Origin of the sequence: Acanthopleuribacter pedis, assembly GCF_017377855.1 — a bacterium.
GTDB lineage: Bacteria > Acidobacteriota > Holophagae > Acanthopleuribacterales > Acanthopleuribacteraceae > Acanthopleuribacter > Acanthopleuribacter pedis.
In genome coordinates this window covers 57,672-115,342 of sequence record NZ_JAFREP010000006.1, presented here as the reverse complement: position 1 = coordinate 115,342, position 57,671 = coordinate 57,672, and the positions used below count along the sequence as shown (strand labels likewise).

At 58.2% G+C, this 57,671-nt stretch carries 43 protein-coding genes and 1 CRISPR repeat array (1 of these 44 only partly in view); of the genes, 27 read left to right on the top strand and 16 right to left on the bottom strand.

Going from position 1 to position 57,671, the window contains the following annotated elements; translation table 11 throughout:
• The first annotated feature begins 1,221 nt into the window (after window positions 1–1,221).
• The 8 genes from J3U88_RS08605 to cas4 are packed head-to-tail and all read left to right on the top strand — an operon-like array spanning window position 1,222 to window position 9,767.
• Window positions 1,222–3,066 carry a TM1802 family CRISPR-associated protein gene (locus J3U88_RS08605; RefSeq protein ID WP_207858314.1) on the top strand — a complete coding sequence of 615 codons (1,845 nt, stop codon included), beginning with the start codon at window positions 1,222–1,224 and terminating at the stop codon, window positions 3,064–3,066.
• Window positions 3,063–3,938 carry a type I-B CRISPR-associated protein Cas7/Csh2 gene (gene cas7b / locus J3U88_RS08600; RefSeq protein WP_207858312.1) on the top strand — a complete coding sequence of 292 codons (876 nt, stop codon included), beginning with the start codon at window positions 3,063–3,065 and terminating at the stop codon, window positions 3,936–3,938. Before J3U88_RS08605 ends, cas7b begins: the two co-directional genes overlap by 4 nt.
• The gene (cas5b, locus tag J3U88_RS08595; RefSeq protein ID WP_207858311.1) at window positions 3,926–4,636 is read left to right on the top strand and encodes a type I-B CRISPR-associated protein Cas5b; all 711 of its coding nucleotides are present in this window, start codon (window positions 3,926–3,928) and stop codon (window positions 4,634–4,636) included. The genes cas7b and cas5b overlap by 13 nt, the downstream gene beginning before the upstream one ends.
• On the top strand, window positions 4,623–7,160 hold the full coding sequence (gene cas3 / locus J3U88_RS08590; protein WP_207858310.1) for a CRISPR-associated helicase Cas3': 2,538 nt from the start codon (window positions 4,623–4,625) through the stop codon (window positions 7,158–7,160). Before cas5b ends, cas3 begins: the two co-directional genes overlap by 14 nt.
• Window positions 7,161–7,202: 42 nt before the next feature.
• Window positions 7,203–7,880: a CRISPR-associated endonuclease Cas6 gene (locus J3U88_RS08585; protein WP_207858309.1), complete on the top strand. Its 678-nt coding sequence runs from the start codon at window positions 7,203–7,205 to the stop codon at window positions 7,878–7,880.
• Entirely contained in the window at window positions 7,877–8,917 is a 1,041-nt protein-coding gene (gene cas1 / locus J3U88_RS08580; protein WP_207858308.1) for a CRISPR-associated endonuclease Cas1, read from the top strand. Before J3U88_RS08585 ends, cas1 begins: the two co-directional genes overlap by 4 nt.
• Window positions 8,902–9,192 (top strand): CRISPR-associated endonuclease Cas2, encoded by a 291-nt coding sequence (gene cas2, locus J3U88_RS08575; RefSeq protein ID WP_207858307.1) that lies wholly within the window; start codon window positions 8,902–8,904, stop codon window positions 9,190–9,192. Before cas1 ends, cas2 begins: the two co-directional genes overlap by 16 nt.
• A complete protein-coding gene (cas4, locus tag J3U88_RS08570) occupies window positions 9,189–9,767 on the top strand; it encodes a CRISPR-associated protein Cas4 (RefSeq protein WP_207858306.1) in 579 nt (192 codons plus the stop codon). Before cas2 ends, cas4 begins: the two co-directional genes overlap by 4 nt.
• 489 nt (window positions 9,768–10,256) lie before the next feature.
• Window positions 10,257–11,683: a CRISPR direct-repeat array (repeat unit 37 nt; unit sequence CTTAGTGACCTACATCCACTACAACAAGGATTGGAAC).
• 224 nt (window positions 11,684–11,907) lie between these two features.
• On the opposite strand, the gene J3U88_RS08565 is transcribed toward cas4, so the two are convergent.
• From J3U88_RS08565 to J3U88_RS08555, 3 genes are all read right to left on the bottom strand, one after another.
• The gene (locus J3U88_RS08565; protein ID WP_207858305.1) at window positions 11,908–12,918 is read right to left on the bottom strand and encodes a succinylglutamate desuccinylase/aspartoacylase family protein; all 1,011 of its coding nucleotides are present in this window, start codon (window positions 12,916–12,918) and stop codon (window positions 11,908–11,910) included.
• Window positions 12,919–13,192: 274 nt separating this feature from the next.
• The gene (locus J3U88_RS08560; RefSeq protein ID WP_207858303.1) at window positions 13,193–14,464 is read right to left on the bottom strand and encodes a type III PLP-dependent enzyme domain-containing protein; all 1,272 of its coding nucleotides are present in this window, start codon (window positions 14,462–14,464) and stop codon (window positions 13,193–13,195) included.
• 20 nt (window positions 14,465–14,484) lie between these two features.
• Window positions 14,485–15,858 carry an aminotransferase-like domain-containing protein gene (locus J3U88_RS08555; RefSeq protein WP_207858301.1) on the bottom strand — a complete coding sequence of 458 codons (1,374 nt, stop codon included), beginning with the start codon at window positions 15,856–15,858 and terminating at the stop codon, window positions 14,485–14,487.
• A gap of 107 nt (window positions 15,859–15,965) precedes the next feature.
• On the opposite strand from J3U88_RS08555, the gene J3U88_RS08550 reads away from it, so the two are divergent.
• A complete protein-coding gene (locus J3U88_RS08550; protein WP_207858299.1) occupies window positions 15,966–17,444 on the top strand; it encodes a pyridoxal-dependent decarboxylase in 1,479 nt (492 codons plus the stop codon).
• 219 nt (window positions 17,445–17,663) lie between these two features.
• Here J3U88_RS08550 and J3U88_RS08545 read toward each other — a convergent pair whose 3' ends face one another.
• Window positions 17,664–19,838: an LpqB family beta-propeller domain-containing protein gene (locus J3U88_RS08545; RefSeq protein WP_207858298.1), complete on the bottom strand. Its 2,175-nt coding sequence runs from the start codon at window positions 19,836–19,838 to the stop codon at window positions 17,664–17,666.
• Between the two features lie 296 nt (window positions 19,839–20,134).
• Here J3U88_RS08545 and J3U88_RS08540 point away from each other — a divergent pair, with 296 nt between their 5' ends.
• The 3 genes from J3U88_RS08540 to J3U88_RS08530 all read left to right on the top strand — a co-directional run bounded on the left by J3U88_RS08540 (window position 20,135) and on the right by J3U88_RS08530 (window position 22,729).
• Window positions 20,135–20,569 carry a nuclear transport factor 2 family protein gene (locus J3U88_RS08540; RefSeq protein WP_207858297.1) on the top strand — a complete coding sequence of 145 codons (435 nt, stop codon included), beginning with the start codon at window positions 20,135–20,137 and terminating at the stop codon, window positions 20,567–20,569.
• A complete protein-coding gene (locus J3U88_RS08535) occupies window positions 20,566–21,297 on the top strand; it encodes a hypothetical protein (protein WP_207858296.1) in 732 nt (243 codons plus the stop codon). The genes J3U88_RS08540 and J3U88_RS08535 overlap by 4 nt, the downstream gene beginning before the upstream one ends.
• Before the next feature lie 127 nt (window positions 21,298–21,424).
• A complete protein-coding gene (locus tag J3U88_RS08530; protein WP_207858295.1) occupies window positions 21,425–22,729 on the top strand; it encodes a tetratricopeptide repeat protein in 1,305 nt (434 codons plus the stop codon).
• Window positions 22,730–23,026: 297 nt separating this feature from the next.
• Here the strand turns inward: J3U88_RS08530 and J3U88_RS08525 are convergent, their stop codons facing one another.
• Complete coding sequence (locus J3U88_RS08525; protein ID WP_207858294.1) at window positions 23,027–24,634, bottom strand: M56 and MltD domain-containing protein; 1,608 nt, start codon at window positions 24,632–24,634, stop codon at window positions 23,027–23,029.
• Window positions 24,624–25,019 (bottom strand): BlaI/MecI/CopY family transcriptional regulator, encoded by a 396-nt coding sequence (locus tag J3U88_RS08520; protein ID WP_207858293.1) that lies wholly within the window; start codon window positions 25,017–25,019, stop codon window positions 24,624–24,626. The genes J3U88_RS08525 and J3U88_RS08520 overlap by 11 nt, the downstream gene beginning before the upstream one ends.
• A 236-nt stretch (window positions 25,020–25,255) precedes the next feature.
• Between J3U88_RS08520 and J3U88_RS08515 the strand changes: the two genes are divergently transcribed.
• From J3U88_RS08515 to J3U88_RS08500, 4 genes are all read left to right on the top strand, one after another.
• Window positions 25,256–26,848, top strand: coding sequence for a bifunctional GNAT family N-acetyltransferase/carbon-nitrogen hydrolase family protein (locus J3U88_RS08515; RefSeq protein ID WP_207858292.1), 1,593 nt, complete (start codon window positions 25,256–25,258; stop codon window positions 26,846–26,848).
• Window positions 26,849–27,064: 216 nt separating this feature from the next.
• Window positions 27,065–28,015 (top strand): ABC-three component system protein, encoded by a 951-nt coding sequence (locus J3U88_RS08510; protein WP_207858291.1) that lies wholly within the window; start codon window positions 27,065–27,067, stop codon window positions 28,013–28,015.
• On the top strand, window positions 28,008–28,250 hold the full coding sequence (locus J3U88_RS08505) for an ABC-three component system middle component 8 (RefSeq protein WP_207858289.1): 243 nt from the start codon (window positions 28,008–28,010) through the stop codon (window positions 28,248–28,250). Before J3U88_RS08510 ends, J3U88_RS08505 begins: the two co-directional genes overlap by 8 nt.
• A complete protein-coding gene (locus tag J3U88_RS08500; RefSeq protein WP_207858287.1) occupies window positions 28,247–30,040 on the top strand; it encodes a DUF2326 domain-containing protein in 1,794 nt (597 codons plus the stop codon). The genes J3U88_RS08505 and J3U88_RS08500 overlap by 4 nt, the downstream gene beginning before the upstream one ends.
• A 343-nt stretch (window positions 30,041–30,383) precedes the next feature.
• Here J3U88_RS08500 and J3U88_RS08495 read toward each other — a convergent pair whose 3' ends face one another.
• The gene (locus J3U88_RS08495; RefSeq protein ID WP_207858286.1) at window positions 30,384–30,920 is read right to left on the bottom strand and encodes a N,N-dimethylformamidase beta subunit family domain-containing protein; all 537 of its coding nucleotides are present in this window, start codon (window positions 30,918–30,920) and stop codon (window positions 30,384–30,386) included.
• 157 nt (window positions 30,921–31,077) lie between these two features.
• Complete coding sequence (locus J3U88_RS08490; protein WP_207858284.1) at window positions 31,078–31,329, bottom strand: hypothetical protein; 252 nt, start codon at window positions 31,327–31,329, stop codon at window positions 31,078–31,080.
• A gap of 532 nt (window positions 31,330–31,861) precedes the next feature.
• Here J3U88_RS08490 and J3U88_RS08485 point away from each other — a divergent pair.
• Complete coding sequence (locus tag J3U88_RS08485; RefSeq protein WP_207858282.1) at window positions 31,862–33,874, top strand: N,N-dimethylformamidase beta subunit family domain-containing protein; 2,013 nt, start codon at window positions 31,862–31,864, stop codon at window positions 33,872–33,874.
• A 3-nt stretch (window positions 33,875–33,877) separates the two neighbouring features.
• Window positions 33,878–34,171: a hypothetical protein gene (locus J3U88_RS08480; RefSeq protein WP_207858281.1), complete on the top strand. Its 294-nt coding sequence runs from the start codon at window positions 33,878–33,880 to the stop codon at window positions 34,169–34,171.
• Between the two features lie 229 nt (window positions 34,172–34,400).
• Here the strand turns inward: J3U88_RS08480 and J3U88_RS08475 are convergent, their stop codons facing one another.
• The 3 genes from J3U88_RS08475 to J3U88_RS08465 form a co-directional block, all read right to left on the bottom strand.
• Window positions 34,401–35,558 carry a molybdopterin-dependent oxidoreductase gene (locus tag J3U88_RS08475; RefSeq protein ID WP_207858280.1) on the bottom strand — a complete coding sequence of 386 codons (1,158 nt, stop codon included), beginning with the start codon at window positions 35,556–35,558 and terminating at the stop codon, window positions 34,401–34,403.
• Window positions 35,559–35,693: 135 nt separating this feature from the next.
• Window positions 35,694–36,860 (bottom strand): NAD(P)/FAD-dependent oxidoreductase, encoded by a 1,167-nt coding sequence (locus J3U88_RS08470; RefSeq protein WP_207858279.1) that lies wholly within the window; start codon window positions 36,858–36,860, stop codon window positions 35,694–35,696.
• The gene (locus J3U88_RS08465) at window positions 36,854–37,291 is read right to left on the bottom strand and encodes a MerC domain-containing protein (protein ID WP_207858278.1); all 438 of its coding nucleotides are present in this window, start codon (window positions 37,289–37,291) and stop codon (window positions 36,854–36,856) included. Before J3U88_RS08465 ends, J3U88_RS08470 begins: the two co-directional genes overlap by 7 nt.
• Window positions 37,292–37,510: 219 nt before the next feature.
• Here J3U88_RS08465 and J3U88_RS08460 point away from each other — a divergent pair, with 219 nt between their 5' ends.
• The 3 genes from J3U88_RS08460 (at window position 37,511) to J3U88_RS08450 (ending at window position 41,427) form a co-directional block, all read left to right on the top strand.
• Complete coding sequence (locus J3U88_RS08460) at window positions 37,511–40,204, top strand: SGNH/GDSL hydrolase family protein (protein WP_207858277.1); 2,694 nt, start codon at window positions 37,511–37,513, stop codon at window positions 40,202–40,204.
• 93 nt (window positions 40,205–40,297) lie between these two features.
• Complete coding sequence (locus J3U88_RS08455) at window positions 40,298–40,705, top strand: DUF3224 domain-containing protein (RefSeq protein ID WP_207858276.1); 408 nt, start codon at window positions 40,298–40,300, stop codon at window positions 40,703–40,705.
• A complete protein-coding gene (locus tag J3U88_RS08450) occupies window positions 40,702–41,427 on the top strand; it encodes a lipase family alpha/beta hydrolase (RefSeq protein WP_207858274.1) in 726 nt (241 codons plus the stop codon). The genes J3U88_RS08455 and J3U88_RS08450 overlap by 4 nt, the downstream gene beginning before the upstream one ends.
• On the opposite strand, the gene J3U88_RS08445 is transcribed toward J3U88_RS08450, so the two are convergent.
• Window positions 41,424–42,710 carry an SET domain-containing protein gene (locus J3U88_RS08445; protein WP_207858273.1) on the bottom strand — a complete coding sequence of 429 codons (1,287 nt, stop codon included), beginning with the start codon at window positions 42,708–42,710 and terminating at the stop codon, window positions 41,424–41,426. The two genes, J3U88_RS08450 and J3U88_RS08445, sit on opposite strands and share 4 nt — an antisense overlap.
• Before the next feature lie 1,639 nt (window positions 42,711–44,349).
• Between J3U88_RS08445 and J3U88_RS08440 the strand changes: the two genes are divergently transcribed.
• The gene (locus tag J3U88_RS08440; RefSeq protein WP_207858271.1) at window positions 44,350–44,556 is read left to right on the top strand and encodes a hypothetical protein; all 207 of its coding nucleotides are present in this window, start codon (window positions 44,350–44,352) and stop codon (window positions 44,554–44,556) included.
• 180 nt (window positions 44,557–44,736) lie between these two features.
• Here J3U88_RS08440 and J3U88_RS08435 read toward each other — a convergent pair whose 3' ends face one another.
• Both J3U88_RS08435 and J3U88_RS08430 read right to left on the bottom strand, forming a co-directional pair.
• Window positions 44,737–45,570 (bottom strand): hypothetical protein, encoded by an 834-nt coding sequence (locus J3U88_RS08435; RefSeq protein WP_207858270.1) that lies wholly within the window; start codon window positions 45,568–45,570, stop codon window positions 44,737–44,739.
• 60 nt (window positions 45,571–45,630) lie between these two features.
• Complete coding sequence (locus J3U88_RS08430; protein WP_207858268.1) at window positions 45,631–46,539, bottom strand: proline dehydrogenase family protein; 909 nt, start codon at window positions 46,537–46,539, stop codon at window positions 45,631–45,633.
• A 597-nt stretch (window positions 46,540–47,136) separates the two neighbouring features.
• Here J3U88_RS08430 and J3U88_RS08425 point away from each other — a divergent pair.
• The 4 genes from J3U88_RS08425 (at window position 47,137) to J3U88_RS08410 (ending at window position 52,310) form a co-directional block, all read left to right on the top strand.
• A complete protein-coding gene (locus tag J3U88_RS08425; protein ID WP_207858266.1) occupies window positions 47,137–48,069 on the top strand; it encodes a Type 1 glutamine amidotransferase-like domain-containing protein in 933 nt (310 codons plus the stop codon).
• Window positions 48,066–49,199, top strand: a complete 1,134-nt coding sequence (locus J3U88_RS08420; protein ID WP_207858264.1) for an alpha/beta hydrolase-fold protein — start codon at window positions 48,066–48,068, stop codon at window positions 49,197–49,199. Before J3U88_RS08425 ends, J3U88_RS08420 begins: the two co-directional genes overlap by 4 nt.
• Window positions 49,200–49,340: 141 nt before the next feature.
• Entirely contained in the window at window positions 49,341–50,585 is a 1,245-nt protein-coding gene (locus J3U88_RS08415; RefSeq protein WP_207858262.1) for an ATP-grasp domain-containing protein, read from the top strand.
• A 51-nt stretch (window positions 50,586–50,636) separates the two neighbouring features.
• A complete protein-coding gene (locus J3U88_RS08410) occupies window positions 50,637–52,310 on the top strand; it encodes a hybrid sensor histidine kinase/response regulator (protein ID WP_207858261.1) in 1,674 nt (557 codons plus the stop codon).
• On the opposite strand, the gene J3U88_RS08405 is transcribed toward J3U88_RS08410, so the two are convergent.
• Window positions 52,307–52,903 (bottom strand): GNAT family N-acetyltransferase, encoded by a 597-nt coding sequence (locus J3U88_RS08405; protein ID WP_207858260.1) that lies wholly within the window; start codon window positions 52,901–52,903, stop codon window positions 52,307–52,309. The two genes, J3U88_RS08410 and J3U88_RS08405, sit on opposite strands and share 4 nt — an antisense overlap.
• Window positions 52,904–53,018: 115 nt before the next feature.
• On the bottom strand, window positions 53,019–56,678 hold the full coding sequence (locus tag J3U88_RS08400) for an ATP-binding protein (protein WP_207858259.1): 3,660 nt from the start codon (window positions 56,676–56,678) through the stop codon (window positions 53,019–53,021).
• 814 nt (window positions 56,679–57,492) lie between these two features.
• Between J3U88_RS08400 and J3U88_RS08395 the strand changes: the two genes are divergently transcribed.
• A protein-coding gene (locus J3U88_RS08395) for a DCC1-like thiol-disulfide oxidoreductase family protein (RefSeq protein ID WP_207858258.1) crosses the window boundary here: on the top strand, window positions 57,493–57,671 show its beginning. 1,657 nt of this gene lie beyond the right edge of the window; only the first 179 of its 1,836 coding nucleotides appear in the window; its start codon is at window positions 57,493–57,495; the stop codon falls past the right edge of the window.

Here is a 57,671-nt window from a genome sequence, read left to right as displayed (position 1 = left end):
CATTCCCCGCAACGCTTTTATGGACGCACGGCAAAAAAGGTGATGCGGTTCCCATCAAAACCGGGGTGAACAAGGCAGCGAAGATGGGTCGGCCAGAAGGGTCAACGGCGCGAGGGCCGGACCAGGAAGGGGCCGTTCCGGGTCGGGGGCGATGCGCATTGCCGGTCCCGTTCAGCGATTAAAGGGATTCGGGTGGCGCCGGTGAATGTGACGCTGGTCGCCGCGGGCCGCTTTTAGCCTTGGGTCTCATAGGGATCATGCCGTCGCGCCGGGGTTGCGGTACGCCGCCGGCGTACTTTTTTGGGGGAACGTGAACCATGGGTAGGGCCCCGCCTGCTTCGCGCCGGTTCCCTACCCATGGCTGAAATCCGGCACGGCGTTGCCGTGCCAACGGTTTGCACGCCGGCGTCCCATCCCTTTCGACCCGGTTTTTGGGGCGCGTCTGGTGCACGCCGCCGTCCCATCCCTTTCGACCCGGTTTTTGGGGCGCGCCTGGTGCACGCCGCCGGCCCATCCCTTCCGAGCCACTTTTTGGGGCGCGCCTGGTGCACGCCGCCGGCCCATCCCTTCCGAGCCACTTTTTGGGGCGCGCCTGGTGCACGCCGCCGGCCCATCCCTTCCGAGACACTTCTTGGGGCGCGCCTGGTGCACGCCGGCGACCCATCCCTTTCGACCCGGTTTTTGGGGCGCGCGTGGTGCACGCCGGGGTCCCATCTTTATCACACCGACGCGCCCGCTCCCGTTCCCTCCGTTTTTGGCGTGCAGGGTGTAAGCGCCATCCCATCTTTTTCACACCGTCGCGCCCCCCTCTGATCTTGGGGACGCGGGATTCCCCCCAACCCCCTCGGGGTTTCACACCGTTTTTGGCATCGCTCACCTTTCACCCAACGCCCACAAGGGACGCCGGCCGGACAACCGGTGGCAGGGTGAAGCCCTGCCGGATTTCAGCCCAGCGTTGGGTAAAGGCGCGAAGCAAGCCTTTACCCAACGCTGGGTTACCACCCCACCATCTTGGGTGCGCTGAAGGCGCACCGGATCATCCCTAACAAAACCAATCCGTCGCGCAAGCCAGTCCTTTATCGCGGGTAAAGCCTACCACCCGGTAACCCCAACAAAGCCAAACCTTACGCACATTTCTAAAACTAATCGATAGAATTTTCGCGCCTTTTGCGCAGAGTTAAGTATACGCCCCTTCTCAAATGCTTCAGAAAACGAGGTTTCATGTTTGACGCCTTTTACCATGTCGGCCTGCTTCTCGAACACCACCCTCACCCCGACGAACCGCGGGCCAACCCCTACCAAGTCAGCCGTGGCTACAAAGGCACCGCGCTGCGCCTGCTCTGCTTCGCGCGCGACCCAGCCGCCAACGCCTGGACCTTCCTCCGGGTCGAAAGCGCCGAGGTCGATCCCGACACCACCCTCGACGCCACCCTCTTCCAATCACCCGAAGGCAACGCCCCACCCCAATTTCCCACCGTCGACCTTTTCACCAGCGATTTCCCCGGCACCACCGCCATCCCCCTCGCCAAATCCAAACCCGGCAAACGTTTGATCGGCGTCCTTAAAAACAAAACCTTCCCCGACCTTGAAGACCTCGCCCAACTGATCCAAAACAGTCCCGCCGTTAGCGACGCCCTCGCCGCAACCCTCGGCCAACAAGAGCGGGTCCTGCTCTCGCTCAAACTCGACGGCCGTCTGCTCGCCGACAGCCCCACCACCGCGGGCGCCAGAGCAAAGCGCGCATCAGAGCCCTATGCCAACTACTACCAACACAAAAACAAAACCTACCTGGGCCGCAACCAAACCTGCGCCTTCACCCACGAAACCGCCGACACCGTGATGGGTTTTGCTTCCCTCTACAACTGCTACGCGGTCAAAACCGAATTGAGCGTGGTCTCCGGCGGCTTCGACCTCACCCAAGCCTGGAAGAACCTGCCCGTTTCCACCAAAGCCATGGACCGCTTGCTGCGCGGTAAACATTTTGTCGAACAACACCTTCGTTTCCAGCTCTGTGGCTATCGCTATTTCCTGCTTCCGCAATTCCTGGGACCCCCCGAGAGCGACGCCGCCGGCGAATTCCTCCGGGCCGTCGCCGCCCTGAAAAAACGCGCCTTGGGCAAAGACGGCGCCATCAACAGCGACCTGGAAGACGACATTCTCGAAATGTTGGCCGATGAACAGCACCACGCCGCCTTTAGCCTGGTTTTTTACGAGAAAGACAAAGCCAAATTTAACCTGCTGGTCACCATCGAGGACCTGTTCCCCCGTTACAACCAAGCCCTGTTGCAACAGATCCGCGCGGTCGAGGCCAACCCGACCTATCAGGGTTACGCCTCGAAAAAGGGACCTTACAACCAAAAATTCCGCCTTCGTTTTCTCAAGAGCATTTTTCCCGAAAACAAAAAAGAAGGCAGCTTCCGCCAGGGCTTTTTCGAAACCCTGCGCGCTTTTATGATGGGCAACCCCATCGATTACGGTTTCCTGCTGCGCCACATCAACCGCCACCTGCGCTTCCTCCACTTCGAGGACAAACCCATCACCGCCACCGCGGTGCAGGCGCTGCTTTGGTGCGACATGCTTCTGAAACGAGCAACAAAGGGCGGCCCCCTGCTCAGCGGGCGCCGCTCATTCCTTAGCAAGGAGGTGCGCATGCACCAACGTTATGAGGCGTATTTTGAACGCCATCGTGAATTCTTCGACGGCGACGCCCGCAAACTGACTTTTTTGATTGGGGTGTATTGCGACGAACTGCTGGCGGCCCAGGCCAAACGCTACGACGCAAACACCCCGTTCTTTAAACGCCTCAACGGCTTGAAGTTGGATACCAAACAACTCAAAACGCTGTGGCCGCAAATGATCGCCAAAATGGAACAGTACGACAGCCGTTTCCCGCGCATCCGCGACCTGGAAGAAGCGGTCACCGAAAGCTTCCTGGCCGCCACCGATTTCGACGACATGGAGCGCGACGAGGTTTCCTTCCTGTTCACCCTCGGCCTCAAACAGCGCCTTAAACTGCATCCCTACCAACCCAAAAAACAACCCCAAGAAGAAGGAGCGCCCGCATGAGCCTGTTCGACCAACGCGAAGAATTTTTGTTTCTTTACGACGTGACCATGGCCAACCCCAACGGCGATCCCAACGACGAAAACAAACCGCGCCTTGACCAAGGCAGCGGGCGCAATCTGGTCACCGACGTGCGCCTGAAACGCACCATCCGCGACCACCTCTTCGACGCTATGGGCCACCACGGTGGTGGCGACCGGGATATTTTCGTGCGCCAAACCGAAAGCAAAAAAACCGCGGGCGGCCTGCAAGACGGCAAGGCCCGCACCAAGGATTTTGACGAGGACCGCGACACCATCCTGAAACGCTGTATCGACATCCGCCTCTTCGGCGGCGTCCTGCCGATGGACAAAAACAGCTTTAAATTCACGGGCCCGGTTCAAATTAAAATGGGCCAATCGCTGCACCGTGTCGAGATCATGGAACTGCGCGGCACCGGCGCCTTCGCCTCCAAGGACGGCGCCAAACAAAACACCTTCCGCGAGGAAGCGGTGGTGCCCTATTCGCTGATCGCTTTCTACGGGGTGATCAACGAAAACGCGGCACGCCACACCGGTCTCACCCGCGACGACGTGGACCAGTTCTACACCGCCATGTGGGACGGCACCAAAAACCTGCTCTCCCGCAGCAAGATGGGCCACATGCCGCGGCTGCTGCTGCGCCTGCGTTACAAAACGCCCAACTTCTTCCTCGGCGACCTGGACCACCTGGTGCAGTTCGACCTGAACCCGGGCGAAAAAGTGTTGCGCCGCATCGACCAAGGCACGCTCAACCTAAGCGGCATTAGCGCGGCCCTCGCGCGGCACAACGACCACCTGGCCGATTTCGAGCTGCGTGCCGACGACCGCGTGAAGGTGACCGGATGGAACCGCTAACGCCCGGCACCAAGGTGCTTCAGGTCCAGTTCAGCGCCGACTACGGCTTCTTTCGCAATCCGCAAACCACCATGTCGCCGCGCACCCTGCCGCTGCCCTCACCCACCGCGGTACGCGGCATGCTCGGCGCCATTTGCGGGACCCCGCGCGAGCAGGCACCGGAACGCTTCGCCGCGGCGCGCCTCGCCCTGCAACTCACCAACCCGTTGCGGCGGCAGAGCATCGGCATCAACTACCTCAAAACCACCTCGCCCAAACATTTCGCCCGCTTCAAGGAACACAAACCCACCAGCGTCGAACTTTTGGTAAAACCGGCCTTTCGCCTGTTTCTGGCCTGGGACGACACGGCCGCGTACGAGGAGCTCAAACACATGCTGGTCAACCACTTAAGCGTGTACACACCCTGTTTCGGCAGCTCCGAGTACCTGGCCAACTTCCGCTGGATCGGCGAAGAAACGGTGGTGTCGGTGGCCGAAAAGGAGGCGGCAATCCACACCGCGGTGCCCCGCCGCGCCGTCAAACAGCTCGACTACGATTGCGGCGAAATCTTCACCACCACCCTCCCGGTTGCAATGAACAACCGCCGTGAGGTGCAGCGCTTCGAAACCTGCGTGTTCGAACGCAACGGCGAACCGCTCAAGGGCACCTTCGCCGAGGTGACCACCCTGTCCTCGGGAGCCGCGATTGTCTTCATCTGACTACCCGTTCCGGCTCCAATCCCATCCCGGCAAGCTGTTGGTCACCCACCTCACCCAGGTTCTGGCCAACGGCGACACCTACCTCGCCCGGCGCAACCTGCCGCAACCCCTGCACCACGCCTTGCGCCTCGCCCTGGTGCTCCACGACCTGGGCAAAGCAACGCCGTTTTTCCAGGGTTACCTGGCCGCGGCGGCCGCGGGCAACGGCGACGCCGCCCAAGCCGAACTGGGTTACCTCAAAAACCACGCGCGGCTCTCCGCGCTCTGGGCTTGGCGCTTCGCCTGCGATCAATGGCACGACACCCATCCCCTGCCTTGGCTGATCTACCACGCGGTGCTCAAGCACCACGGCCACCTGGGCAACCTCAAGGAATTGGTGCTGCACCCGCCCCACCTCGATCCCCGCCCCTTCAGCCACGACGGCAAAAGGCACCAACTCGAAAACCTCGGCGACCGGCTCATGTTGATGAGCGCCCACTTGGACTACACCGAGTTCGCCGCCATCCTCCGCGCCAACGGGATCACCGTCGACCGTTTCGACCACCACCACTTCGGCGCCCTTTGCGAGCTGTTCCACGGCCGCAAACGACGACCGCGCGGAAAGAAATGGGCGGGCGTCGCCGCGGCCATCCAGCAGGCCAACCAACAGCAACCGCTCCACCTCTTCTTCGAGCAAAGCCTGATTTTTTCCGTGTTGCTCACCTGCGACAAAGGCGAATGCATTTTCGACGGCCCCATTTACCACGCCGACAACCCCAAGTTCCCCGCCGACCTGATCGACCGCTACAAGGCAATCGCCTTCGCGGGCGCCGCGGGCCGCCTCAACCAATTGCGCGAACAGGTGTACCGGGAGGTAGGCGCCGCGGTCGACACCGTCGACCTCAACCAACAGCGCTTTTATTCGATCAATCTCCCCACCGGCATGGGCAAAACGCTCTGCGTGCTCAACGCGGCGGTGCGCCTGCTCCAGCGGGAACCGAGCTTGCGAAAAATCGTTTATTGCCTACCCTTTACCTCGGTGATCGACCAACTCGGCGGCATCGCCCGCGACATCCTCACCAAGCTGGATCTGCCCGATCACAGCGCCAACCTCGCCCTGCTCCACCACCTCGCCGAACTCCATTACCGCGACGCTTCAGACGACCACGAATTCGACAACTACCAAGGCGAGTTTTTGATCCAACAACTCGAAGCCAACCTCACCCTCACCACCTTCTACCAACTGCTGCACGGCATCCTCACCCACCGCAACCGCGACATTCGCAAATTCAGCGCCCTCGCCGACAGCGTGATCATCCTCGACGAGGTTCAGAGCATTCCCGTCACCTATTGGGCCTTGGTGCGTCAGGTTTTTACCCTTGTGGCGGAACGGCTCAACTGCGTGTTTGTGTTGGTCACGGCCACCATGCCGATGATTTTCGAGGCGGCGGAAGGTCAGATCCAAGAGCTGGTAAGCGATCCCCGCGCCGTCTACCAAGCCCTCAACCGCATCACCCTGGATTGCGCCCTGCTCAAAAAACCCTTCGCGCTTAGCCAGGATGAAGGTGGGCTGGTACCCGTCGCGGGCGACCGCGAATTCTGCGATTTCCTGGCCGCGGAGATCGCGCAACACGCGGCCGCCGGCATCTTGGTGATCGTCAACACCCGCGCCGTCGCCCGCGTCATCTACCGCGAAATCAAGGCCCGTTTTCCCGAGCGCGAGCTGGTGTTTCTCTCCGGCGACGTCACCCCCCACGACCGCCTGGCCCGTATCACGGCCGTCAAAAAAGCCGCCGGCGCCAACCTGGTCATCATCTCGACCCAGCTGGTTGAGGCCGGGGTTGACATCGATCTCGGCCGCGTCTACCGCCAGCGCGCCCCGCTCGACGCCGTCTTCCAAGCCGCGGGCCGCTGCAACCGCAACAACGGCAACCAGGGCCGCGTCATCCTGTTCCGCTTACGCGGCCAAACCCCAACCGGCACAACCCGCGATTTGGGCGAAATCATTTACGGCGACGTGGCCATGCAGGCCACGCAACAGGTGCTCGCCACCCACAAAAGCCTGCAAGAATCGGCCTTTTTCGATTGTGCCCAAACCTATTTCGCCACGGTGAAAGCGGGCGTAAGCAACAAGGAAACCAGGGATCTATGCGACGCGCTCAAATGCCTGGACTACGCCGCCGCCTTTCGGGACGGCAAACGCCGCGACCACAACCAACCGATACAGCCCTTTCGGTTAATCGAGGAGCAGGACACCCAAAGCTTCTTGGTCCTGCAAAACGACGAGGCGCGTCGGCGCTATGCCGAATACCAAGCCTTGTCCGACAGCGACGGCAACAAACACGACATCGCCATGCAGCACAAAATCATCCTGCGCGCCCTTGCGCCCTACACCCTTTCCGTTTACCGTCGTCGCAATGCGTCCGATGCTACCCAAACCTTCTTTGACATCGTTTACCCGGCCGAGGCCGACGCCGTCGGCGCCACGGATTACGTCTACGATGCCGAGCTCGGTTTGGTCATTCAACACGACGCCTGCTTTTAGCCGGCTTCAAGGCCACCCCGTTCACCCGAGAAAGGAACCCCCATGCCCCAACTTGATCTCACCCTGATGACCTTCCAACTCGAAGGCGCCGGCCCGCGCGACAGCGAGTTCGTGCGCGGCTACCTCGGCAACCGTTTTCGCGAATGCACCTTGCTCCACAACCACCTGGAGAACGGGGAACTGCGGTTCCGTTACCCGCTGGTCCAGTACCGCGTGGCCGACGAACGGGTCCACCTGCTCGGCATCAACGAAGGCGGCGCGGCCTTGCGCCACATTTTTCTGGACATGACCGAACTGATCCTGCGCGACCGTCGCGTCCCCCTATTCGAAAAGCAGATCATCCAAAAAACAGCGACCTTCGGATACCACCCCGAACCGATCAACTACCGTTTCACCAGCCCCTGGCTGGGCCTCAACCAAAAGAACTTCCCGCTGTGGCGCAAGGCCGACCCCACCGCCAAGGCCGATTTGCTGCGCCGTGCCCTGGTCGGCAACCTGCTCGCCCTGTGCAAAGGGTTGGACCTGCGTTTGCACCCGGACCAGCGCTTGACCGCGGCGCCTCGGCTCACCCCGACCGAGGTCGGTTTCAAGCAGAAACAGATGATCGGTTTCCGCGGTGGCTTTCGCGTCAACTTCATCATTCCCGAGGGTTTGGGTTTGGGCAAAAGCGTGGCGCGCGGGTTCGGCGCCGTCGCCCGCGACACGGAGGTTTCGGGATGAACGTGAATTTGTTAACCGAGGGCGGCCTGCTCCACGTGCGCGACGGCATGTTTGAACTGATTACCGAAAAAAAGAAAACCCCGATCAGCCCGGTCAAGATCGAGCGCATTTTGGTGAGTACACGCATGCGCCTGACCTCGGATGTCTTGGTGCTTGCACTACAGCACAAAATCGACGTGCTGTTTATGGACCATTTCGGCGATCCGGTCGGGCGGCTGTGGCAACCGGTGTTGGGTTCCACCACGCGCATCCGCAAGCAACAATGCCTGTGGTCGCTGGACGGGCGCGGCCTCGAACAAGCACGCGCCTGGCTGTTGGAAAAGTTGGACGGCCAGGCCGCGTTTCTGCAGGATTTGGCCAAACGTCGCACCGCGCAAGCCGAACTGTTGCGGGAGGCCGCCGCCGGTATCGCCGCGGCCGCCGCCGCCACCGCCGCCGACGATTTGCGTGAACCGGGCGCCGCCGCCCGCCTGCGCGGTTTTGAAGGCAGCGCCGGACGCTGTTACTTCACCGTCCTCGCCGAGGTCATCCCGGAAGCCTACCGCTTTGAGGGCCGCTCGCGTCGGCCGGCACGCGATCCCTTTAATGCCATGCTGAATTACGGTTACGGCGTGTTGTACGGCTATGTTGAGAAAGCCTGTTTGGTGGCGGGCCTGGATCCCCATTTGGGATTTATGCACCGCGACGATTACAACCAACGATCCTTCGTTTACGACTTCATCGAACCCTACCGGGTTGAGGTGGGCCGCTGTGTGGTGTCGCTGTTCACGCGCAAGCAGGTGCGCCGGACGATGTTCACGCCCATCGCCAACGGGTTCACCCTGGCCAGGGAAGGTAAGGAAGTGTTGATCACCGCCCTGCACGAGGTCATGCGCGGACAGCGCCGCCAGGGCAAACGCAAGGTGCAACTGAAGCACGCCGTGCAGTTGGCGGCACATGCCTTCGCGACGGACCTTTTGGAAAGCGCGGCGTTGGAGGCCGAGCTGCCGGAAGATGAGCGCGCGGCTGAACGGGAGGCCGCATGTTGGTCTGGGTGATGTACGACGTCAGCGATCCGCGGCGGCTCAACCGCATGGCCAAAATTTGTCTGCGGTCCGGGGTGTACCGGGTGCAGAAGTCGGTGTACTTGGGCAAGTTAACCAACAGCCAAATCGACGCCTTGCGCCTGGAGTTGGAGGCGACCATGAACAAAAAGGAGGATTCGGTGTACCTGTTCCCGATGGCGGCGGATTCATTTGATAAGGGAAATATCCTGGGATTGGCTTTTGACCGCGCGATGGTGTCGGACCAAATCCGCGAGTTGTTCCTATGATGGTGTTTACCGTATCGGAAGTAATGGCGCACCAGTTTTGTCCGCGTTTCACCTGGTTCGGCGGGGTGTTGGGGATCGCGGAGAACCAGGAGCGCGATTTCAAGGTGCGCCGCGGTCGCGAGGTTCACGCGGACAAGGAGGCGGCGGACCGGGGTTACTTGCGCCAACGGTTGGGGGTGGTGGACAAGGAACAAGGCGTGTATTTGGGCCGACCGGACTTGCCGTTTCGCGGGATCGTCGACGAGGTTTTGTTTATGGCGGACGGAAGCGCGGCGCCGTTGGATTGGAAGTTCGCTGAGTACAAGGAACGGGTATTTAAGACCTACCGTTTGCAGGCGGTGATTTACGCGATCTTGATCGAGCGCATTTACGAGAAGCCGGTGAAAACGGCGTATGTGGTGTATGTTCGTTCGCAAAACAAGCTGGTGGAGGTACCGATCACGAGGAGGGCGCGCGGCCAGGTGGAAGAGATCCACGCGGCGATGAGCGCGGTGCACGGCGGGATATTCCCACCGGCGACGAAAAACCAGCAGCGCTGTATGGGCTGCACCTACCGCAACCTATGCCCGCGTTAGGTGTTGTAGGTTGGGCATGGGGCATAGAGGTTAAGGTGTTGGGCCTTGGGTTTTCAGCGTTAGGGCCTCGGTGTTGGGCGATAGCCGTTGGGCAATCAGTGTTGGGCGATAGCCGTTGGGCATTCAGTGTTGAGCTTTCAGTGTTGGGCGTTGGGTTTTCAGCGTAGGGCAATCAGTGTTGGGCGATAGCCGTTGGCCAATCAGTGTTGGGCATCGGGGTGCATGCTGCCGTGGGTAGGCGGTGGTGGATGGCGCGAGAAAACCGAACGAAAGTCGGCGAAAAAGAAGCGGAACGAGGCAAACTTTCCGAACCCAAGCCGACCAACATGCGCTAAGATGAACCAAATCAAGCGATTAGCAAAGAAAAAACTCGCGATTTGGGAGGCAAAACAGGGTGTTATCCGGTGTTATCGGCCCAAAAAAGGCTAAAAGATCCAACAGGTTTTTCACCGTAAACCCCAAGAAGGAAAGCACTTCCAAAAAATAGCTCTTAGTGACCTACATCCACTACAACAAGGATTGGAACTCCATTTTAACATCTCCTTAAGATTGCTCACTTCTAAGCTTAGTGACCTACATCCACTACAACAAGGATTGGAACTATTTCAGGCGAGATTGTACGTTTTCGTTCATCCGTCTTAGTGACCTACATCCACTACAACAAGGATTGGAACAAGCTGATACCGAAGCGACTCTCTCCTCTAAAGATCTTAGTGACCTACATCCACTACAACAAGGATTGGAACTTTAAAAGTCCCCACGTTTTTTTGATCACGATTAAAAACTTAGTGACCTACATCCACTACAACAAGGATTGGAACAGAAGGCCATGATAACCAGGCCTAAACCCCAAATAGCTTAGTGACCTACATCCACTACAACAAGGATTGGAACCAAGAAAGCAAGCTGGCCAGGCTGGAAACCGTAACTCTTAGTGACCTACATCCACTACAACAAGGATTGGAACATTGGTTGTGGGAGGGAGACCCAACCCCTGAGCAGGTCTTAGTGACCTACATCCACTACAACAAGGATTGGAACTCCTCTTCTATGTGCATATCCGCATAAAAAACTTTCCTTAGTGACCTACATCCACTACAACAAGGATTGGAACTTTGATGTACTCCATTACAAGAGGACTCATGAACTCTCTTAGTGACCTACATCCACTACAACAAGGATTGGAACTTCGGCGGTGCTTCCTTCAACTGTGGCTGTTTCTGTCTTAGTGACCTACATCCACTACAACAAGGATTGGAACTTCAATAACATCAGCGATCCAATCGGCGCCGATGAGCTTAGTGACCTACATCCACTACAACAAGGATTGGAACATGCCCTCGCCTGTCCTTGACCCTCCGCACGCACTTCTTAGTGACCTACATCCACTACAACAAGGATTGGAACAGCAATCCATGGCCGACCTTTCCGCGATTACCGGCCCTTAGTGACCTACATCCACTACAACAAGGATTGGAACCACAATGCAACCAACGTGCGCACCTCTTCCGGTGTCTTAGTGACCTACATCCACTACAACAAGGATTGGAACCCAATTGGTTCCCAAGCTCACTCTCTCTCGCACCACTTAGTGACCTACATCCACTACAACAAGGATTGGAACACCCGCTCCAGGCTGCCCTGGCAAGCCCCGTTAGGGCTTAGTGACCTACATCCACTACAACAAGGATTGGAACCTCAATTTTTTCCTTGATTAAATCAAGCTGGGTGGGCTTAGTGACCTACATCCACTACAACAAGGATTGGAACTCGATGCGAATAGTTGCGAGACAACTGTCGTACCATTCTTAGTGACCTACATCCACTACAACAAGGATTGGAACGGTAAAGACTTGTCTAACGAATTACATGCAATGATCTTAGTGACCTACATCCACTACAACAAGGATTGGAACTCAATCCCTAACGCATCGGGAGTTGCATTAATGTTGCTTAGTGATTAACCTAGAAGCCAGACAAAGTCGCACTATTTCGGTAGGACACGATGCCACATGTTCTGGCCCGCGGGTGTTGCCGGCCCGGTTCTTTGCCCTTGGCTTTGTCGGCCTTTCCTTCGGCCATGCTCGGGCGACGGCCATGGAGAAATGGGTGGGCGCCGGCGTTGCGCCCACTGGTGGGTTTAGTCTTCGGTTCCGGTGACGCAGTCGATTTCGCGCGGGTTGCGGCCCAGGTGGATGATGCGGCTGCCGGTTTGGTTGAGCGGGTTAACACCGCGGCCGACGATGATGCCGTCCTCGGGGCTGGTGTAGCTTTTGACCTTTTTGCCGAAAATGGTGCTCACGTGTGCCACGTGTTCACCGGCCACCACCCGTTCGGTAACCTTGGGGTATACCTGCAAAATGCCGCCCTCGTCGGTGTACAGCCAATAACTGGCGTCGCACAGAATGGATTTCTTGGCGGGGCAGGCAATTTCCCCTGGCAGCATCTTCAAATCGTAAAAAACGTTGTGAATGCCGACCAAACTGTTTTTGATGACACCGTACTGGAACAGGTTCGGGTCGCGCAGCTCGACGGTAATCGAGGGGATGTTTAAGCCGTCGGCGGCGCCGCGTAAGGTGGCGTCGTTGGGATGGTTGTGTACGATGATTTCGGCGTTTTGCAAACGCGCCATGCGCGACGTGCGCTCGTCTTCCATGTCGGCGCGGATGTAGTAGGAATTGACGCGGCCGAAACTGGCGGTGTGCAAGTCAATGTGGTAATTGAATTTACTTAAGATGCGGTCGACGAAGCGGTAAATGTAAACCTGGCTGAGGTTGCCGGTGGGTTTGCCGGGCGTGATGCGGTTAAGGTCGACGCCGTCGCTGAAGAACCGCTGTTCGCGCAACAGACCCGGCACGTTGACGACCAACACGCCGATCACAAAACCGTGTAATTCCTCTAAGTCGAGGTCGTGGAAGATTTTTTGAATGACGGAAATGCCGTTAAGTTCGTTGCCGTGGATGGCGGCGGTCAGGCCGAGCACTGGGCCGTCGTGGCGACCGCGCGCGATCAGAATCGGCAAGCGCACCGGTTCACCGATACTGTTGTTAACCATGTGCAGCCAGTACATGCCGATGGTGCCAGGTTTGGTTTGTTCCAGGTCGATGTGATGGATGTGAACGGAGTCGCTCTCAAAAAATACCTTGTTCATGATTCCCCAATGTGCCACGGCGCGATCGCTGAATCCGCCGGAACGGAGCCGACGTTCGAAAGCATTTACATGCGTTCTCCGATGTTTATTTCGGTTGTGTGAGGAAACTTCATGATCCCAAAATGCGGAAAAAATGACCGCGGCATGCGATCCGTCGCGGCACCGGTGACGTACAACATGACCCAAGGTTTAGCTTGGTCATTGAATCCATTTCACCAATGCGCGACGCCTGTCGAAATAGGCGGATATGACCGAACAAACGCGGAAGCTTAGGCTAAAAAAACGTTTCGATGGTTTCTACAATGCGGTAATCGGCGTCAACTACCGGGATGACGCGCCATTTGTCGAAGGTGGTGCAGGGGTGAGCCATCGAGAAACCCAGCAGGTCGCCGATTTGCAAGTCGTGATTTGGCGCGATCTTTAGAACCGCGTGTTGGTCGTACAGGGCAACCACCTCGGCGGCACCTTTGAACGCCTTGGGGGCGGTGCCGGGTCGGCAGACCTGCTGCAAAACCGGTGGTTCGATGTCGTAGGAAATGTCGCGTTTGCCCAGGGCCGCCACCGCCAAGCCCGGTTCCGGCATGGATTGCAGGTGGGCCCAGACCTCGAGCGCGGGGATGAAATCACCCAGGTTCCGCGGGCTCGGGCCGCGTTGCATCATCTGTTGCGCGGCGCGGCGGTAATGTTGGGCATCGCTCGTCAGGTAACAGCCGGAACGCAACAACTTCTTGAGCGGGCGGTCCAGCCGGCTTTGTTGCAGAAAGGCGACAGCCAGGTCGGGGAACACCGAACCCCCGGCGGAAAGCAGCACCTCGTCCCCACCCCAGAGCTGTTCGCGGGTGGCCTCGGCCAGCACCGCCGCGGCATCGCGGTGAAGTTGTTCGATCAGGGGCGCGCTTTTGGGATCGCCTGCAGGGACCACGCCCTCGTATAGAGCAATGCCTGCTAAACAGAGCGAATTCACCGACTTAGCGATGCTTCTCGCCAGGATCAGGGCTTGCTCCAGGCCGCGTGCGCCGGTGCGTTTTCCCGCGATGCCGGATTCCACCAATACGCCCAACCGACCCGCATAGGGGTGTTGTGCGGTCACGGCCGCCAGTTGTTCGACGCCGGCCAAGCTGTCGGCCAGCACGGTGCAGGTGATCGCTTGATCCCCGTGCAACACATCCAGCACGGCGCGGATGTTGCCGGCGCCGATTAACTGGTTGGCCAAAAAGATGTTTTTGACGCCGAATTGGGCGTACAAGCGCACGTGGTGCGCGGTTGCCGCGGTGATGCCCCAAGCACCGTCATCCAGTTGCATTTGAAAGAGTTGCGGGCTCATGGTGGTTTTTCCGTGGGGACAGAGTAAGACGTCGGTTTCGGCGAGGAAACGGCGCATCCAGGCGCGGTTGTGGTCCAGCGCCGGTTTTTTGAGGACGGCCAGCGGTAGCGGCAGGTCGTCGTTGAATAAACAGGGTTGGCGGGACGCACCTTGGTGCCGGCCCGGGGAAGGTGCCAGCCCTTTGTGAAACGGTTCCTTGGGGGATTGCAACGGGGCGGTCATGCAGGGTTCCTTTCGCGAGGTTAATAATTGGGGCCGGCGGTGCCTGACAAGATTTCGGCGATGGTTGCCAGGCCGCATTTTAGGGTGGCGCGATCCGGTAAACCCAGTGAAACCCGCACGGCGTGGGGTGTATCGCGGCGATTCACGGCGAAGGCGCCGCCGCCCACCACCATCACGCCACACTCGCGGGCGCGGGCGGTAAACTCGTCGGAACTCCAGGGTTCGGGCAGGGTTAGCCACAGATGGGTGCCGTTGGGGTCGGCCGCGAACGTCCATGGGGCCAGGATTTGGGCGGCAAGTCGTTGGCGTGCTTGGGTTTCTTCCCGTTTGGCGGCGATGATGCGGTCGGCGGTACCGTCGGCCAACCAGCGCGTCGCGACCTCCACCATCAGCGGGGCGGCCATCCAGACGGTGTTGTGGATCGCGGCCAACAGCCGCGTCCTCAACGGGGGCGGCACCATCATAAAGCCGGTGCGAAGACCCGGCGCCAAACACTTGGCCACGCTCGACAGATAGATGGCGCGTTCGGGGATGCGCACGGCCAGCGGCTCCGGCGGATCGGGCATCATAAAGGAAAAGATATCGTCCTCGATCAGCAGCAAATCGTGTTGCGTCACCAGCGCGGCAACCGCCTCGCGCCGTTGCGGCGACAGGGTGACGGTGGTGGGATTGTGCATGCTGGGGATCAGGTACAGCGCCTTGGGGCGCGGCTCCTGCAAGCAGGCCTGGGCCAGCGACTCGGGTACCAAACCACCTTCGTCCACGGCCACGGCGCGCAACTTCACGCCGTACTGGCGCGCCTGACTCTTCATCGAAGGATAGGTCAGCGCCTCGGTCAACAGAACCTGGCCGGAGCCGAGCACGGCGGAGAGCACGACGTTGAGCGCGTGCTGGGAGCCGGCGGTGACCAGCAGGTTTTCCGGCGTTGCCGCCAAACCCAAACGCTGCAGCCAAGCGGCGGCGCGCTGTCGTTGACGGGCGTCGGCGGATTCGGGCCGGTACAACAAGAGTTCGTTGACGTCGGGTTCGTCGGCGAGTTCCCGCAGGGTTGCGGCCAACAGATCGCGTTCCATCGGCAGGGCGACGGGCAGGCTCAAGGTGAAATCCACGGTTGAGGCGCGTTCGGGTGAACGGGGCCAAGGATCATCGCCGGCTTGCTTGCGAACAAAGGTACCGCGGCCGATTTCGCCGACGGTTAAACCGCGCCGTTCGGCCTCGGCATAACCCCGGCTGATGGTGCCGATGGTCACGCCGAGTAGATCGGCCAATTCGCGGTGGGTCGGCAAGCGATCACCCGGCCTGAGCCGGCCCGTGGCCAAGTCGCGGGCCAGCGCGTCGGCCAAGGCGAGGTACCGGGGTGTGTTGTCTTGGAGGGTGGGGGTCCAGATTGTCATGGTGACAATATACGCATTGACGATAGAAACCACAAGGCATATAAAGACAATCAAGACATTTTTTAGTGACAATTCCCGATTGTCTCGGTTTTTGTCCAGGAGGACCCGTGCGCCATACTTCACCTTCCCCCATCACCGAAAACCTGACCCTGGACCCCCAAGACTGGTCCACAATGCGCCGGCTGGCCCACCAAGCTCTGGATGAAATGCTTGATTTTCAAACGGATGTCCGCAACCGTCCGGTATGGCGGGAAGTGCCGGAGGCAAGTCTGGACCTGATGGCCCAAGCGGCGCCCCGCGCGGGCTTGGGCAGCGAGCAGGTGGTCGCGGACATGCTGCAACACGTGGTCCCCTACCCCAGCGGCCACGCCCACCCGCGCTTTTGGGGTTGGGTCTGCGGGACGGGCACCCCGATCGGTATGGTTGCCGATATGTTGGCGGCCGGGGTCAACGCCAGCTCGGGGGCGTTTAACGACGCGCCCTCGCGCATTGAAGCGCAATTGATCGGCTGGATGCGCGACCTTTTTGATTTCCCCGAAACCACCAGCGGCATTGTCACCAGCGGTGGTTCGGTGGCCAACATGATCGGGTTGGCGGTGGGCCGCGACGCGATCATCGGCGAACCCCTGCGCCAACGGGGTTTGACGGGATTAAGCGGTACACCGGTGGTGTATACCTCCGACCAGGTTCATTCCTCGGTGGATAAAGCGATGATGTTGTTGGGTTTGGGCACGGACAACTTGCGCAAGGTCGGCACGGACGATCAGTACCGCATCGACCTCGACGCCTTGCGCGCGGCGATTGAGGCAGACCGGCGCCGCGGCTTGCGCCCGCTGGCGATTGTCGGCAACGCGGGCACGGTTAACACGGGCGCCCTCGACGATCTCACCGGACTGGCGGAGATCGCGCGCCACGAGGGGCTGTGGTTCCACGTGGACGGCGCCATCGGTGCGATTGCGGCGATGTCGCCCAAAATCCGCAAGAAATTGCGGGGCATGGAACGAGCCGATTCGCTGGCCTTTGATTTCCACAAATGGCTGTACGTGCCTTATGAAGCGGGCTGCGTGCTGATCCGCAACAGCAAATTACACCGCCAGAGTTTTTCGGTGGCGGCCACCTATTTGGAAACCCCGCCGCGGGGTATCGCGGCCCAGCCCGATTCCACCTACCTGCGCGGCCCGCAACTCTCGCGCGGTTTTAAGGCGTTGAAGGTGTGGGCGCAAATCCGCGAATACGGCATGGACGCGTTGGGCCGCATCCAGGAACAAAACGTGGCCCAGGTCCAGTATTTGTCCCAACTGATCCAGGCGGAACCGCGTTTGGAACAAAGCGCCCCTTCCCCGCTGAACATTTTGTGTTTCCGCTACCTACCCGAGCACCTGGGCGCGGATCAAACCGATGCGATTAACTATGAACTGTTGATGCGGCTCCAAGAACGCGGCATCGCGGCCCCATCCAGCACGCGGCTCAACGGGCAATTCGTGTTGCGCGTCGCCAACACCAACCACCGCACCCGGTTCGAGGATTTTGCACTGTTGGTGGCCGAAACGGTTCGGCTGGGTCGCGAAATCGAAGCGGGGCTTTAGCCTAAGCAGCGCAAACAATCACGGAAGCATCCAAGAACACCAGGCGGCAAGTCCACCTCAGCCTCTAACAGACCGGCATCCCAACCACGTTTTTTCTCCTCAAAAGCCACAAAAGAAGGTTTTTGAGGAGAAAAAATGTCCCCGCACCACGCGGTTCTCGCCGCGGCCGCTAGGCCGGAACCTGCCCGAAGCTAACAAATAAGGTCGGTCGATTCGCCGTCAAAACCCACCCCAGGGTTTTTGCGTCAGAATCAGATCGACCTCGAACCGCATGACACGGCCGTAAAGCAAACGCGTGCCGTCGCGGGAAACGGACAAGCTGGGTGAGGCAATGCGCGGCAGCGGTCCCAATTCGCGACGGTCCGACCCGTCCAAGGCGGTGCTGACCGCGATACTGTGGTTCCCATCCCAGGCGACATAATAAAGCCGTTCTCGGGCCAGGTCCCAATTATCACCTTGGCGATGGGCCAAATCCGCCACCACCAGGGTCGCCTCGCCCTCCCCAACCAAAGGTTTTCGCCACAGGCCGTCGCGCCCGCGGTAGGTGAAGTAAAACCAACGAGCGTCGTCGCTTTCGCGCCCGTAAAAAACGTCACCTTCCAAAAAAGGCGTGGCTTTCTGGAGCGCCAAATCCCAGTGAAACAAGGTGGAGCGGCCGTTTTCCAAGCCGGCCACGTATAAGGCGTCGCCGCTTCGGCCCCAATCACACAACATACCCTTCATGCCGCTATGGCGTACCCGCCCCGTGGCCGGTTCCACCAGGTACACCTGCATTTCGCCGTCTTTCAGGCTCGACACGGCGGCGCGTGTCCCGTCCGGCGACCAGCGCGGTCGGGTGACGTGCATGCCGTGGAGGTCGGTCAACTGGCGCAAGTCGGCGCCGTCGTTCTCGGCCAGCCATAACGCCAATGAACCGCTCCGGCTGGATGTGAACAACAGTCGCGTGCCGTCGGGCGAAAACACGGCCTCGCAATCGTAATAATTGGAGTCGATAAGCGGACGGTGACTGTCCGCGGGCGATGCGGTATCCAACACCCAAATGTTCTTTTCAAAAGTCACCTTTTCGTAGACCAGGGCGTGGGCGGCGGCGGCATAGGTCGGCGCATAACTGCGCTCCCCCCGCGTCGGTAGCCAGGTCTCTTGGCCGTTGGTGACATCGATCAGCCACAGGCCGTAGGCGCCCTCGCGCAGGTTGGAGATGATCACATACCGGTTGTCGACCCAATCGAAGCCGGCCACATGTAAATCGCGGCGCACCACCGTTTGGGTCTGTTTCCCCTCGGGATCAACCAACAGCAATTGCCAAGCGCCGGAAGCCAACACGCGCATAAAAGCCAGCCGCGTACCGTCAGGTGACACGCGCGGCAAAATGTCGCCGCGACCTTGGACCGGTGCGCTGGTGATCGGGGTCACCTCGTGATTGGCCAGGTTGAGGCACTGAATGCGAAAGGGTCCTCCGTCGGCGGTGCGCTCGGCAAAATACAGACGGCGCCCGTTGGGACCAAAATCCAGGCCGTCCATTGCCGCGCCTTCGTAAACCAGGGTTTCATCGCCGCCTAGCGCGGAGGCGGTCAGCAAATGAACCCCGTTTGGGTGCGAACGGGTGAAGGCAAGCCGGGTGCCGTCGGGCGACCAGGCGGGATCGTCGTGATCGGCCGCGGCGGTGGTGAGCGCGCGTTCGCCGTTGCCGTGGGCGTCAATCATGAAAATGTGTCGGTGGCCGGCCTGCTCGCGCACGAAGGCGACGCGGCTGCCGTCGGGGGAAAGCGCGGGCTGCCGTTCACGACCCGGGTAGTTGGTCAAAAACACATCCTTGGCCGGGGTGGTGGAAATGGCGACGGGGGCGGGCGGCGTCGGCGAAGAAATTAACTGGAACAACCAACCCAGAAAGGGCAGCAGCACCAGCGCGGCGACACCGAGCGAACGCCGCGACAGAAAGGAAGCCTCACCTTGCGAGGGCGCGGCCACCGGAGAGGAACCTGTCTCGCGCGGGGCGGATTCAGCCGCGCGATCCTGCGTTTCTTCCAAGATGGCGGACGGCGCGGCGGCGGGTTCAAGCACGGGGCGCACCTCACCCAAAAACTGGTAACCCCGTTTGGGAATGGTCGCGATGTAGGTCGGATTGCGCGGTTCGTCGCCCAACACCTTGCGCAACTCGGATACGGCGCGGGTCAGAGCGTCCTCACCTACATGGGTATCGGGCCACAACCGCGCCATCAGTTCGGCGCGTCCCCACGGGGTGCCCGGCTCGGAGGCCAGCAAACACAGCAGGGCCATAATGCGCGGTTCGACCCGAACCGAACGATCCTCGCGGGACAGTGAATGGGTGGCCGGATCAACCTGCCAAGGGCCGAATGAAAAAGGTGGCGGGAGTTCGTTTCGGAAAGGGTCCATAAAGCATCCTGACGGTTCTTGAATCGGGTGTTCACTATTCTAACGCGGGCGCTGAGGGCGCGGCAATCACCGCTCCGGGCGGGTAACCAAGCTGTTTTAACGACCGCGGTTCCATGTTAACGCCAGATCATCCACAACAAAACAAGCAACTTAGGACCTGGACCTTTTCAGGATGTTTTCAAGAGAAGCGCGCCCTGCTGTTCGCCCGTAAGGTCTCCTCAACGACGCAAAACACGGCCTCGGCAAGGGCCGACCCGGCGTTTTGCCAACCACCATTCCCACCCTAGGAGATTCCCATGATCTTTTGGCTCAGCTGCATGACCTTCCTGTTCAGCAACCCGCAAGCACCCGACGCGGTACTGAAACGCGTCGATTGGGACGCGGTCCAAGTGGCCCGCTGTATCGATAATTACATGACCGGCACGGCGACGGGCAACCGTGATCAAATCCGCAAGGCGTTTCTGCCCAACGCGGGCCTGCAATTCATCCGCGACGGCAAACCCACCCGCTTTCCGGTGGAAGACTATGTGGCCTTTTTTAAGGAAGGCGTGGCGACCGGTCGCACCGGCCGTTTGGTTTCGGCGGACATCACGGGCACGGCCGCGATGGTGAAGGTGGAAATCCACACCAAAAAACGCCGGTTCACCGATTACCTGGTGCTGCTGAAAGTAGGTGACGACTGGAAAATCGCTGAGAAAATCGCGTTCTCGGTGTCAAAAGGTGATCAATGAGATTCGTTGTTGTAACACTGACCCTAATCGTGAATCTCGCCGCCGCCGACCAGCCCTTTAAAGCCCCTTACTTACGCGTCTTTGACGACCGGCTCCATGCGGCCATGGTGACCCAACACGAACAGGCGTTAATCGCATTTAAACAAGCGGCGACGGCGGTGGGCTACCGCGATCATTTCCACTTCTTTCGCATGGACGACGGCACCTATCCAGCGTTTAACCCGCAGAAGACGGCGCACGGGTCGGCCGACTCGGATGCGGCCTGGGCGGAAATTAGCGAAAAACTGGACCCAAAGCTCCTAGCAGAAGGGTCCGAGGTGTTCGGCGCCTCGATTGAATCGCAAGACCTGTACACCTTGTCCCGCCGCGCGGCCTACAGCTATCCGGCGGTAGGCGTGGCGCCGGACGATTTCCTGGTGATGGACATCCTCGCGCTTAAGAACACCCATCTCGAAACCGCCGCGGCAACGCTGATGCACCAGGCGGCGCTGGCCAAAAAACAACGCGTCCCCCAGCAGTATGTTGTGTACAGCAAACTGTCGGGCGCCAACCTACCGATCCTAATCCGCTTCACCTTCGCCAAAAACCGGGCGGACTACGAAACCCGGCGCAACCGCACCCAAACCCTGCTCGGCGAAGAAGGCCGCAAGCTGGAACAGGCCCTGGCCGAATGCATACGGGGTCAAACCCGGCGTACCGGTTGGTACCGCCGCGCGGCCTCGTATTAATCGGGCGCGTTGCCGAACCGTTCCGGAAGGGTTTCGCCCCTCTCCCCAACGGTTTCGGCAACGGCCAACCCGGCATGCCGACCAAAAATGCTACAATACGCGCCAATCCCCCACAATCGAGGTAGGCGTGCCGGCAGATAAAGATCCGCTCGACAGTTACATCCGCTTTCTTGTCGAACAGCGCGACAAACGCAGCGAACAACTCAACGATGAAGAAATGCGGCGCATCGCCCTGGAAATGGGCCTCAGCGAAGCCGACCTGCAACAGGCTTCCCAAACCGCCCGTGAACACCGCGAACGGGCCACCACCTTTCGCGTCCACGGCCGTCATCAGGACGCTCTGGACGAACTGAAACGCGCGGCGCCCTTTCTACCCAACGACCTGGCGCTCCACCTCGATATGGCGCGTTGTTACCTCGCCCTGGGCGACACCAAAAAGGCGGAACACTGGGCCCGTTACTGCCTGCAACTGGACCACCGCTGCGATGAGGCGATCCAATTGCTCAACCGCATCGATACCCTCGAGCAACAAAACGACACATGGGACAAACACAGCCGCCGCTCGGCCGTTTCGGCGTTTTTCGGGGCGATGGGGGCGGTGGTGATCCTGGTCGCCATCATCCTGTTGGTGGTGCTGCGCGCGGGCAAAAGTGAAGAAGCACCGCAACCGACGCCCCTCCCGGCGAAACAGGCACCGAGCCAAGCGGCAACCACCACCAGCCTACCGGGCTTCACCCAGAGCCATCGCGACATCCCGATCAAACTGGTGGGCGGCCAAAACTTGGTTTTGGAACGCACCCGCTCGCGCCTGACCACCTTCAACGATCAGTCCTTTTACAAAATGGCCACCATCCTGCGCAACACGGGTACGGAGGATTTCGTGGACATCCGCGGTTACGTGGTACTGAAAAACGAAGCGGGCGTGGTCGTCAAACGCCAGGGCCTGTCCCCTTTCCGCAAGTCGCGGGGCAAACACATGATCCCGGACGAAAAAATCGGCGCGGGGACCACGATCATCGCGGACGAAAGCGTGACCCAGGCGGAATGGGTATTGGAAGTCGCGGACAGCCAACCCCACACGGCGCTGCACGAAGCGGAACCGGTCCAAGTACAGTGGTCGATCAAACAACCGTCGGGCGCCAAGCTGCGCGTGAACCAACGCACCATCGGCGGCATGGATATGCGCCAGGGCCGACAATCCTTGCAGATCGCCCTCGATTTCACCAACAACGGCAGCTCGCCGTACAACCGGCTCAAGTTCGAAATTGATATTCTCGATGCAGAAGGAACACTGTTGCTCTCACGTCCGGGCTACGTGATCACGGATCAAACGCCGCCCCTGCTCGGCGGCGAAAGCCGCGCCTTCCACGGGGTCTACGTTTACACGGGCCAACGCGCCGGCTACAACCTACGCATCGTGCAACTGGAATAAAAAACACCGTCATCCTTTGAGATGATCCAAAAAACACACGACCAAAGATCGCGTCAAACCAACAAAGCAAGGGCACCATCCGCATCGGGAAACGAAACCAGAGGGCGAACAGGACAATCCGCATCCTCAATTCATCCAAAGATCCTGTGAAATAGAAAATCCCAAGCCAAACAAAAAACCCTACCAGCCACCCGCATCCGCAACGTAGGATGAGGCAACCTGTTGAACTTGACCGACGCGTTCTCTTTGGTCGGGGATCAGCAAAACGGCCAAGTTCAACAGGTCTCAAAAAAAGGCTTAATCGATCAGTTCGGGATGGCGCACGATGATCATCAGCGCCGCCAATTTGGCGAGGTAACCCGCATCACCATGATACCCCTCTTCAGCTAAAAGCCAGGCGTCGTTGGTGTTAAGTTCGCTGATGCCTTGGTCGATTTTTTTGGGGCCGGCGTTGTAGGCGGACACGGCCAAGGCCCAATCGCCGTAATGGGTATGCAATTTGTTCAAAAAGGCTGTCGCGGCCTGGGTGCTGCGCGCCACGTCCAACCGCTCATCCACCGTGTCATCGACGCGGAGGTCGAAGGCGCGGGCGGTGGCGGGAATGAACTGCCACAAACCGGCGGCGTGGGGCGCGTACTTGTTGGGTTTCAAGGATTGGTAGCCGGATTCGAGCAAAGGCATGACCAGCAGGTCCTCGGGTAACCCCTGTTCTTTGAGCACGGGTTCGATTTCCGGCAGCATTTGTTCCATGCGGGTTAAGGCGCGTTTGAGGAATTGACGGTTTTTGGCCACACCGACGTAGTTGTTCAATTGGTTCACAACCGCTTGGTTGGCTTGAATGGGAAATGCGCTGTCGCGGTTGGTCGCCGCGACGAGTTTTTTCACTTCACTTTGGCTGACACGCCGGTCGACCACGATATCGCCGGCGGTGTAAGCCGAAAGCGAAAGGAAGGCGAGGGCGCCCAGAACCAGCACGGCTGTCCAGCCGGGACGGGCGGAAGAATGAGATGACATGAGGTGAATCCTCCTCTGGAGTTGGTTGGCCGCAAAACCCATCGCCATGCCCAGAACCGGTCTCGGCAAGCGCGTCTGCACACTGCCGGCGGCAACGTGCAACAAACATTGTCCGTAAGCCCGGGCGGCGACGCGTTTGCGACGAAGTAACGCGGCATCGCAGGCATACTCCTGAACTTCAAGGAGTTGGCGATGCCACAGAGCGAACAAGGGATTGCCAAAAAACAGGGTGCGCAGCAAATGAACCCCCCAAGCGGGTCCGGTATCACCCTGGCGGTGGTGCTGTAATTCATGCCGAACCATCAGCATGGTGTCGGCGCCCTCGGCCACGGCCGGTCCAGGCAGCAATACATAGGCGCCGCGGCCTGGAAGCCAAAAGGACAGCGGTACCTGCAAGGTGTCGTGGAGCGCCACCTCGACGCGGCCGATACGGTGCAAGCGATAACTTTGCCGCAAAAGGGCGCGCAGGCGCCAACCGTCGCGGGCCAGCATCAACAGGCCGAAGAGCAGCAAACAGGCGGGCAACAAGGTTAAGAGGTCGGCGGCCCAGAAAAGCCAGGGCATCGGATGGGTGGCCGCGTCGTCAACCCGGCTCGCCAGGTGAAGGGCCTCACCTTGGCCGGCCATCGCCACGCCGACTTGGGTCAAACCGGCGTGGTCTTGCCAAATAAGCAAGGAGGGCATCCACGGGGGTTGGGCTTCAACGCGGTTCATCAAAAGGGGCAACAGCAGAACAACGGGAACCATGGCGTAGAGCAGGCGCAGCAAGGCGTCGGGCTGGAGCAGCCGTGTTTGTTGGAGGGCGACGCGGTTGTAAACCCAGGCCAAGGCACCCGCGGGTATCCAGAGCAGATGCACGGCGGTGAGGTAATGGAGCCATTCAGTTTGCATCCGTGCCTCCCTCATCCACGAGTTTCTTCAAGGCGTCCAATTCATCATGGCTGAGCTGCCGCGTTTCCAGCAGGCGCGAGACCAAGGTGAGGGGCGCGTCTTCGAAAACCTCGTCGAGCAAATGGCGCACGCTGCGTCCCTCGTAGGTGCGGCGGTCGAGCTTGGGCCGATAGCGATGGCCGCGGCCTTGTTTCTCGGCACTGACAAACCCTTTCTGCTCAAGCACCCGCAACATGGTGGACACCGAGGTGTAGGCCAAGGGACGTTCGGGGGGAAGGGCTTCAAGGACTTGATGAACAGTGGCGGCTTCCAAATGCCAGAGGATGCGCATCAACTCGAGCTCGGTGGGTGTAAGCAGGTCACTTTTCTTGTTTTTGGCTTTCACGGACAAACCTCCGTCACGATGGCGCTCATTCTAACTAAAACTTTAGTTCATTTTCAACTAAAACTTTAGTTCGCAAGTCATTCAGCGCGAAAAAGGGCGTGAAAAAAGGTAAAACAAGCCTCGCCGGCCGTCACGGCATTGGGTAGAATGGCTCATTACCAAAACAAAAAAATTGGTTCCATCGAATTGCAGTCGAGCCTTGATTTCTGCTGAAACCAGGGCAGTTAGGAGTTTTCATGAGTGAAGCTTCGGAGAAACCCACGCGCAAACGCAAAAAAATCGAAGGTGGTTTGGTCGTGCGCCAAGCCACGGCGGCGGATATCCCGCAGATCGCCGATCTCAGTGATCGTGCTTATGAAGGAACCGGCATGATCGGTTACTCGGAAGGCATGGTCAAAGGCCAGTTGCACCACTACCCCAAGGGTCAATTCGTGATCGAGGCCGAGGGACGCATCATTGCCTATTGCGCCACGTTTAGGATAAGCGGCGAGATCGCGTTGAAACCCCATACCTGGGGCGGCATCACGGGGAGCGGATACGCCTCGCGGCACGATCCCGAGGGTGAATGGTTGTACGGGATGGAGGTTTGCGTCGACCCGGAATACCGGGGTTACCGTTTGGGGCAACGGCTGTACAACGCACGCAAAAAACTCTGCCAAGACGAAAAAATGTTGGGCATCGTATTCGCGGGAAGACTGCCGACCCTGTCCAAAAAACTCAAGCGTTACGGATCGGTGGAAGACTATATCGCGGCGATTGTCGCCAAAAAAGAGCGCGACCCGGTTTTGTCGTTTCAGTTGGCCAACCATTTCGAGGTGCTGGGGGTGATTCCCAAATATTTGGAAGTGGATGCGGCCTCGTTGGGGTACGGCGTGCATTTGCGATGGAAAAACCCACGCATTTTGGAGCAACCGCGCAACCCACCCAAGAAGGTGGAATACGGAAAACGGCTGCCGGACACGGTTCGGGTCGCCACGGTGCAGTACAAACAGCGGCGCGTGGAATCCTTCGAACAGTTCATGAAACACGTGGAGTATTTCGTGGATGTGGTTGCCGACTACAAGTCCGATTTCGTGGTGTTCCCGGAGATGTTTGCGCTGCAATTGCTGTCGATTGAGGATCAGCAGTTGTCGCCCTCGGAATCGATCATGGCGCTGACGCGGCACACGCCGCGCTTTAAGACAGAAATGCGCGAAATGGCGCTTCGCTACAATATAAATATTATCGGGGGTTCCCATCCCACCAAAATGCCCAACGGGCGGGTGGAAAACATCGCCTATGTGTTCTTGCGCGACGGGCGTGTGTTTGAGCAGCCAAAGATCCACCCGACGCCGAACGAGGTCTATTGGTGGGACATTGAAGGCGGCCTCACGCTGAATTCGATTGACACGGATTGCGGCCCGATCGGCGTGCTGATTTGTTACGATTCGGAGTTCCCGGAACTGGCGCGGCACCTGGTGGATCAGGGCATTTTGTTTTTGTTCGTGCCCTTTTGCACGGACGAACGGCAGAGTTACCTGCGGGTGCGTTACTGTTGCCAAGCACGGGCGGTGGAGAACCAGATTTACGTGGTGATGAGCGGCAACGTCGGCAACCTGCCGGGCGTGGCCAACATGGATATTCAATACGGGCAGAGTTGCGTGTTAACGCCTTGTGATTTCCCCTTTGCACGGGACGGGATCGCGGCGGAGGCGACAGAAAACGTGGAAACGGTTACCTTCGCGGACCTGCGCCCGGAGGCACTGATTATGGCGCGCAACTCAGGCACGGTCCAAAACCTAAAGGACCGCCGCCACGACGTATACGGCGTACGCTGGACCGGCAAATAGGCAACGAAAACCAAACCGCTTGCGGCGCCGAAAGGTGCCGCAAGCGGCATGAGCTTCACGACAGGGCAACGAACACAACAAAGGACAAAATTCAAGCCAAGCCCAAGACAACCGAATGTTATGCTAACGTGAGCGTGTCGGAGGGATAAAGGAACGCTCTAAGAACAGTCTCACCATTCGGAAGACCGACAAAAGCCTGTGTTCAAAGGTGTTGTTGTGAAGTACGCCTTTCATGAATTGAGTTACGACCAATTTGAGAACCTTGTTGTATGCATCTGCATGACCTTATTCGGCAACGAGGTTCAAGGCTTTGCCAAGGGGCCGGACGGCGGAAAAGACGCACAATTTAGAGGCACCGCGGAGGCATTCCCAAGCACAACAGCCCCCTGGTCCGGCACAACCATCATTCAAGCCAAGCACACCATAGGACAAGACAGAACATTCTCTGATTCAGATTTTTTTAGTGAATCATCCCAAAGCGCCACGATTCAAAAAGAGCTCCCACGGATCAAGCGACTCCGTGCAGAGGGTGAACTGGACCATTACCTGCTTATCGCCAACCGACGCCTTTCGGGTACCGCGGAAAGCAGGATTCGTCGTTTTATCTCGTCCGAATGCAACATTCCCGAGCCATCGATAAGCCTTTGCGGAACAGAAAGACTGGAGCTTTGGCTAAAAAAATATCCCAACATCGCATTAATGGCGGACATCGACCCAATAGACTCACCGCTGATTGTAAGCCCCGATGATTTGGCAGAAGTCGTCGAAGCCTTGGCTGAAAACAATGACATCCTGAAAAACCACACAGATTCAGTACCTACCCCGCGGGTACCCTACGATCAAAAGCACCGAATCAACAACATGACACCAAGCTATGCAAAAGCACAACAAGATAGGTACCTGAAAGACACCAAACAGATTCAGACGTTCTTGGCGGCGCCGGAAAACGCACATTTGCTTCAAAAGTACGAAGACACGGTTGAAAGTTTTCAGTTCCGAATTCTCTCCAAACGAAAGGATTACCAAACCTTCGACGAGATTTTTGAATATTTGATCAAGCTCCTTCAGGAAAGAGACCCAGTCTTGAGGAAACACCAACGCCTAATGCGAAGGGTACTTTTTTATATGTACTGGCACTGTGATATTGGAGAGACGGAAGATGCTTAGGCCCAGCAAACATGCTCATCCAGACAAAACGGTCATCTTCATGGCGATCATTCTTCTACAACACCTGAAGAACCAGCGGCGAGAGGAATTCCAAACCCTCAAAGACCTCGCCAAAGCCAAAATCAAAGGTGGTGAGCCACTTTTTCTGCCGGCACTTAGTTTTTTATACTTACTTGGATTGATTGACTACCATCGAAAAACCGATGCAATCGAGTACCTAGGACCTGTAGAATGAAGCTATCAAAGCTATACACAAACCAACCAACATTCTTCGAACCAATTCTGTTCGAATCAGGACTGAATGTCGTACTTGCAGAGATTCGCTTACCAGAAAACAAAAAAAAAGACACACATAATCTCGGCAAAACCACGCTTGGTCGCATTCTAGACTTCTGTTTCTTATCAAAGAAGCAGAACAACTTTTTCCTCTTCAAACACATAAACGTTTTCAAAGGCTTCATTTTTTTTCTTGAAGTAGAACTACCTAGCGGGACTTATCTAACCGTCTCCCGGTCAGTGGAAAACTCAAGTAAAATTCGCTTCAAGAAGCATCATCAATGCCACCAAGATTTCAACCTTCTTCCCGACAACGCTTGGGACCACCGCGATTTGCCCTTTGAGCGCGCTCAAAAAATGATGGACGGCCTTTTGGATTGGCAGGCCATTAAACCCTGGCCCTTTCGCAACATACTCGGTTACCAACTCCGCACCCAAGACGACTTCCAAGAAGTGTTCCACCTTAACAAATTCAAAGGAAAACACATACACTGGAAACCCTTCCTCGCTTTTCTCCTCGGCTTTGATGCCTCACTCATAGAAAAACACTACCAGCTTGAAGAACAATGCAAAAAACTTGAAGCCGAAGAAAAAACCATCAACAAACAACTAAGCGGTACAGCTGAAGAGCTTAGCAAAATTCAGGGCATGCTACTCATCAAGAAGGACGAGGCAAAGAAGAAACAAGAGCGTCTCGATCAGTTCAATTTCCACAATCAAGATCTAGAACGAACTGAACAACTCGTTCATGATCTTGATGAAGAAATTTCTGAGCTGAACGCTAGAAGATACTCCTTGAAACTCAATCAAAAGAAAATACAGAAATCTCTCGACGAAGAAAGCAGTCTCTTTGACACCAAGCAAGCCTCGATCTTATTCCAACAGGCGGGCGTTTTTTTTGATGGCCAAATCAAAAGAGATTTCGACCAATTAGTCGAATTCAACAAAGCCATAACCGATGAGCGTCAGGCCTACCTCACAGAGGAACACAAACAAATCCTCGAAGAAATAAACAACCTAAATGAAACATTAAAAGATCTCAATCAGAAAAGATCCCTCACGCTCAGTTTCATCAAAGACAGCGACGTTTTTAACAAGTACCGCATCCTTTCTGACGAACTCGTTGAACTCCGTTCAGATATTACCTTTTTCGAAAAACAGCAACAACACCTTCAAGAGCTAAAAAACTACCGCGAGTCCATTCGCGAGATAAATAATCAAATAGAGGAAGTACGTTCAAAGATCGAAGAAGATGTAGAAAAACATAACCAAGATGAAACCAGCCTTTTCTCAAGTATCAGGCTGTACTTCAATGAAATCGTCCAAGCTGTAATTTCCCGCCAAGCCGTCTTAAGTGTAGCCATCAACCGGCTGGGACATTTGGAGTTCGACGTGGCCATTTTGGACCAAAGCGGTAATTCCACCAGTGCCGATTTAGGCCATACCTACCGCAAATTACTCTGTATTGCTTTTGACTTGGCGATATTGCGAGCACATGACCAAACCACCTTCCCACGTTTCGTGTTTCATGACGGGGTGTTCGAATCACTGGACGACCGCAAGAAAACGAATTTGCTCAAGGTACTACGGGATTATGTTAAAACCGGGATTCAACCGATCATTACCTTGATCGATTCAGACCTTCCACCCGCAACCAGAAAAACGGCGATTTTCGACCCCGAGGACATTATCCTTACGCTGCACGATGAGGGTGACGCGGGTCGCTTGTTTAAGATGAAGGCCTGGTAACCAAGTGAGTCACCACCCATTGGGGTAAACCTAAGAAGCGCGATAACTCGCGGTGATTTTGGCTAAACCTCTGGGCTGCAACGGCCTGTAAAAATGCTCACCGCACCCAACGGGTGCGCCTCCGCTTTTTCCAAACCATTTCGCTCCAGATCTTTAGCCAAAATCCCTGGCTCTTATCGCGCCTCTTAGGGTAAAGCGGCGCTTCCTCGTCACGCCAAGATCAGGCCAAGGCGGGTGTTGACGCCAAGACCAATGTCTCGTTATCTGAAGAGTTACGCGCAGAAAAAAACCGCGAACCAGGCAGGTTCCCTTGGTTCGCGGTCTTATTATTTCAGAACACGGATTAGTCGAGCGACATCACGTTGCGCATCAGTTGTTGCAGTTGGGGATCGATCACCAGGCTGCCACCGAAGGTGATGGAACCGGCGGAAAATACGAAACCACCGCCGGGATGACGGTAGAAGGTTATTTCACCGCGGGTTTCCCCGCCGGTCCCGCCGGGATTGGCGCGGGCCAAAACCTGCAAACCCGCGGGCAAACCGGATTGGATCACCGGGCAATTTTCGTAGTTACAGCCCAGGCTACGCGAGCGCGGGCCGTCGCTGGTATCGACCTCCCAAGCACTGGCGGCGCCGTTGTATTTTCCACCGCCGGTGTTCAAACCCGCGGCGCCGATTTCGCTGCCGTCAACCACGCCGGTCCCGGCGAACAAGGGATGCTCGGGCAACAACACGGTGAAGGGATACCCGGTGGCGCCACACATCTCGGTAGAAACACCCAACAAGGTGCGTTCGTGGATGCGGTGGGGCCGGGTTTCGTCGGCGACGCGAATCATGGCCGGACCGCGAGGACCGTTTTCGTCGCCGTCGAGAAACATCATTTGGGTGCGGTCACAGTTGAACTCGCCTTCCGCAATCCTATGGATTCCCGTGACATCAAGATTCTCAGTGACCACCGGGAATTAGGCGACACCATTCGGCAATGGCTGTGCCACTTTAATTAGCCCGAGAGGGGCCGGACGGGTGCCGATGCTCCCATTAGCGTTCGAATTGACCGCGGAAATAATCGGCAAAAACCGAGGCGTTGGGGTCCAGGCTCGATGTTTTTTGGCGTTCGGCCGCTTGTTGGGCCGCGTGTAAATCGCCGTGCGCCAGCGCCGCGAACGCTTGGTTGCGGGCGTTGTCCTGCTGCTGCGCTGATTCGAGGATCGACGTCAAATCGCCGCCGCACCGGGGGCAGGTGGTATGGCCGCGAAAATCAGCGTGGCATTTCATGCAATGATCAATCATGTTCTTTGACTCTTTACGGTGGGGGAGGTTTTTTCGTGTGTGTGGTACTTTTTGAATTTAGGATCACTTGAGGCGCAAGTCAATTTCGAAGGACCCGAAAGCAGCATGTTAACGCGAACATCGTATAAGGACAAGCTTGTTTAGGGTATGTGACTTTAATCTGGGTTAAAAAGTTATCTGGTCGACGCCTCTTTGACCTTTTTTTAAAGAATTGGTGAATGATCTTTCGAGTCGCATGGTTTTTACATTCGTGTACTAATTTCCTTTTGCTTGCGATGCGTTAGGTGTCGCACCATCAACATTTCGCCCGTATTTCGGCTTCGTAGCAGAATTTCTTGTGCGATATGCGGGCTAGGGAGAAACGCATGCATTCGATGAACGAACACCTTCGTTACAACGGCTTATTTGCCACGCCGCGCAGCGACCACCATTTTTTGGTTTCTCCTTTCAATGTGTCTATCACTTTCCGCTCAAAACAACGTCCCCGAATTCATTAGAATGGGGATCCATTTCACCCGGCGACGGTTGGACCGTGCTCACCGGTGATCTCAACGGTGATCACGAAACCGATATGTTCGCCTATTTTCCTGGAAACGGCACCCTGTGGGCCGGTTGGCGCGAGAACAAAACCACCAAAGTCAACAACTGGGGCCGGATTGAACCCGCCGCCGGCCGGCAATTCGCCGTCGGTCAATTCGACGGCGAGGGCGGCGACGATCTCGTCGGCCTGCACCCAAGCGACGGTACCCTCTGGCTCGGTCGCAATACCGGGTCCGCCTTTGAATTCACCCCATGGTCTTCCCTGAATCCCGCCACCGGCTGGACCATCGCCGCCGGCAACCTCAACGGCGACGGCCTGGACGATGTGTTCGCATATTTCAGCGGCACCGGTACCGTCTGGTACGGTCACAATGCCGGTCACACCCTCAACTTCCATGGTTGGGGAAGCTTGCCGACCGGTCACGATTGGCAATTCGATATCGCGCAATTTGTCGCCTCGGATCGAGACGATTTCGTTGCCTACAACCCAACCGACGGCAACCTGTGGGTTGGCACCAATACCGGGAACGGGTTTGCCGCGACGCAATGGGCCTCGGTTACCCCATTTGCCGGCTGGGATTTCGCCGCGGGCAATTTTGACGGCCAAGGCCCCCACGAATTGGTGGGTTACCATCCCTCCAACGGTACCGTCTGGTACGGTCGCAATACCGGCAGCGCCTTTAATTTCACCCGCTGGGGCGATGTGCTCGAGCCGCAATCCGGCTGGTCCTTCCAAAGCGGTGTGTTTCACTGTGACGGGGACCGCGATGAACTCTTCGGTTACGAACGCGGCGAAGGCGGTCTTTGGGTCGGATCCTTAAATCGCGAAGCAGCTGAGGGATACGCTTGGCCTTTGTCCGCCGCGCCGGGCGAAACCATCCAGTTTTATGCTTCCGGCGAAGGGTTGCCGACCGTCGACATTCTCCGCTACGCCTCCGGCGAAACCTTAATGACCACCCTTGAATACACACCCGTGGCGCAAACCACCAACGCGCGACCCTGGCGCTACGGCGCCGGCTGGTCTCCCAGCTTCTCGCCGACCATCCCCGACAATTGGCCGTCCGGCATGTACGCCGCACGCTTCCGCGGCGACACCGGCTGCCAACGTTTTGCGACCTTTGTCGTCAAACCCCGTCCCGAGCAAAAATCCCGCGTGGCGGTGCTGGCCAACGTCGCCACCTGGCTGGCCTACAACACCTGGGGCGGCCGCGGTAAATACCACGGTGCCGCCTTGGTTAGTTACCTGCGTCCCAACCCTTCCACCGCGCCCGTCGGTGAAAACGGCCAAACCCACCACCTCGCACGGGCCGAACGCTGGTTGTTGGGTTGGTTGGAGGACGAAGGCTTTCAACTCGACCTCTACACCGACATCGACTACCACGACGGTCTTGTCCAGGTTTACGACACCCTGGTGATCGGCACCCACCCCGAATACTGGTCGCCAGAAATGATCACCCGCCTGCGCCAGTTCCTCGACGCCGGCGGTTCGCTGGTGTACCTCGGCGGCAACGGTTTATTTGCCTCAGGGTTGGGGATCGGTGAACACGCATTCGATGGGCCGATCCAAAAACGGAAAACGGGAAAACGCTTTTTCCACCGCTTGCAGGTAAGGGCCGTGTTGGTATTCAAAATTCCACTTCTCTACCAGCTCGGTGGCGACGCGGCGAATGGTGGCCTTGTTACTGGGTTTGTGCAGGAAATGCAGGCGATGGGTGTTGCCGAGAAAGGAACGAATTTTGGCCTGGGAGAAAAAACTGGGCGCGGAAAACACCACCATCTCGATATGAGGGAAGTCTTGCCAAATCCACTTAATGGTTTCAATCCCGTTGCGTTTGGGGGGCATGAAGATATCGACAAAAGCCATGGCGACCGGGGTGCCGGCGGCTTCCAACTCGGCAACGCGCTGGTAGGCGTCGTCGCTGTCGTAGGCCTCGTAAAGGTCAAATACGGTGGTAATGTCCGGCTCATTGACGGCGAGCGCGGCCGCATCACCCGACCCGAATAAGGCTTGTTCCAGTTCATCAAACGCATCCGGTTCGGGTACTTGCGTGGGCAGGATTTTCCAAAAATCGCCACGCGCCATGGGGCTGTCGTCAATGATCAACACGCGGTTGTTGGGTTCGCAGCCGAGCAAGGCGTCGAGCACAATGCTGCTGCGTTCGTTGTTGCGGTGGGGGAAACAGTAATCAATGACGATGGTGTGCAGCAAAAAGGTCGGCCGTTCGAGGATGAGGATTTTTTGGTCCAAGAACCGCAGCACAAAACAGTCGTCCACCAACTGCCAACGCTGGTGCTTTTTTAGGGTTTCTTCGTCGGCAACATCTTCTCGAAAGGGGGCAAGGGCTTTGTCGACCACCTCATGGATCAATAACCGACACATGTCGAGCAATTCTTGCAAGGGTACCTCGCCGGAAAAGTACGGCAATTCTGAATGTTTGCGCAAAAGTGATAGTTAAAAATAACACAGCCTAGCCCGCATTTCCTCAGTGACTTCACCCCAACCTCGGCAAATGCCCGTTCTTGGGCAAGGTCTAAAGCAGCGCCCCGTCCAAACGCAACCATTCGGCCTGCTTCTCATCGATGTCTTTGGCACCGGTTAAATCCAAGCCCTGGACCTTGGCGCCCTTCTCCGGTTTGGTGTCTTTGGCCAGGTTTTTGTCGGAATAGAACTTTGCGCCGGCCAGGTAGGCCTCGCGCATATTTGCACCGGTGAGATCGGCACTGCTGAAATCCGCGCCCTCGGCATCGACCTTGGTTAGATCGGCACCATTGAGCAGACAATGGTTCAATCGGGTCAGCGAGAGGTTCACGCCCTGCATGTCGGTGCCGACAAAGGATGTCTTGCTGAATTTACACCCGCGTAATTTGGCGACAAACTTGCCGTCCCGAAATTTAAACCCTTGAAAATCCTTGGGTAAGCTAAGGCCCATCTTCTGTTGCATCACATCAACCTTGGCCAGAATTAGCCGGGAAAAATCGCCCTTGGCAACCAGGTCGTCCAAGGTAGCCTGCCAATGGGCCTCGGTAATCTCGTCACTGATGTCACTGCCGTCCGGCGCCACCTGGGTAATCAACCGCATAATGGGCGTAAAGCGTTCATCCTCGGCAACCCGCGCAAGGTTGTGGTAGCCGGCGTAGGTTTCCCAGGTACCGCGACATACATCGATGGGTCGGGTGGTCAGTTCAATCTCACCGAGCCATTTGAGCGACTTGTAAAAAAAGCGATCTGGACCCACGGTTGAGCGCAGGGGAAAACCGTTGTCGTAGGGCAGATCTTCGCCGTTCAGTTTCCAGGCCAACATGACCTGTCCCGAGTTCAGGCAGTAATCCATGTCGAGCGAGGTCTCATGGGCCAAATGCTTGGGGCCGCAGGTCGCACGGGCTTTGCTGCGAAAAATGACGGTTTGGTAGGCGGAGACGTCGCCGATTTCCGCAACGAGTCGGGTAAAGGGCAACCCGGTGAAACGCACGGATGTGTTGTTGCCGGCGATGCGGCCGGCGGAAACACATAAAATTCCCATCTCGAGATCGGCGGTTTCCAGCGCGGCCAAATCGGCAAGGCTGAAGTCCCGTGCGAAACCATCGGCCTTGAGCCGTAAACGCCAGTCCGCGGGCGAAGGTAAGGGATTGCGTTTGTGGCCCTCGCCGTTATCACCCACAACCCGTAAAACGCGCGTTTGTTTCGCCATGAAGCCACTCCCTTGGCACCGACCGAGACGGTGCGCGTGATGAAAAGTCGGGTGATTTTAGCCCGAAACACGGGGAGGCAACAAGCGGGCTGATGCGCGGATCCCCCGGTGGGGTGAACCGGGAGATCGCGGAGGTTATGCGCGTTTCATTAAGTAGCTGAGCAGGTTACCGGCGCGACGACCGCCCGCGATGTTGCGGGCGACGGGACCGAGGGTCAGCTCGCCCAGGGCACCGGCGGTAAACAGGCGCGGGTGCCAGCGCAGGAACCGATCCGTTTCGGGATAACCACAGGGCGAAAGCGGAAGTTGGTGGCGTTTGGCCAAAGCCTGGATCATGGATTGACCCGGCGGGGCGACCTCAAAACCGGTTGCGAGAATGACACGGTCGGCCACCAAAGTTTGATCGGCAACCCGCATCACGGCAGAACCGCCTTCCCAAACTGCTTGGTCCACGGTACCTTGCAACCAAACCAAATCACCGGCGCGGCGGGCACGCTCCATGCGACGATAAACATCGCTGGGCATCGAACCGCGGTAACGGGCGCCGCGAATCAACCGACGGCGCACCACGACATCGCGTTCCCGGCTGAAACGGTTCATGTATTTGGGACCCAGCCAGCCCGGGTCGGCGTCAAACTGGTGTACCAGCGGCGGGTTCTTGGCCACGATGATCACTTTCTCACCGCCGCGGGCCAAGGCTTTTAGCGCGAATTGCGCGGCGCTGATTCCGGCGCCGACCACCACGGTTAAACCGTCGACCTCCAGACAATCACTGCAGAAGTCGGGATCGAACAGGTGATGCACGACGCCGCCGTCCCGTACCATGGTGTGGGCCCAATCGGGGCGACGCGGCGGCGCGGCACCAAGCGCGGTGACCACGCGACGGGCACGCAACACACCACCATCGGTCTCAACGGCGACGTGGTTCTCTTCAAGGGTCATTTCCAGGGCGCGTCCCTGAACCCGCAGTTCATCCAAGCCGTTGCTTTCGATCACGTGGCGGCAGTGCGCGTTGAACATGGCCAACTTGGGCCGTTCATAAGGGGCAATCGAAACACGCCCCTCGCGCCATTTTTTAGAAAAATGTTTCAACGAAGCGGGCGCCAGATCAATGTGGTGAACCATCGGCGAACGCAAATAAGTCATGCCGGTATTTTTGGTGCAGCGCATCCAACCGGCCAACGCCTCGGCCTCGGGGTCCAATACACGAATTTTCTCGGCGGGCACCTCGCAGGTACGCCTCAGCACGTGCGACAAATAAGTCCCCTGAATGCCGCCGCCGAGGATAAGCCAATTCAGCATTCGTCCACCTGCCCCTCTGCCGGACAACACGCGTCGTTACAGGGTTTCGCCCGCAAGTTAATGCTGTGCCCACTGATCAGAAAAAACGCGCCCAGGACGGTCAACCCTTTTTCAACCCATTCGCCGCCAACCCCTTCTAGGCCAAGCGCGGCGAGGAGGAACAAGCAGCCGAGACCACCCAACCACAACACGCGGCGTTGCTTGTGGAACTGGTAACCGGAGCCAAAGGTGAGCAAGGACAACGGCAAAATGGCGAGGGTCAAACCCAGGTGAACCGCCTCGCCGCCAAACGGGGCAAGCGCGGTAAAGGCAACCAGCAGTGAAGGCAACACCAAACAATGAACCAAACAAAGGACGGATAAGGTCCCCCCCAGCCAATCGAGACCTGGCCGATGGGGGAAGGCGGAAAAGACACGCGCGAAAGAAGCCATAGGGAAACCTCAAAAAACAAAACATCACAGACAACTGAAAACGATATACCGTTATCATAAAAATGCCAAGCCCTTTCGATATTGGATTATCAGAAATTGCGCACGGGATCGCCCCCGCCCTGTTTCCTTCGCTGGGAATCACGGCGACGCCCCCCAAAGGGACCCTTTCTCGTTTTTTCCCGCCCTTAACCATGGGTCAAAAAGATAGGCGACGCTAAAATGACGCCACCAACCCATAACTTTAAGGAGGCCGATTTGGTAAGCGCGCCTTTGATTGTTCAACTCGTTTGGTTGTTTCTGCTCGCGGAGCCCGGGCGCTCGGTTCCATCGGTTTCCCCACCACCCAACGCCGAACTGATGGGTCCGGTCTGGGACGGTTTGGCCGCGGTTTGGCCCGACCCGAACCAAAAAAAAATAACCCTTGTATGCCACGGCCACAGCGTACCCGCCGGTTATTTTGATGTGCCGCGGGTTGATACCCTCGGCGCCTATCCGCACCAACTGCAACACTTACTCAAGGAGCACTACCCTTTCGCCGACGTGCATGTGGTTGTCAGCGCGGTCAGTGGAGAAAACGCTTTGCGCGGGGCCAAACGCTTCGACCGCGACGCCCTCGCCCACCGACCCGACGTGGTGATCCTCGATTACAGCCTCAATGATCGCCTGTTTCCCCTCGGCGAGGTGCGCGCGGCTTGGGTGTCGATGATCAAAGCCGCCCAACGGCAAGGGGCGCGGGTGATCCTGATGACGCCCAGCGCCGATTTGGAAAGCAACCCGTTTGACGAGACGGATCTGTTGCAACAACACGCCCGTCAGGTGCGCGCGCTGGCGGCGGAATTCGGCACCGGTCTGGTCGACAGCGACGCGATCTTTAAACAACGCCTGCAGCGCTTCGGACACCTCGATGACTGGATGAGCACCAGCAACCACCCCAACCGGGCGGGCCACGCGGCCATAGCCGCGGCGCTGTTCACCTGGTTTGTGCCGCCACCACCCCAACCCGCGCCGGCCGGACCACCGCGCATCCTACACGAGGGGTCGGTTTGGGCCTGGCGCGGACCCACGGGCACGCGCCACGTGAGCCTGCGGCTCCCGCGTCGGAAGCCGCAAGCCATGCTCATTTTTGGGCACCGCGGCCGTGACGGCGACAGCCGAGACCGCCTCGACGTGCCCACCGTTCAGGCTTTTGCGGAACGGCACGGCTGGGTGTTGGTCGGTCTACAGGGCTTCGACGGCCCGGACCTCCTACAAAAGGGCGCGGCCCCCTTGTGGCGGGCTTTAAGCGAACTGGCCGAAGCGGCCGATCAACCCGGCTTGGCCTCGCTCCCCTTCTTCGCGTTCGGCCACGAGAACGGGGGCCAAACGGCTTTTGCGCTGGCCGCCGACCGGCCCGATTTATGCCTCGGCTTCGGCAGCAATAACGCCACCTGGTTTCTCGGTAAAACACCACCGCCCGCGCTGTTGCAGGTTCCCGGTGGTTTTGTGTTGGGCGCCTACGACCCAACCCTTACCCGAAAGGCAATCGCGGATATGCAGGCCTTAACCGAATCGGTGCCTGCCTGGTCGCTCCTCATCGAACCTGATAAAGGCCGTGAAACCGGGGCATCGGAGGCATTTTGGTTTGCCATGGCCGATCAGATCGCGACCCAGGGCGCCTTTGGCACGGAACCCAGGGCGCTGCTCAACGAGGCCCTCACCCGGGATGCGGACGCGCCACCCTTAACCCTATGGCGAGACGGCCCGGACACAAAGATCGAGGCGGGTTCGCCGCTCACAAGCTTTGTCGATGCCCGCGGCGAGCGGTTCGAATGGATTCAGATAACGGGCCAGGGCGTTCAGCGGCAAGAAACAGAAAACAACACGGTCAAATTCACCCCGACACAGGGTCTTAACCTGTTTATCGCCAAAGTGTTTTCCAAAAATAAAACCACCACATCCCGCCCCACAAGCCTCTTTGTGGGCGATAAAAACGAACCCGCCGCCGACCTCCCACAACCTTTTAACAACCTCCATCCTCAACACCCACGTCCGGCCCACCTGGCCGCAAAACCGGTCTCGCACATGGGCCTGAGCACCTTACCGGGCGCGGATCTCAACGACCGCAATTTGGTTGCTTACCGCCTCACGCCCGAGCAAGAACAGGGACAAGAATGGCAGGGCAAGGTCGTGAACAGCTGGTGGGCGGGGTTTGATGATGGTTGGGATCAGCTTGTTTTGAATTCTCGAGATCACGCGGCGCGGGACGCGATCTTTTCGCAAACAACCACCCGCGACGCGGGTTTAAGCGTGCGCGCCGCCTACGGGGCGCACGGCCTGTACTTTCACATCAGGGTCACGGATCAGGAACCTTATGGGGCGCCACCCAACTTTGATAATTTTGTGTTTCTTACCCTGGACCCCTTCTCCGCCAAACAGATCCAGGCGGCGCATCCCGGTGACGTCTTCCTGAAGCCGGCCCGCCATACCCTTACCCAAACCTTCAGCCGCTTCGACATCGTTTTTGCTATGGGGGAACCGGAGATTACCGTCTGGCGACCTCGATTATGGCGCGTCACCCAAACCGAGCCGACCCAAGCCCAGTTGGACAGCCCCGGCCTCAAAACCAGGGTCCTCGCGAACCAACCCCACGTTTGGACCATCGAGCTGAAACTGCCCTGGGCCGTCGCGGGCCTGGATCCCGAGGGAAAACGCCGGATGGGTCGCATGCTCGGGTTTAGCATCGGTTTCCATGACGACGATCCACGCCAACCCGGTCGGAAGCTGGTGTGGCCGGGCGCTGTTGCGCCCGCTCGGAAGACGGAAAACGGTGCTGAACCAGACGTTTGGGGTGACCTGGTGCTGGGTCCCCGAACCCCACCCGCCCCCGTGCCGGCCCCCTCGGCCACCCAAAAAGACCCGGCGCCGGCAAACTAAAATGCGACGAGTACCCTTTCCCTTCGCCTGTTTGGTTGTTAGGCTTGAATCCAGGCGGGGTTTCCCGCCAATCAGTCGCACCAAGGAACCCTCATGTCCCACCAAATCAGCGGTGAATTCACCGTCAAACTCTCACCCCAACCCCTGAAAGGCAGCGAGGGCGAAACCACACTCGGTTTAATGACCATCGACAAGCAGTTCAGCGGCGACATGGTGGGCAGCAGCTGGGGCCACATGCTGTCGGCGCGCGGCAAGCAAGGCGGCGCCGGTTACGTGGCCCAGGAACGGCTCGAAGTCCGCCTGGCGGGGCGCGAGGGTGGTTTTGTGCTGCAGCACAGCGGGTTTATGTCACCCGAGGGCCAATCGCTGGATATTTCGGTCGTTCCCGGCTCTGGTACCGAGGAGCTCCTCGGCATCAGCGGCACCATGACCCTTCGCATCGACAACGGGCGCCACTTCTACACCTTTGAGTACAGCTTACCCAACGAGGCCGAAGCATGAGCCAGGACGCTTTTTTCGAGAAAAAACCCATCGAGGCGCCGGGAACTTGGGCACCCCTCGCCGAGCTGTTGGTACCCATCGATGTGATCGGCGGATTGGCTTCCTGGTGCTGTCCCAAACGCGATAGCCTGGGCAACGGCCAACGCGTCCTGCTGCTGCCGGGATTCGGCGCCGGTCCCAACGCCATGACCGCGCTCAAAAGCGTGGCGAACGGCTTGGGCTTTGACGCCCGCGATTGGGGACTCGGCCAAAACAACGGCAAGGTACCGCACCTACTGCCCGCCTTCGTCGACATCCTAAAAGCCGCGGCCGAGGAAAGCGGCCGACCGGTGGTGCTGGTCGGCTGGAGCCTCGGCGGGTACATTGCGCGCGAGGCGGCCCGCGATAACCCGGATCTGGTCGCCCATATTATCACCTTGGGTACCCCGGTTTGGGGCGGTCCCAAATACACCACCATCAGCCGTTTCTACCGCGACAAAGGCGTGGATGTCGACCAAATCGAAGCCGATACGATTGAGCGCTACCGCACGCCGCTGACCACACCGGTCACCGCCTACTACACCGAGAGCGACGGAATTGTTTCGCCGCAGGCCTGCATCGATCATTGGTCCCCCAACGTCACCCACGTCAAAGTCACCTGTACCCACCTGGGCATGACCTTTTCGCGCCAAGTTCTGCGCGGGGTGACCGTAACCCTGCGCCAACGCTGGCCCGCCGATTAAGCCTTGAGAAAAGGCAGCGAGGCACGCCAGGTCGTCACCCAAGCCGCGACCACCCCATCGTCAATCCAACGGGGCTCCGGGGCTTGCCAGTCGAGGGCCGGTGCATCCAAGGCTTCGAGGGCACGTGCACAAAAAACCCGTGCCTGCAGCAACACCCGTTTTTCGGAAAGCGTAGCGCGGCGCACCATCTGCTCGGCAAAGGTCCAGGTCCCATCCGGCCGCGCCAAATCAGCGACATCCTGTTCAAAGGTCTGGTAGAAGCCGGCCACGCTCCGGCCCAGTTCGGCAAACAACAGGCGCAAGGCGGCGATTTCTTCCTGCGCGGTTAAACTTTCGATTTGCGGCCGTAATTCCACGGCGGTCACCCAACGGGCAATGGTTAAACAGGCGTTAATCGCGTCAAAATCAGCGGCGGTCACCATCATTTCCCACACCATGGTGCCGTTCATTAATTGGCGCTTGACCGGCGCTTGCGGATCCTCGGCATTGAGTTGCAGCACCAAGCGGCTCTGGCCGGCGCGCATCGCGTGATCCACAAAGCCGTAATTCACAAAATAATGGACATCTGACGCGGCCCCGTAACTCACCAACAGCTCGGTATCGGCGGGCAACCCCTCCGGCGTCTCCAAAACAATGCCGTCAGGATCCGGCCGAAAACTACTTAAGTTACATTCAGGAAGATGGTTGTATAAATCTAAAAGCGGCACGAGGGCGGGAACGGTGCCGCCCTCCCCGTCCGGCACGGCAAAAGCGCGGCTCGAACACAAGGTATACGCCCAAAAGAAATCGGCCTGGCTAAAAGTCCAGCCGCTGTCGAGTTTTTCTTGCAGCAGACTCAGTTCCGCGGTGAGTTCTTTAAATCGCGCCACGGCCATGGCCTGGGTCATGGTTCCGGTTAAAAACGGGAAAAGGTCGTCGGCCAAAAACAAGGGCACGCTGTCAAAAGAACGCGGCAACACGGCCCAGTAGGGCGCCCAAAAAGAATCGGGGTTGGGGAATTCCTGCAAGACCCCGACGGCCAACATGCCGTGCATGGTTTGGAATGCGCCGCCCGCGTCGTGGAACGCTTGTACCAAAGGCGTTTCCGCGGCGTGTTTTTGCATGAACATACAGGTGCGCGGTAGTTTGAGGGCGCGATCACCGGCGGCGAAGTCGCGGTTGTTGCGCACCAAGCATTGCCCATGGGCATCCACCTCAAAACGTTGATCCGGCATCTCGGCACCGTGCTCCCGGCACCACACCAATAGGTCGTTCAAAAGATCCAAGCGGCTCGTTTCGGTCATTCTGGGCTCCCCTCGTTTTGGTGCACCCATCATACAGCCAAACCGTGGAGCGAACATGGAGACAAGGAATTTTCGCCGTGCGCGGAAATTTGGGGCAGACCCTCACCACCCCGCTACCATCACAGGCCGTCTTTCGCCCCAATACCGCTAATTCCCGGCCGTGCCTTGACCCGGCGCGCCCTCATCCTTGGATGCGTTCCGCTCCGTTACAACCATTCCTTGGCGGTGCCTTGACCCGGCGCGCACCCATCTTTGGCCGTTTTTCTCCCCAATACCGCTAATTCCCGGCCGTGCCTTGGCCCGGCGCGCACCCATCTTTGGCCGTTTTTCTCCCCAATACCGCTAATTCCCGGCCGTACCTTGGCCCGGCGCGCACCCATCTTTGGCCGTTTTTCGCCCCAATACCGCTAATTCCCGGCCGTACCTTGGCCCGGCGCGCACCCATCTTTGGCCGTCTTTCGCCCCAATACCGCTAATTCCCGGCCGTGCGTTGACCCGGCGCGCACCCATCTTTGGCCGTCTTTCGCCCCAATACCGCTAATTCCCGGCCGTGCCTTGGCCCGGCGCGCCCCGGAGCGGGCCGCACCACCCCATCCAAGGACCCTGCTTTGATGAAACGCGAGGCAGCGCCTCGCCACCCTGAACGCATGCTGTAGGCATGCCAGATATTAGCCCCGGGTACGACCATTGAAAATGGTCGTACCCTGGGTGCTGGGGGTTCACGGCCAGGAAGGCCCTGGAGGGGCCGACACCACAATAAAATGTTCCCTGGACGTCCCGTGAATGCATGAAACCACCGATGCGGTTTGCGGTTGTGATGCAAGCCCCGTCACCATGCCCGGCCGTCCATGATTCACAGGGTCCGGTTTGCGGTTGTGATGCCGGCCCCGTCACCATGCCCGGCCCTCCATGATTCACAGGGTCCGGTTTGCGGTTGTGATGCCGGCCCCGTCACCATGCCCGGCCCTCCATGATTCACAGGGTCCGGTTTGCGGTTTTGATGCCAACCCCGTCACCATGCCCGGCCCTCCATGATTCACAGGGTCCGGTTTGCGGTTGTGATGCCAACCCCGTCACCATGCCCGGCCGTCCATGATTCACAGGGTTCGGTTTGCGGTTGTGATGCCAATCCCGTCACCATGCCCGGCCGTCCATGATTCACAGGGTCCGGTTTGCGGTTGTGATGCCAACCCCTTCGGGGTTTACGGTTCGGGAACCCCATTGGACCCAGAGCAAATTGTTGTGTCACAACAATTTGATCAGGGCTGAAATCCCCGACACCTTCAGTGTCGCTGGAAGAGGCTCGCCTCGGCTCGCATTTTAAACCAGTTATGGACCTTGCACGGCGGTGTGCCTACCTCGCAGAGGTAGGCCGGATCGCCACCCAGCCCCGCCGTCGATATGCATCCCGACACCACCCAGCCCGGCAGACGATATGCATCCCGACGCCACCCAGCCCGGCAGCCGACATTTGTCCCATCGCCACCCAGCCCGGCAGCCGATATGCATCCCATCGCCACCCAGCCCGGCAGACGATATGCATCCCGACGCCACCCAGCCCGGCAGCCGACATTTGTCCCATCGCCACCCAGCCCGGCAGCCGACATGCATCCCATCGCCACCCAGTCCGGCAGCCGACATGCATCCCATCGCCACCCAGCCCGGCAGCCGACATTTGTCCCATCGCCACCCAGCCCGGCAGCCGACATTTGTCCCATCGCCACCCAGCCCGGTAGCCGACATTTGTCCCATCGCCACCCAGCCCGCGGCCGACATTTATCCCACCGACCCGGCCAACATCAGCCGCAACGACACCCATCCCGGCCCCGTCCAGCCAAGGCGGTAGCGGCAAAACCAAGCAAAACTCAATCGCCCATCTACATCCAGGTGGACCCATTCATCCGCGGGCGGAGAGGGCCAAACCGAGCAGGCAACCTCAATCGCCCATCCCAAAAATCCCCATATCCTGAGAAATTCCGAATACCAAACCAAACCAAATCCAAACCAACCAGGCTCAAAAAAGCACCTAGCGAAGCTTGGCCTCCACCTTCAACGCCTCACCCTTCACCAGCACGGTCCCTTTAAAAACATCGCCATCCCGGTCCAAAGCCGCGGTGATCCCCTTTTCCTTGATCGTGAAGGACAGCCGCTCGCCGTTGTAGCGCACACCGGCCAGGTTCCGTTCAAAACCTTGAGGGGTAATCCAACTCCCACGGGGGTCACCCATCCCGCCCGAAAAACTCAGGTACCAGCGCCGTTTCTTGCCTTCAACCGTGGCCATCAACCAATCACCTTTAAGCACAAAGGACGCTTCCTCAACGTACACCGTTTCATAAGCTTCATCGCCGGACACGGCTTCATCCTCCGGCACCCCTTCTTCCCCGGACACGGCTTCATCCTCCGGCACCGCTTCATCCTCCAGCGCGGCCTGGGGCGTCACCACCGCCGCGGCAACCTTGCTTTCCACCGCGGCCGGTTTGGTTTTCTTGCGTTTCACGATACGCCCCTTGCGCCGCTCCTTCCCACGCATCGCCACCGCGATCCGTTCATCGGCCGGCCGGTCCCACAACGTACCCACAAAATAGGATTCCTTGCGCGTGAGCGTCACCGTGTAATCAAAATCAACAACGTTAAACCGCAGGGTTTCACCATCGAACCGCACCGCCCGCAGGGGTTTCTGTATGCCGCGATGGTCCGTGTAGGTACCGCCTAAGGAGTTTTTGGTGGCGGCGAAACGCACCACGTGCCGGAGTTTTGTTTCCTCCCCTTCCAAATACCAACGCCCCTTGAGAAACAGATGAACCTCATCGTTGGCAAACAGAGGAATCAGGAACAACCCGAGAAAAATGGTGAAACGCAACGCCGTCGCCTCCTTGATGAAACACGAAGGGCGACCACCACCGTGATCGCCCCAACCTTTTTAACCTTTAATAAACATCGCTTTGAAGAATTGGCCCGCCAGCGATGGGTTTTCCTTCAGCCGCCGCACCGAATAACCGTACCAATCTTTGCCAAAAGGTACGTAGATGCGCAACTCGTGGCCGGCCGCACGAATTTGATCCCGCAAGCGCTCGCGCACGCCGAGCAACATCTGGAATTCGTATTGATCGGTTTTCAAGCCACGCGCCTTAATGATCTTGGCCGCCTCTTCATATAAATAGTCGTCGTGGGTGGCAATCCCCACGTAGGCACCCGCATCAAACATCGCATTTAACGAGGCGATGAAATTGGCGCGCACCTCCTCATAACCCTTGTAGGCGATGGCTTCCGGCTCCACGTAAATCCCTTTGCAAATGCGGAAATGGGAAGAACCGGCCGCGGTAATGCTCGCAATGTCGTTCAGTGTGCGCCGCAGGTAGGCCTGCAACACGATGCCCACGTGTTCGGGTCCGTATTTTTTGCGATAGGCGTCGTAAAATTCAATCGTCATGTCGGTGCAGGGCGAATCCTCCATGTCGAGCCGCATGAAGTTGCCATGCGTTTTCACGTCCTGCATGAGTTGGTCAATCAGCTTAAAGCAGCGATCTTTATCCAGCAGCATGCCGAATGAGGTTGGTTTAATGGAAACGTTGCCGTTGATTTGGTGTTTGGCGATGGCCGCCAACACGTCCCGATAACCTTCGTACGATTCAATCGCTTGATCGAAGTGTGTGACAAATTCACCCAGAATGTCGATGGTAACGCGGAACCCCTCGCGATTAAGCCTTTTACAGGTTTCAATCGCCTTGTCCAAGGAATCGCCGGCAATGTAGGAACGCGAGAGCCGGGCCACCACCGGTTTCGGCACGAACGGAAGGGTTTTCACGATAAATTGGTCGAGAACTTTCATGAAATCGTCATTCTCCAGAGGGAAAAATTTTGGAAACAGGAGCCCGCGGGAACATGCCCGGGGATGTATGAAAAGGCGGAATGCGGCCTCAGCCGCCTGTTATCTTCCAAAAACAGCTTGCGTCGCCATAAAAAGAGGTGAACCGTTGGCTGACAACGGGCACGAGCGATTTTGACTGGAGGTCCTTTGTTGTCCAAAACCAAATCATGAATCAATAAAACGCCGCGGCGCGGGTGGTTTGGATGAGGGATCAAGGGCGGGTTCTCGGTTGAAGTTGCCGGTACGTAGGGGGTGTTTGAACCACGGTATCGCGGACACATTCGGCGACCGCCCTATTCCCTAGATTAAGGATGAACACCGACCTTTTTCAACCAAAAAGCACCGATTCCCAAAAAAAGTCGCCCGCTTCGGCACTTGGCCCCGGATTCCTCCCGCTGATCCCATTTCCCTGTCGCCTTTTACGAAGATGGTACTTGGGTTCTGAGCGGGATTTGGTATGATTTGGGTTTTTTAGAAACGCGACCTTCCTCAAGCCGCCACGGCAAGCTGCTGTCGGCTTTACGGTTGTTCCGCGTCGATTCGATGCAGGGGTGGTCCATGACCAAAGTCATCTTATTAGGCCCGCAACGCTATCAGCCCTCCATTGCACAAGCCTGTGCCCATTTGAACTTGGAAGGCCCCTTGGCGGTCATCACCGCCGGCTGGCAGGAGCGCGAGGCCGAACTCGAAGAGCTCGACGCCCACCTTGGTCAGCCAACGATCAATCTCAACTTGCACCAACGCGGCGACGCCGTCTTCCGGGCAGATCCCGGCTACAAGGAAGCACACCGCAAACACCAGGCTTCACTGCGCCGCCTCCAGGAGCTGTACCGCATTCGCCTCAACAACGCCCAGGAAGCGGTTCAATTATTAATGGGGCGCAACCACCTGCCCCACGACCTGATCGGACCTGAAATCGAGGACGCCATTCAATCGGTCCGCGCCCTGGACGAACACCACCTGCGCCGTATCCGCTCAAATAACCGGCGCTTCGAGCAAGAATGGGCGCCCCACGACCGCGCCTTAATCGCCGAACACCGCGTGGAACTCTCCGAAATCGTCGAAAAGTGCGCCGGTGTGCTGATCGCGGGCGGGCACGTGGCCGTGTTGCTCAACCGCCTCCGCATGTTTAAGTTGGAACCCATGCTCGCCCAAAAACCGATCATCGCCTGGTCCGCCGGCGCCATGGTCCTCGCCAAACGCATCGTGCTGTTCCACGATACCCCGCCGCAGGGCAAAGGTTTTGCCGAGGTGTTCGAGGCCGGCTTGGGTCTCTACAGCAACCTCATTCCCCTGCCCCACGCCGCCAAACGCCTCCAGCTCGACAACCCAACCCGGGTCAGCATCTTCGCGCGCCGTTTCTCACACTCGGTCTGCGTCCCGCTGGACCAGGACGACCGCATCGACTGGGACGGCAACTGGTGGCACACCACACCCGGCACACGCAAATTATCGGTTAGCGGAGAATTGGAACCCTGGGAGGAAGCATGACCCTTGCCATTCGCGCCTTAGAAGAATTGGAAACCGTCACCGAGGCCGACCTCGATGCTTTTATCGAAAGCCACGATTTCCCCCTGATCGAAGGTTCCGCCATTACCTTTGTCTTCCGCGGCAATGTCGACGCCGTCCACCTGATGCACTGGGTGTTCGGCCTGGAATCCTCACAACCCTTTCTGCGCCTCAAGGAAACCGACCTTTGGTATTTGACCCTCGACCTGCCCAAACGCAGCCGCATCGAGTACAAATTCAACGTCACCATGAAGGGCAAAAACCACTGGGTCCACGATCCCTACAACCCCCAGGTGGCGCGCGATCCCTTTGGCTTTAACTCGGTCTGCCAAACCATCGGCTACGAAAACCCGGAATGGTCCTACCAGGACGCCGACGCGCGGCCCGGCTCCATCGAAGAGCACCTGCTCAAAGGGACCAAGCTCGGCGACCGCCGTATTTCCGTTTACCTGCCCGCTCGTTTCCGCCGCACACGCCAGTATCCGCTGCTCATCGTCCACGACGGCCTCGACTACCTGCGCTACGCCTCACTGCAAAACGTGTTGGACAACCTGATCCACCGCCTCGAAATTTCGCCGATGATCGTGGCGCTGACCCAATCGGGTGACCGCCTGCGCGAATATGCCGCCGACAAACGCCACGCCGATTTCATCGTCGGCGACGTGCTGCCTTTTATGGAACAAAACTACCCAATTGAAAACCGTCCCGCCGCGCGGGGTTTGATGGGCGCCTCCTTCGGCGCGGTCGCCTCCATGCACACGGCCTGGCGCAACCAAAATGTGTTCGGCCGGTTGCTCCTGCAATCCGGTTCTTTTGCCTTCACCGACATCGGCCAACACAAACGCGGCCCGGCCTTTGATCCGATTGTGCCTTTCGTCAACGACTTCCGCGATAAACCCGGCAAACCCGCCGAAAAACTGTTCATCAGTTGCGGTACCTACGAGTCGTTAATTTATGAAAACCGCAGCCTCGTTCCCTTGCTACAGGCCTCTGGAATGATGGTAAGATACGTGGAAGCTCGTGACGGACATAACTGGGAAAATTGGCGAGACCGCCTTCGCGAAGGGCTGTCTTGGCTTTACCCAGGACCCTTGTGGATGGTGTACGAATAAAGACACCCGCGGCCGGTCCGCGGATTTCCCACATTCCTTGTAAAAGGGTTGAAACCGCCTCGGCACGAGCCGGGTCACCGCCGCGTGGCCCCCGATCAAACCAGGTCCCCTGTTCCAAACCTCAGACAAGGAGTTTTCCCGATGGGAAACGTCACGAAAACGATCGGCCTTTCATTGGGTGCCGATATCTGTTGGCCCATTTGTTTTGAAGAGATTGTCCGCGAAATGAAATTGTCGATTCCCTTCGCTGGCGACAACGTCAGTTTCCAAGTTGAACGCGTGATGATCGAGCCCTACAGCTTGCAACAGCCCTGCAAGTACGCGGTCGTTTTGGATCGCTTGACCCACTGGTACAACACCAGTCGCGAATGGATCAAAAAAGCCATCTTGCTCAACGACTTGTATGTATTGAACAATCCCTGGGCCGTGCAGTCGATGGAAAAACAGACCACTTACTGCGCCATGATGCGCCTGGGCCTGCCGATCCCTAAAACCTGGATGGTTCCGCCCAAAAGTTACGACCGCAGCAGCAGCAAAGACCTCGAATTTACCCTGCGCAACTACGCCAAACTGTTCGACCTCGGCCACCTGGGCCGCGAGCTGGAATACCCGCTCTTCATGAAACCCTACGACGGCGGCGGCTGGGTCGGCGTTAGCAAAATCGACAACGAGGGCGAGTTGCGCGCCTCCTACGAGCAAAGCGGCAAACACGTGATGCACCTGCAGGAAGCGGTGAATCCCTACGAGCATTTCATGCGCTGCGTCGGCCTGGGTCCCCAGGTCAAGCTGATTAACTACGATCCCGCCGCGCCCCTGCACGGCCGCTACGTGGCGGGCCAACCCCAACTGTCCACCGCCGATCAGGACTGGCTGCGCAAGGTCACCCTCATCATCAACGCCTTTTTCGTGTGGGACTTCAACTCGTGCGAATGCCTCTCCAAAGACGGCGTGTGGTACCCCATCGATTTCGCCAACCCTTGTCCCGACTCACAGGTCACCTCGCTGCACTGGCACTTCCCGTGGTACATCAAAGCCAACATCCGCTGGGCGATTTTCTGTGCCACCACCGGCCGTAAAATGCGCCTCAACCAAAACTGGCAACCTTACTTCGACATCGCCGATACCGACATGGCGCCGGATGAGAAGTTCGAAGCCTATGCCGCGCTGGCCGAAGAACACTTCGAAACCGAACGGTTCGAGGAATTCTGCGACAAACACCTGAGCCACCTCGACGAGGTCACCTGGAACTTTTTCGCCACGGATCGCGCCAAACAAGCGATTCGCGAAAAAGTCGCCAGCCTGTACCCCCACCACGAGATCGAAACCTTCACGGAACATTTCTTCGAGCAGATTCAACGCTGGCGCGAAATGGAACCCCCTAAATAACCAACCGCGGGCGGGTACGCACCCGCCTCTTTACGACCTCCGAGGATGTCGATGGAAACACCGCCGCTCCCCGCCAATGAAAAGGAACGTTTGGCGGATCTCAACCGGTACGATGTTTTGGATACCGAACCCGAAACGGTATTCGACGATCTCACCATGCTCGCCAAAAACATCAGCGGATGCCCCATCGCCCTGATCTCCTTGGTCGATGAAACACGACAGTGGTTTAAATCCAAACAGGGCTTGGAAGCCTGCGAAACCAGCCGCGACATTTCCTTTTGCGGCCACGTGATCGTGCGCGATCAGGCCATGACCGTGGCCGACGCCGCCCAGGACCCCCGCTTCGCCGACAACCCCCTGGTCATCGGGGGACCGCTGATCCGTTTTTACCACGGGGTGCCCCTACGCACCCCCAACGGCAACAACATCGGTACCTTGTGCGTGATTGACCAACAGCCGCGCCAACTGTCCGAAACCCAGTTGGCCTCCCTCGACGCGCTCGGCCGCCAGGTGATTCAAAACATGGAATTGCGCTACGCCGGCAAACACATGGCGGCGTTGGCGCAACAGGCGGGCGACGCCAACGAGGCCAAAAGCCGTTACCTGGCCACGATCAGCCACGATATCCGCACCCCCATCGGCGGCATTCTCGGCATGACCGACATCATGCTCACCGCCGACATTGACCCGGAAACCCGTGACAACCTGGAATCCATTCGGGATTCGGCCGATTTCCTGATGCGCCTGCTCGACGACCTGCTCGAGTTCTCCAAAATCGAGGCCGGGAAGATCACCCTTGAGGACATCACCTTTAAACCCAAAAAGTTGATCCAGCGCCTCGTCACCTTCTACCGTCCCAACGCCGAGGCGCGCAACCTCGTGTTCGAAGCCCGACTCGGCGCCAACATCCCTACCAAGATCGTCGGCGACCCACACCGCCTGGAACAGGTCCTGATCAACCTGATCACCAACGCCATCAAGTTCACCCACCAGGGCGGCGTTTGGTTACACCTCGACTTCGTCATCGAACAAAACGGTATTGTTTCACTGACCTTTGCGGTGCGAGATTCCGGCATTGGCATCAGCCAAGAGCAAGCGGCGCGCATTTTTAGATCCTACAGCCAAGCCAACGCCTCAACCGCGCGCCAATACGGCGGCGTGGGTCTCGGGCTCAGCATCGCCAAACATTTGGTCGAATTAATGGGCGGCACCTTGCAATTGAGCCCCAACCCGGACGGCGGTTCAATTTTCACCTTTACGCTCCCCTTCCGCGCCGCGCCGGGTACCGTCACCAAACCCGTGGATCCGGTTGAACCAGAGGTGGCCGCAACCGTTTTAAAAGTCCTGGTGGTTGAAGACGAACCCATTAACCAAAAAATCTTCGCGCTGCAAATCGAACATTTCGGCCACCGCATAACCTGCGTCAACAACGGCCGAGAGGCGCTAACCCGGTTTGGCGAGGAACCCTTCGATTTGGTGTTGGTCGATCTCAACCTACCGGACCAATGTGGCTTCGCGGTCGCTGAGGGCATCCGCGCACGCGCGAAATCCGACGGCCGCATGCCGCCCATTTTCGGGGTCACCGCTTGCCTCAAACCGGGAGATCGCGAGCGGGGCGCCAATGCCAAAATGGACAATATCCTCATTAAACCGATTGAGCTGGAAACCTTGGCGCTCTTGTTCGAGGAAGCCGAAAAGCGCCGCGGTTCAAGCGAGGACCCTTAACTGTTTCGGCCGGCTTCCCATTCGGGGCGCAACAGCCCGTAAACCAATAGGTCGCGGCGTTCGCCGTCAGCCAAGGCTTCTTGGCGCAACACGCCTTCCCGTTGCATGCCCATCTTTTCCAGAATCCGCGAGGACGCTTTGTTAGCGTCCACACAACGCGCGCTCATTTTGTGCAGGTTACTTTGGCCGAACACGGCGTCCAACACCGCCTGGCTCGCTTCGTAGGCAATCCCTTTGCCCTTGAAGTCGGGACCGACGCGGTAACCGATTTCACCGCAGCCCACTTGGCGTTCGGAAATGCGAAAAACCACCGCGCCCAACACCGTTCCGGCCGGAATGTCGGCCACATCCAAAGCTTCAACCGTGAAGCTCAGCCAGACCATGTCTTCGCCGCTCCAGGGTTTGATAAAGGAACGGACGCGTTCCTCCGCTTGTTCCCGCGGCGGGACCGCGCGGATAAACCGCATCACGCGCGGGTCAATTTCCTGCGCCAGTTGTGCCTCAAAGTCGGCATCTTGCATACGGCGGATCAACAAACGCGGCGTACGAACCTCTAACTGATTAAATGCGTCAACATCGATTGCGACCTTCATCGGCATCGCCCCCTTCGGAAAATGCCTCATTCTAAACGGGCTGAGCCGAAAAGGGAATCATTAGCGGCGGTTTGACGCATCCCGGATATGAGCCGGCTGTTGATCCGGCCAGACATCATTGCAGGCTTTTGAGGCCGCCCGATTCGAACCAGCGTTTGTCCGCCGTCACCGTTTTTCGAATGACCGCACCCATGGTTTCCTGGGAGGCCAGCCACAGGCCGTTCACCAACAAGCCGCGATGACCGAGGAACAACCGCAAATCGGCGACGGTGCCGATTTCCGCCAAGGCGTCCAACAACAACAAAATGGTGGATTCCTCGCCGATTTGCACGATGCGATCCGCACACTGGCGGACCAAATCCGGCCGGGCCGATACCATGATGGGAATGACCGCCTCGCGAATTTCCGTTTTGGGATGCAGCAGAATCGAACACAACTGTTCGTCATCGACCAACTTCAGTGAGCCCATGTTGCGCAAGGCGTCGAGAATTTGCGGCTCCAGCCCCTTGTGGGTTTGAATGGCCAGACTGAAACGGTCGGCCAAATCCGATTCGCTGGAACCGGACAACCCTTTGATGATGGTGCGCCATTCCAGGTCGTCGAATTCGGTTTTGGTTTTTCCAAACTGGGCGATCAGGTAATCGCGAACCCAGGATTGATCGCTGCCCGCCTCACCCAGACGCGACAGCATCGTGCGCCGCACCTGCAGGTAACCGCGATGGTTCAACAGCAAACATTCCAACAGCTCGCGGTCACGGAGCTGCGGCAAACAATCGCGCCAGAATTCGATATCCGCGGCGGATTGATCGACAATCGAACCGAAATCAACCACCAATTGGGTCCAGGTCTTGGAATCCTCGGTTTCCCCCGAGGCGCGCAGGCGCTCGTGCAGGAAGTTCAAATTCTGCGCGTGCAATTCCCAGAAACCGATGAGCTCGGCCTCCAAGAAACTGCGCAAGTGGCGGTTGGCAAGCGGCGCCAAATCAATGCGCCGACAATAACCTTCAAACTGTTCGTGTTTTTCGTCCAGCGACTTGAGCAGGTTCCCCAACTTCTTGAGAATCAACCGCATGGTAACGGCGCGGTTTTGGTCCAAGGTACCGTAAACCCGCTGGGCGCCGGTTACCCAATCTTGCATGGACGCGCGCATTTTGGCCAAACGCAGGCGAATGTCTTCCTTCGCGTTTTCACCGAACAACTCCGCCGACTGGCGCGTGATCGCGCTCAGGCCGCGGCGCCAGTGGCCGTCGATGCGGCGCCAAGCCTTGCCCGCCCATTCTTGCATGCCCGGTAACTTGAGTTCGGGCAACAGGGCCTGGTTGCGTTCGCGCAGGCGTTCGCTAAACTCCTCCAGCAACATGATCCAATCTTCTTGCGGCGGGCGCGATTCAAAATACGCGGTGAGGTATTCATTGGCCCACAACACGTCCGCGTTGCTCTCCAGCTTGGCCGGGCTCTGAAATCCCTCGGGTAAGTCGTCCTGATCGCCCCGTGCAAAATAACAACGCAACAGGACCGCGCGGGCTTCCCAGGGTTTTTCCTCAATGGGAGTCGGGCTGTCAAATTCAATCAACGACTCGGGCGCGCTCAAGGCCAGCAAAATCCGTTTGGCGTTGTTGCGGATGATGTCGTCCTCGTCATAAAGCGACATCATCAGCATCGCGTGGTGTTGCGGCCGGACCAAAGCAACACCCAACTGCAACAAATCCTCACTCAAGGGATAAGTTTCGCTGAGGCGCCCCCAAATGTCGGCGAACAGTTCCTCGTCACCGTGTTCCTTAAGAAAATCAAAAACCAGTTTGCGGGACGGATGACGTTCATCCCGATGCGCCAACTGCTGCTCGAAGGCACGCAGGCTAAACTGGTGCAAGGTCGTCAATTCCACGCCGGGAAAACCTGCCAACAACGGCAACACCAAACTCAGGTTAAGCCCCGCGCCGCCTTCCTCCTGCAGCATTAAAACCTCGCCGAGCGCTTCGATGCCCTCGTCAAATCGCTGCAGCAAGGCCACCATCGCCGTGACAACCTCTTGCTGTTCCCCATCACCGAGCGGATCGTTGCCCTCAACCATTTGGTGCCATTTCTTGAGCAAGGCGGGCTCTTTTAAACCGGGACACTCACCCAACCAATCAAGGAACGCAAGGCGCAGGCCGACCTGATCTTCCACAAACAAATAATAATCGTAGTGCTTGGGCTGGGGTTCCATCTTCCAAGCACGCGCCAGTTCTAACAAAGCACGCCGCACACCCGCCGGCTGTTGGCTGGATACCACCAAACGCAACACCTGCTTGTCGAAGTGCTTGGCCGTCCCCTCGAAGGCACCCGGATCTAATTTGGCCAGTTCGCCGCACAAGCCGCGCATCAGTTGCGGCTGTTCACATTCTCCAAACTCATGGGTCAACACTTCCAAAAACCCGCGGTCCCCTAACTTGCGGCGCAGCAAGGTTTCCCACCAATAGGCCGGGAAACCTTGCTTGAGCGCGGAAAAATAAACCGTTCGCAATTCGTCCGGCGACCAGTTCATGATTTTGCGGTAGCGGAAGTAGGGTTCCAACTTGTGCAGGTTAAATTCAAAACCCACCGCACCTTGGCCACGCGTGCGCTCCGTTAACTCGAGCTGCAACCGTTCCAATCGGGCCGACAAACCCAGAAAACGGTCCATGTGGGTTTTCAGTACAGGGTGGCCCAAACGGTAGGTGTTTGAGTCGGCGTCAAAGCGCAAGAACCGCGCCTGTGACCACTCGCGCAACATACCCTCGAGTTCTTCCTCCGAGGCTTCCACCCCGCTAAAAACCCACAGGATTTTTTGTTTGTCCAAGGCGGCGGTGGTAAAACCCGGTAGCACCAAGCGGGCCAACAACAGTTCGGACAGAAAACGGCGTTCGCTGCCGGGCAACCCAAATAAGGTGCTGAAATAGGCGTTGATCAAGCCCGCGGCACCGCCGTGGCGGCGGTAACTGTCGAGGCTGGGCGGACGATCCTCACGCGCGACCACCTCAAAATACAAACTGCACACCCACTGAAGATCGGCGGTAAGCGGCCGCTTGGCGCCTTCCTCGCGACAAATCCGCACCGCGTCATCGTAGATTTTGCGCGACAGACCCGTTTCCAATGAAAATCCGGCCGCGGCAAACGGCTCCTCAATCGTGGAACGCGCCTGCTCCCAGCTCATCCGCTCCAGCACAAGGGTGTTGGCCAGCAAGGCCGGTATCAACTTGGAATAGTTGTACAGGTCGGCCAAATAGCGGCTGTCGAGCGCGGCCAACACGTGCATCCGGTCATTACCGACTTCAATTAAACTCAGAAACTGAAAAAATGCCTTGCGGTCCGCCTCGTTAAACTGGCTACTGAACAGCACTTCCAAACCGTCAAAAATCAGCACCACGTTGTGGTTGCGCTCAATCGTAAAGGCGCGCAGAAATTCGGTCAAACTTTCCCAGGTGACCTGCTTCAGTTCTTTAAACCAACGTTGCCAATTTTCATCCAGCAGCGTGCGCAGGCTGTGGGAAAAGCGGTCGAGTAAATCGGGCCCGCAATTGGTTTCGATCACAAACAAATCGTCACGCGCCAGCAGCGGCCGCATGAGGGCGACATCAATCAACGAGGTTTTACCGACCCCGGACTCACCCAACAGCAGGGTGGCGTGGTAATGCGTGGTGGCACGCACCAATTGGCGGCCGTCGGCCTCGCGCCCAAAAAAGCCGGCGCGATCTGACTCGGTAAATGAGTCCAACATTTTGAAGGGGTTATGAAGGGAAACCACCGCGGGTGTCATAGGCAATCCGATCCGTATGTTACGACTGAAAAACGTTTCAAGAAACATCGTCTCGTCAGGCAACAGGGTTTAGTTTTCCGGCGGCCGCGAAACGAACAACCACCCTTCCTCGCGCCTAACGCTTCCATTACAGCGCCGGGTTCACCGGGTCGTCCAAGGCGAGCCAAACGGCCCTTAAACACGCGGAACACATGGGACAACCCAGGTATCTCACGCGGGGTCCCCTGGTAAGCAGTACGGATAGGAGTGGTTGCGCCTATTATGCCACTGAAGCGGTGCGCCGGGTACGATTAATTGTCCGTCCGCGCGATGGAAACGCGCTGAAACCAACCCGAAAGGACCCACCGCGGCGAAAAATCACCGGCAAACCGGTTCGCCCCGACCGCCACATCGCCGCAAGCACCACCCGACGCCGACACCCCTTCCCGACACCCCGTCAAGGAACCGCGGGCGGTGCCGGCTCACACCTTGGGATTTTTGGGCGACGTCGGCCCCCCATCCAAGGTAAACTCAGGTACCTTCAAAGACCTTTTTGTGCGGGATGCGGCTGACATGCCGGCTGGGTCCAAACCGGAACCCGCTTCAGCCCGACCCAATGCCGATTTCCTCGTATGGTAGAACCCCGCGACGCGCGTTATGGCGTTTCTCGGGCCGGGAAATAGCCCGCATGGCCAAAGGTGCTTTGCCGGATTGTTGACGCCGCTTGATGCGTCGATTCCCTCTGTCCGCCCGCCCGGTGTCCGCTTCCACACCGGCGCACGATTCCACCCACGGCCCGCCTACAGCGGGTTCGTGCCGCCAGCCGAGGTTCCCCATGTCCCGAAAAAAACCGTCCACGCCCGGACCCCAGACGCCCTATCAAAAATTGAAAGCCCTGTTCCTGCTGCCCGTGTTCGGCATCGACACCCGCTCGCTCGCCCTGTTCCGCGTCGCCGTCGCCACCATTATTTTGGTTGATTTGTGGGTGCGCTGCGGCGACATCACCATGTTTTA

What these genes read in the sequence shown, in the direction of transcription:
- cas7b (WP_207858312.1), top strand. Translation starts at nt 3,063, where the DNA reads ATGAGCCTGTTCGACCAACGCGAAGAATTTTTGTTTCTTTACGACGTG.
- cas1 (WP_207858308.1), top strand. Translation starts at nt 7,877, where the DNA reads ATGAACGTGAATTTGTTAACCGAGGGCGGCCTGCTCCACGTGCGCGAC.
- J3U88_RS08405 (WP_207858260.1), bottom strand. Translation starts at nt 52,903, where the DNA reads ATGAAGGTCGCAATCGATGTTGACGCATTTAATCAGTTAGAGGTTCGT.
- J3U88_RS08445 (WP_207858273.1), bottom strand. Translation starts at nt 42,710, where the DNA reads ATGACCGAAACGAGCCGCTTGGATCTTTTGAACGACCTATTGGTGTGG.
- J3U88_RS08505 (WP_207858289.1), top strand. Translation starts at nt 28,008, where the DNA reads ATGCTTAGGCCCAGCAAACATGCTCATCCAGACAAAACGGTCATCTTC.
- cas4 (WP_207858306.1), top strand. Translation starts at nt 9,189, where the DNA reads ATGATGGTGTTTACCGTATCGGAAGTAATGGCGCACCAGTTTTGTCCG.
- J3U88_RS08540 (WP_207858297.1), top strand. Translation starts at nt 20,135, where the DNA reads ATGATCTTTTGGCTCAGCTGCATGACCTTCCTGTTCAGCAACCCGCAA.
- J3U88_RS08565 (WP_207858305.1), bottom strand. Translation starts at nt 12,918, where the DNA reads ATGAACAAGGTATTTTTTGAGAGCGACTCCGTTCACATCCATCACATC.
- J3U88_RS08605 (WP_207858314.1), top strand. Translation starts at nt 1,222, where the DNA reads ATGTTTGACGCCTTTTACCATGTCGGCCTGCTTCTCGAACACCACCCT.
- J3U88_RS08525 (WP_207858294.1), bottom strand. Translation starts at nt 24,634, where the DNA reads ATGCAAACTGAATGGCTCCATTACCTCACCGCCGTGCATCTGCTCTGG.
- J3U88_RS08560 (WP_207858303.1), bottom strand. Translation starts at nt 14,464, where the DNA reads ATGACCGCCCCGTTGCAATCCCCCAAGGAACCGTTTCACAAAGGGCTG.
- J3U88_RS08400 (WP_207858259.1), bottom strand. Translation starts at nt 56,678, where the DNA reads ATGACACCCGCGGTGGTTTCCCTTCATAACCCCTTCAAAATGTTGGAC.
- J3U88_RS08450 (WP_207858274.1), top strand. Translation starts at nt 40,702, where the DNA reads ATGAGCCAGGACGCTTTTTTCGAGAAAAAACCCATCGAGGCGCCGGGA.
- cas5b (WP_207858311.1), top strand. Translation starts at nt 3,926, where the DNA reads ATGGAACCGCTAACGCCCGGCACCAAGGTGCTTCAGGTCCAGTTCAGC.
- cas2 (WP_207858307.1), top strand. Translation starts at nt 8,902, where the DNA reads ATGTTGGTCTGGGTGATGTACGACGTCAGCGATCCGCGGCGGCTCAAC.
- J3U88_RS08495 (WP_207858286.1), bottom strand. Translation starts at nt 30,920, where the DNA reads ATGATGTTTCTCGACGGCGACGAAAACGGTCCTCGCGGTCCGGCCATG.
- J3U88_RS08555 (WP_207858301.1), bottom strand. Translation starts at nt 15,858, where the DNA reads ATGACAATCTGGACCCCCACCCTCCAAGACAACACACCCCGGTACCTC.
- J3U88_RS08490 (WP_207858284.1), bottom strand. Translation starts at nt 31,329, where the DNA reads ATGATTGATCATTGCATGAAATGCCACGCTGATTTTCGCGGCCATACC.
- J3U88_RS08465 (WP_207858278.1), bottom strand. Translation starts at nt 37,291, where the DNA reads ATGGCTTCTTTCGCGCGTGTCTTTTCCGCCTTCCCCCATCGGCCAGGT.
- J3U88_RS08425 (WP_207858266.1), top strand. Translation starts at nt 47,137, where the DNA reads ATGACCAAAGTCATCTTATTAGGCCCGCAACGCTATCAGCCCTCCATT.
- J3U88_RS08475 (WP_207858280.1), bottom strand. Translation starts at nt 35,558, where the DNA reads ATGGCGAAACAAACGCGCGTTTTACGGGTTGTGGGTGATAACGGCGAG.
- J3U88_RS08455 (WP_207858276.1), top strand. Translation starts at nt 40,298, where the DNA reads ATGTCCCACCAAATCAGCGGTGAATTCACCGTCAAACTCTCACCCCAA.
- J3U88_RS08535 (WP_207858296.1), top strand. Translation starts at nt 20,566, where the DNA reads ATGAGATTCGTTGTTGTAACACTGACCCTAATCGTGAATCTCGCCGCC.
- J3U88_RS08410 (WP_207858261.1), top strand. Translation starts at nt 50,637, where the DNA reads ATGGAAACACCGCCGCTCCCCGCCAATGAAAAGGAACGTTTGGCGGAT.
- J3U88_RS08415 (WP_207858262.1), top strand. Translation starts at nt 49,341, where the DNA reads ATGGGAAACGTCACGAAAACGATCGGCCTTTCATTGGGTGCCGATATC.
- J3U88_RS08460 (WP_207858277.1), top strand. Translation starts at nt 37,511, where the DNA reads ATGACGCCACCAACCCATAACTTTAAGGAGGCCGATTTGGTAAGCGCG.
- J3U88_RS08430 (WP_207858268.1), bottom strand. Translation starts at nt 46,539, where the DNA reads ATGAAAGTTCTCGACCAATTTATCGTGAAAACCCTTCCGTTCGTGCCG.
- J3U88_RS08420 (WP_207858264.1), top strand. Translation starts at nt 48,066, where the DNA reads ATGACCCTTGCCATTCGCGCCTTAGAAGAATTGGAAACCGTCACCGAG.
- J3U88_RS08515 (WP_207858292.1), top strand. Translation starts at nt 25,256, where the DNA reads ATGAGTGAAGCTTCGGAGAAACCCACGCGCAAACGCAAAAAAATCGAA.
- J3U88_RS08585 (WP_207858309.1), top strand. Translation starts at nt 7,203, where the DNA reads ATGCCCCAACTTGATCTCACCCTGATGACCTTCCAACTCGAAGGCGCC.
- J3U88_RS08440 (WP_207858271.1), top strand. Translation starts at nt 44,350, where the DNA reads ATGCATCCCATCGCCACCCAGCCCGGCAGCCGACATTTGTCCCATCGC.
- J3U88_RS08545 (WP_207858298.1), bottom strand. Translation starts at nt 19,838, where the DNA reads ATGGACCCTTTCCGAAACGAACTCCCGCCACCTTTTTCATTCGGCCCT.
- J3U88_RS08470 (WP_207858279.1), bottom strand. Translation starts at nt 36,860, where the DNA reads ATGCTGAATTGGCTTATCCTCGGCGGCGGCATTCAGGGGACTTATTTG.
- J3U88_RS08500 (WP_207858287.1), top strand. Translation starts at nt 28,247, where the DNA reads ATGAAGCTATCAAAGCTATACACAAACCAACCAACATTCTTCGAACCA.